Consider the following 47973-nt stretch of genomic DNA (forward strand, 5'->3'; position numbering starts at 1 on the left):
TTAATACGATGATAAACGATATACCACTCATCTGTACCCGGAATTTGTAGTACTGAATTATGTGCAGGACCATAAATTTCTTTCTCCGGGTTCTGAATCAATGCGATGGGATCTTTGGCTACTTCAATCGGACCAAGCGGCGATTTAGATGTGCCGTATGCCACATGATAATTAGGTGAACCGGTGTCATCCACCGACCACATAAAATAATAGAGTCCATTACGATAGAACACGTAAGGCGCTTCACGGAAAGCATAGTCCTGCAAAGTACCTCCTTCGGGAGTCATCACCGTGAGGGTTTTCTTCTTGATGGAAACCATGTCTTTATTCAATTCCGCACCAGCCATATAGCCATTGCCCCAATACAGGTATGACTTGCCTGAAACAGGGTCAGTGAAGACATCCACATCAATCTGCTGGCCACGGCCTACGGGAGATTCTGTTATAATGGGATAACCCAAATCTGTAAACGGTCCGGTAGGAGAATCTGCCACGGCTACTCCAATCTGTTTTCCGCCTTCCTTAACAGGATTGCCACTATAATAGAAGAAGTACTTATATTCTCCTTTTATCAGCTTTTCTTCGATGCACGGTGCCCATGCATTACCGTTTGCCCAAGGTACTTGGTCGGATTTCAAGTCAAGCATAACACCTTCGTACTTCCAGTTCTTTAAATCATCCGAGGAGAAAACCGTAAAGTACCATCCTCCCCAACCGGGTTGCCCGTCGGTAGTAGAATAGATATAATATTTCTTTGTCTTTTGTGAATACAGAATTTCGGGGTCGGCATGAAAGCCCGGCAATACAGGGTTGTTGGGCAATGCACCCAGCTCAGCAGGTTTACCCCATTTATCAGTGATACGTATCAATTCATCACGGGTAATGGGAATAATCGTTCCATGGCGGGGGTGGAAGTTCATCTTCACCTCGCTGTCTATGACTTTGAAGTTCTTCAGGTCGGTGGTTTCCGTAAACTGGTATCTGCCTTTCGTATATACATCATACATCAATATATACTTGTCCTGATTAATCAGCTTAAACGTACCTGCCCCCTCCACAGCATCTGTGGTCTGTTGCTTGTAGTCAGGTTCTTCTTCCCACTGACCGGAGGTCAAAGAACAGGTGGTAGCTACTTTAATACCATTTCCGTGTCCTTCGGTCTTATAGAACAGATGGTATATACCATCTTTATATACGATGTCTCCATCGATACATGACTTTTTATTCTCCGGAATAAACAAGGGCTTGGGTTCGCCTTCCAGGTCGGTAAAGTCTTCATTGGCATAAGCATAGTAAATCACATCGGCGCCATCACCGTACTTCATAGACCAGTAAACCATATACTTTCCGGCTTCCGGATCAAAAACGGTTTGCGGTGCCCATACCCTTTTCAGTTTTTCCTGTCCGGGGTAGCGTTTCTGCATGTTAATGATAGAGTGCTTCCAATTTACGAGATCATCAGATTTCAACAGTACCATTGCCCGGTTTGAATCCCAACCATTATCGGACACCATATCCGTCACCACCATATAGAATGTTTTCCCATCCTGTCCTCTAAGGATATGCGGATCGCGTACGCCGCCGGTTGAACTGATAACTTTGGAGTCGATGACAGGTTTACCATCATTCAATGCCCAATATGCATATCCATCCATACTCACAGCATAGCATACAGCTTCCTGGCTGATATGATTTCCCGTAAAATAAGTGAATAAATAAGCTACATAATCCTTCTCTGGAAGAGGCTCTTGCTGAGAAAAAGCCGGGAGCACAGACAATAATAAAGCTATTGCCATAACTCTCATTCGCAATAAAATACTTTTCTGATTTACCATAATTATTTTATATTAAAGCACTTAGAAAGTGTAAAAATAACACTTCATTGAATATTCTACAAATAAGGCGCATATGTTACACAACATATACGCCCATAAAACCTATCTAATCAATGTAAATTCAAAAAACGTACCATCTCACAAGCGGCCAGCAGAAATGCTCCCACTCCAAAATTGGCAGTTGAATTGGCATCTACCACTTGTCCCGGAATTGCCTTTTCTCCAATAGGTTGCACATAACCGATGCGGCCATCCGGTTGCAAAGCAACAGTCGTCAGATATTTCCAAGCTTTATCCACTACCGGTTGATAAGTGGCCTTATCCAGATAGCCATTGTTCATGCCCCACAACAGGCCATAGGTAAAGAAGGCTGTGCCACTGGTCTCAGGTCCCGGCGCATGCTCGGGATCGAGCAAACTGCGTGTCCAATATCCTTCCGGTTGCTGGCAGGCGGCTACTGCTTTTGCCATGGCCTGGTAACGGTTGATGTATTCCTGGCGGTATTCGTTGTTTTCGGGCAAATCCTTCAGGACTTTAGCCAACGCCGCAAGCACCCAGCCGTCTCCGCGGGCCCAAAAATCTTTCTTACCATTCGCACTCTTATGCTTAGGATAGATGTATTTTCCATCCCGGTAGTAAAGGGCATCTTCGGAGTCGTACATCAGACTGTCGGCAAATGCCCAATATTCATGCAGTTTTTCCAGATAAAGCGGGTTGTTTGTTATCTTATATAATTTAGTCATCACGGGCATCACCATATAAAGACCGTCGGCCCACCACCAATAATCATTCTTATCGGTACTCATCTGATACTCCATCACTTCACGGGCGCGGGCTATCTTCTGCGAGTCCGGCTCCAAGTTATACAAGTCGGCATAAGTCTGGAAGCAAGTCTGGTAATCGCCAAAAAGTACATAGTCATTACTTTCTCCATAGCTGTATTTCCATTCGGCTTTATCGTCCGACTTGGCACCCTTCCATTCATTGTGCTCTGCCCAGGCTTTGGAGTAGTTCATGAAAGCTGTGTCTCCGGTGAGGAAGAATGCTTCCATATTGCCTGTATGGTAGGCGGCATTATCCCAAAAGGAACGCCCATGCTTCGGGTTCTGCTCCTGCCAATAGTTATTCACTTTATAAATTATATCCACTACTTCTTTAGCCTCATCTTGCGGAGCGGTGCAAGCCGACAGCCCGCTCAGGCAAAAAGCTAAAAGTATTATATTCCCAAAAAACGTTTTCATACAATTTTTCTCTTTACTATAGTTACTATATTATTCACTTTCATTCATAAAAAACGACAAAACTCCGGTCTGCCAAAGACCTTCGTAAATTGACTCCCGGAGTGAACCTAATTCAGTCGTATACTGAATTAGGTTCACTCGTATACTTAACCCTATTCAGTCGGTACCTCATTGTACCCCCTCTCAAAAGGCATTCTCAGCGGTGGTACGGAAAAGCCTGCCATGACTACAAATAATAATTACATTAATGCAAACTGTCCACTTCCAGCACATATATAGGTTGGGGCTCAAAAGCAACCATTTTTTCTCCGTCACCTTGCTTTGTGTGTTGCACAAAGAGATGGAGACGGCGTTTTTGCTTCCAAAGCTCCGTATCATGCGACGGCTCCCAGGCATCTACCGGAAAGTCTGTCAGGTCAGTAAAACTCCATTCGCCTGTACCTACAGCGGCGGCATGTGCCATCGATACCCGGCTTCCCCGTTCCTCGTCACGGAAGATGTAGAAGATTTCTCCGCCTTCCACCACAATACGCGGACGGGCAATGGGAATCATCTTAGTGCCACCGCCTTTCAGAGAGAAAGGAGTATGACGATCCGAAACCTGACGGTTATGCCACGTCTCTCCGTCATGCCATACGATACGGTATTGGGGTACTTCACTATCGGGACTGCGCCAGTAAGTGGCAATATAAGGATTGCCGCTTGCATCAGCGCTCATACTGGTCTGATTGATTAATTCCGAATTTTGCGGAATGCGGCAGGCATATTCTGCATTATTGTAGCGGATAGGCAAGTCATATTTCTTGCCGTTCGCCTTATACCACGTCACGCCATTGTCAAAAGAACGGGCATAGCAAAGGTCATGGTTGGTTTCCACATGCCACGTTTCACGCCACACCCAGGATAGGTGAATGGTACCCTGCTCGTCCACATAAAGTTGCCAGTAAGCATTCCGTTTATCTTCACCGTCAATCAGTACATCTTGCACCCGGTGCCATTTCTTCTCTTTTACGGAATAACGGTTCATGACCAGATTACCCCGCCCGGAGGAACCGGAACGATATACATAAAGCAAATCTCCCCCATTCAGCGGATAAAACTCCGGATAGGTCACATTTCCCTCATCTATGCCGGTCATGGATTCTTTGTCTCCGAGTTCCAGCGCATGCGGGGCGGTGCTGCGGCAATAGTTCAATTTATGTCCGTGATGGTCGAACGATACATGCAAATAGCCATCTCCATCCAGCATCATACTGATGATATTATGGGCGTCTTTTACATTTCCCTTGTATTGTGTCCGGTTCAGTGTCCACTCGTCAGAATCCAGTTTCCGCTTGCCCAACACCAGATAGCCATCGCTGTCATAGTAAGAGATATATTGTTCATCCCCTTGTGTCACAAGCGAGTTGTTCCTGAATACGGTAGTATTGACTGACGTCTGGCTATATCCTTTACCCACTTCCACAAGCCGGGTTTGCTGTGCCCGAAGTGCGAAAGTTGTTGAGAGAACCAGAAAGAAAGAGAGAATGTATCTGTTCATAATAGCTTGATTTTTCATGATACCTTGTATTTAAGTATGAATGGCCTGCTCAGTGTTTCAATCGTGATAAGCGTGGTCTTTCGGAAAGTCTTCCCCACCCCACGCTTTCTTTGATGTCCACGGCTGCGGGGCATCCATCCAGAAAGGGTCGTCGGCAGGCAAGCCCAAAGGCAGAAAGGCCAGTGAAGCCAGATAGAGGCTACCGTTATTGGTATACCAATCTGAAATATTGGGTTGTGAACCATTGAAACCTAAAGTCAGGTAGCCCTTCCCATTGAAGTTCCGATTGTCGCCAAACATACGCTGAATAATGGCTGTCATGGCTGCACGTACCTGTCCGGCAGGCAATTCCTTAGGAAGCCAGCCACGCAATGACAACAGGGCGAGCGGTTGCAAAACACCTGTACGATAAGTAATAGAGCGTCCGAATATAGGGAATGTCCCTTCGGGAGAAACGAAACGCTCTAAAATGATGCCAAAACGTTGCATGCGCTTCACTGCTTTCGGGAAGTCGCCGCCCGGTACATTCCAAATCTTATTCTTTCCGGCATTCGTCATCACTTCAAGACATTCCACATACATCGGATGGAGCACGAAACTGTTGTAATAATCGAAAGCAAAGTCTTCTCCGTCGCTGTACCAACCATCGCCTACATACCATTCATCTACCTTGCGCAAGGCGGAAGTAACGCGGTAATGGTCAGTCTGTGCACCCGCTTTTTTCAGGAAGCATTCCACAGTAGAGGAGAACAACAGCCAGTTGGTATAAGGAGGGTCTACACGGCGCAATTGTTGGAACTCAGCGATGTAACGTTGTTTAGTCTGTTCATCCAGTGGCACCCACAATGCATCATATCCGCGCAAAAAGCTTTCTGCTATGTATGCAGCATCCACCAAGGGCTGACCTTCTTTTCTCCATAACAGATAATCTTTACTTTGAGGGTCTACAGACTGGGCATAGCTTTTCAAAGCCCACTCACGCAATTGCTTGCGTTGCCTACCCTCTGCCGTATCATCATCCGGAAGTGACAACCAAGGTGCCAGACCTGCCATCAACCGTCCGAAGCATTCCATATATGTCACCCTTTTGTCCCGTCCGTCCCAAGTGGGACTTAGTTCTACCAACATATCCTCCTGCAACCGTCCTTCGCTCATACTGCTTAGTACAGGTGCAGCCATCTGGTACAGGACTCCCGTCCATAGTTCACGGTCCGTCTTCACCTTTTCCGGTTTCTTCTTTGCCGAAACTTGGATGGGAATTAGTAATGCTACGGTCAACAGTAGCCACAAATATTGTTTTGTTTTCATGATATTCTATATAAGTTGTTTTTCATCGTTGCAAATATATCCCTTTTATGGCGAACCTAACCACCATAAATATTTCAAATAGGGGTAAATTATCAGTCAATTCCACTATAAAAGATAGATTTTCACCTCAATTGGTGTAGTTTACCACTTACTAACCCATTCAATATACGGAATCCCTTTCTCATCAAAGTGAATAGGTAGCCAGATATAGCGCGAATCTTGCAAGCTCTCCGGACGCCACATATCTGCCATAAATATATATCCGCTGCCTGCCAACGGCAGCACATAAGTACTTTGTCCGCCAAAAGTGATTTTCGCGTCTTCGCCCACACATGGATTGGACAATTGAGACCATTTCCCTAAAATAGAAGAAGCAGTCATCAACCGTGCTTCATTCGATTTCCAGCCTGTACACCCCGAAGCTATCATCCAATAAGTCCCATCCTTTTTGAACAGGGCCGGTGCTTCATTATGTCCCCCGGGAAATATACGGATATACTTTCCGGTGTGGCTCAGATAATCATCAGCCAATTCCGCAATGTGAAGTGTCAGATTCTCTTCCGAGGAATAAATATGATAAGCCTTACCATCATCATCCACAAATAAGGTCATATCGCGCGACATCTGTCCGCCTTCCAGGTCGCGCTTCACAAACATTCCTTTATCGACAGCTTCACGCCATTTCGGTGTCCACCACTCATAGGTTTCCGGATTCCAAGTGAGTTGCCGCTCCTCCCGGGTCATATTCAGCGGATAGATGCCAGGATTTACACGTCCCGAACGGACAAACCTATAAGGCCCTGCCGGAGTCTCGCTCACCGCTACCCCTGCACGGGAAGGTCCGTATCCCTTTCCTTTAAGTTCCAGATGGAACCACATGACAAACTTCCCTGTTTTCTGATTATATATCACTTTGGGCCGTTCAATGATACAACCTTTTTCTATATCACTTCCAACTTCATCAGATACAGCTAAAGCCACACCTTCATACTTCCAGTTACGTAAATCCGCAGATGAGTAACATGTTACTCCTACTTGAGTTGTAAAACCAGAAGAAGGCCGATGTTCTCCATACCAGTAATATCTCCCATTATTAAAGAGAATACCACCGCCATGGGCATTGATTACATTTCCATCCGTATCTTTCCAAACTTCACAGGAGACAATATCTTTTCTGCCTATTGAATTAGTTTGCCCCCACAAAGACGTCTGAAACAGGATACATAGAAACAATAAATGCCCTATTCTTTTCAAATATTTACTCATATCTTTATACCATATTAAAAAAGGAAGGCGAGACGAACCTTTCACGAGGAAAGGTTTGCCTCGCCTTATTAAGAACAAAAACCTATCAAAAACTAAGAATTACTATTAATTGGTCTTATCCTCATCGGCAATTGCTTCTTCCCAGTTGGTAAACATCTCTACTGAAGCATCATAGCCGTCATATCCGTAGTTCTGACGAAGTGTGGCACCAATATTAGCTGTGATAGCCGAGTTGGGCACAGGCCAGAAAAGGTTACGTTTATCAACCTGATAATTAAATTGTTTACCTGAGAATATCGGACCATTATTGAAGAGACTGTAACGTGTGCAACGCTTGTACCAATAACTACCACCATTCAAATCCGTACCGGTCTGTTTATCCCATGTAGACAAGTCATACGTCTCACCCCATTCATCAGGTTGACCACTACGGGCCAAACACCATGAGATACGAGTCAATTCAGGCTGACGCCATTCTTCCAGATAAAGCTCACGGGCACGTTCGTCTGTGATATCGCCAATGGTAACCGTAGTAAACATCTTCTTAGCATTGGCACGGCGACGAACTGCGTTTACATCCTCGGCTGCACCGCTTGTATTGCCTTGGTAGAATTTAGCTTCTGCACGAAGCAGATAAGTTTCAGCAAGACGGAATAAATACAGGTCACCGTTTGAGCAAGAGTTACCTTTCGTAGCTCCGTTAAACTGATTAGCATTATTGTTTTCTTCAGCGGCAGCATCCTTAATGTAAACCTTATATATAGGCGTAGGATACCAGCTACGAATCGTGTCGAGACAAAGCAAATCGCCCTTTTTAACTTCTGTTTTACCATCTTCGCTTGTCCAATCCTCCGGTGCATAGAGCATCATGTTCTGGCCATAGAATGCTGAGGACGGATTATTATACTTGATGTCTTCCATTTCTACCCAGTTACCCACAGCACGGTTGTGGCGCAAGTCTTGCGTATCCTCCTCACCGTCATAGCGCCAAATGGTCTTGTTATAGTGTCGGGAAGTACGGAAACAACCAATACCACGTCCCAAGGCACGTACCCAGTCCAATTCTTCGTTATACCTACTGTCAGTGCGTGCATAATTGTATGTAGGTGCACTTAACTTATGTGGATCCATGATGACACTATTAGACCAGTGTACACACATGGCACGCATTAGCGGATAGTTTATCCAGCTTTGGCTATGAAAGTTCAAGATCGGCATAATGGTTTCCTTGTTATCAGGAATAGATACGTTCTCCCCACGATGTAGGTCCCAAACCACATTGCGTTCCACAGGCAAAGTCATATTATTACCCGTAACAAACGAACCGAACGGAGCGTCCATCAACCTCAGGCCATGGTTATTAATCAAATCGGTAGCCATATCTTCTGCTTTCTTATATTCACCCGTTACAAGATAGCATTTGATAAGCAGTTGCATACAAGCTTCCTGATTCACCGTACCCATATAGGGCATATCTTTTTGAGCCGGCACATTTTGAACAGCAAATTCCAAATCGTGTACCAACATCTGGAAGATAGCTTCTTTACTTGTAGACTTATAGTTTTGTTTGGGCACCTCTATGATTTTCGTCACCAAAGGAATGTCACCGAACAACAATGCCTGATGATAATAACCATAAGCGCGGTGGAAGTATGCGCGTCCCTTGTACTCGTTACGAACCTTTTCATCCAACCCCTGCACCTGGTCTACATACGAAAGTACAGTATTGGCAAATTTGATACTGGTCCAACCACGATCCCAAAAACGACTCATGGCATTCTCGTCACCACCACCCTTCATACCATCAGTTGGCGTTATCTTATTGGCAAAATCATCCATGAAAAAGCCTGCATCAGTCTTTGCATACAAGCCTATATCAGTCATAAAATAGACCGAAGCTATCGGAAGCACGTTACCATTACCATCCATCAACATTTCCTTAAGTCCCAGGTCGCACATAGCCATTGCCGAACGCAAACCGGATTCCGTAGTATAAGTATTTCCGGGGTTATAGAATGACAAAGGATCTTGTTCCAGAAAGCTGTCCGAACAACTTGCCAACATGGCTGCTGAAGCTAAAACCATGCATCCCCTTACTAATTTATTCATCTTCTTCATATTGTCTTTCAGTTATTAGAGTGTTATATTCAAACCAAAGTTAAAGGCACGAGTAGCCAGGCCTCCTGTTTCGGGGTCACCATATTCCCAACCGGAAATAGTGCAAACATTCTTGACACTTGCGGTCACACGAATCTTATCAATCATATATTTTTTTGTCCACTTCTTAGGCAACGTATAGCCAACGGTTATGTCATCCAAACGGACAAAATTGCGGTTGTAAAGTTTGTCCACGCCGCCAGCCAAACCTGTATTAGGACCTGCAGCATTCAGGCGGCAATAGTCGTTAGTTGGATTATCGGGCGTCCAATATTCTTTCTCGGGCATATTGAAACCGTTAAGTACTTGTGAACCACCGTTGTCCTGATTCAACCAATAACCGTTTGTACTCTTATGTCCCATATAAGAATAGAGCGAGAATGAAAATGTCAAATCCTTCCACAGAGTGAATTCATTGCGTATATTCCAGTAAATGGGGGGAGCCGTAGTTCCAAGATAAGTTTTATCGTTATCATTGTAAACCGGCACGCGAGTACCATCTTCCAGAATTTTGTCGTCTTCCGTATAGCGATTCACTACTTTCGGATCACCCGGCTTCTGCCCTACCAAAGCAGCAGCAGCAATATCCTCGGGATTGTTCTGCCAAACACCGTCAGTTTCATAATACCAGATGGTACCCATAGGCTGTCCGATGTACCAACCGTTCGAAGTATCGTCACGCTCTACGCCGTTTTCGTCATAGTCGTAATAGATATGATTGATACGATTCTTGTTGATAGAAAAACCGGCGGAAGTATTCCATGTAAAGTCTTTAGTTTCGATGTTAGTAGAGTTTAAGGATATTTCAAAACCTTTATTCTGTACTTCACCCAAATTGGCTGTGATGCTGCTGAAACCTGAGAAACTTGGCAGGCGCTGTCCCATAATCATGTCAGTAGTCTTCTTGAAATAGTACTCCACCGTACCGGTTAAGCGGTCACCCAATACAGAGAAATCCACTCCGATATTCCAAGATTTCGTCTTTTCCCATTGAAGGTTGGGAGCAGCCAAACGGTCCATATACAAAGGATTAATCACTGTTGAAGTACCATTGTTGACATAAACCATACCAGTGCCACCCAAATTCAGATTAGCCAATGTTTTGTATACGTCACCAAAGTCACGGTTACCATTGGTACCCCAAGATGCACGCAGTTTAAGCATATCCAGCCATTCCTGAGTGCCTTTCATGAATTTCTCATTCGAAACGGTCCAACCTAAACCTACCGAACCAAAGTTACCCCATGGATTCTTGGCTCCGAAGCCTGCATAACCATCGCGACGGAATGTACCGGTAAACATGTAGCGGTCATTGTAACTATAGAACAAACGCCCCAGGTAAGAAGCCGCTGTGTAGTGCGTATCGTTGGTAGAGAAAGAGCTCTGCTCCTTATTGGCACCACCTGTATAGTGGAAACCAAGCGCATCACTTGGTGTGATGTTACGGGCATTGATTTTGTCGTTCCAAGTGCGATGTTCTTCAGCTTCTTGCACCAATGTCACTGTAAAGTGGTGGGTATCAGCAAAAGTACGGTCCCAAGTAATGGTATTATTCAAGTTCCAATCGAAATTCTTGGACCATTCACGGTTCACACCACGGCTGGATGCCGAAGCATCGGGCAAGTCGGCCGACATGAAATAACGGTCGTAGAACCACTGGTAACGCGGAGCAATATTAAACTGATAAGTGAACCCCAAAGGTAATGTAACCTTAGCATTGAAAATAGTGTTCAGAACAGTATAGCCTTTCTCCAAATCATAGTACTGACGGTCAAAATAGTAATTGTAACCACCATTCGTAGCCGCACCCGACATCGGATATTGCTCATAACCACCATTTTCATCATACATAGAAGCATAAGGAGAATTACGCAACATGTTGGCATCCCAATAGTTGCTACCCAATGATACCTGGATATCACCGTCAGAACGGTCTTGAAAATTCACATTCGCACCAATCTCCAACCAATCGGTAATCTTGGCGTTAATCTTCATGTTCGAACGGAATGCATGATATTCATTACCTTGCACGGCACCTTCATTGTCCATGTAACCCACTGACAAATAGTAGTTGATTTTATCAGTAGCCCCCGAAATGCTGGCGTTATAATCTTGGTTTATACCAGTGCGGAAAGTAGAGTCGTACCAGTCAAAAGTGTTACCGGCCAAGAAATTATTATATACCAGCGGAGAAACGTCCAACGTCAGACGGCGGGCAAACAGGCTAAGCATAGATTCACCATCGGAAGGTCCAAAACCACTCGCACCGGAAGCAGAAGCCCAGGCATCTTGCTCTGCAGCTGTCATGTTTGTAGGATTATCATAGTAACCTTGTGGATAAGCGACAGTATTGTTACTTGCCATCACATTGTAATAACCATAAAGCCCATCCTCGCCCTGTCCATAAGTATTCACCATCTTATACCAGTCTTGACGGTAACGCAGGTAACCGGAAGCATTGTAATAGTCACGATAAGCCGACTTCTTATTGACAGCCAAGTTAGCACTTACGTTGATAATGGGCTTCCCTAATTTACCTTTCTTAGTAGTGATGATGATGACACCGGCAGCAGCTTTGGCACCGTAGATAGCAGCAGAAGAAGCATCTTTCAATACATCAATCTGACCAATATCGTCCGGATTGATTTCTGAGAGTTCACCGTAGAAAGCCATGCCGTCTAATACAATCATCGGCTTAGCATCAGTACCCAGTGAGTTCTTACCACGCAACTGTATGGAAGCATCGCTACCTTTGGCAGAAGCATCGTAACCAATCTGCAAGCCCGGAGTACCACGCAATACGTCTTGTACAGACCCCGGATTTGAGTCGGCTATTTTACTGGGATTAATCTGTACGACCGATCCTGTAAGGTCTTTCTTACGCATCGTACCATAACCTACTACTACTACTTCATCCAACATTTCACTGTCTTCCTGTAGCGCCACTTTCACTGTTCTTTGTCCCTTCAAAGGGATTTCTACCGTTTTGTAACCTACAAAACTGATTATCAGTGTAGCATTCGGATTCGCTTTCAGAGAGAAATTACCATTAATATCGGTAATGCATCCATTGGAAGGCACACCTTTTTCAACCACACTGGCACCAATTACAGGTCCTAACGGGTCCTCTACTGTACCGGTTACCGTAACTTGAGAATTCTGAGCGCTCAGATACGAGACGTTCATCATAAGAGCCATACAGATTATTAAGGTAGAAAGCACCTTACTCAATCCTGCCCTCGAGGAAATCTTTTGTTTTTCCATCGTATGAATTTTAAGATTAAAAAAATAATTTAACACGCAATATGGATGATAGAACTGCATGCTTAGTTCTAAAACCACATCGCAAATCTATGGACATTCAAAGAGTAAAGGGCTTACGAATGTTCCAAACATGTTTGTATTTGGTGCATGAGACAAAAGCCTACATAAGTTGAAACATTCTTCAACATATCAGGCTTAATGCAAAAAGATTAACAGTGAATTTATTCTCCTTCAATGGTTCCGCCAGAAGTGAAACGTTCCATATACTCGGAAGGCTGCATACCTATTTCCTTCTTAAAGGTACTGCTGAAATAACGCGGGTCATTGTAGCCAACTGCATATGCCAATTCGGAAATACGGATATATTTTTTCTCTTCCATAATACGGCAGGCCGCCTTCATACGAATATTTCGGATAAATGAAACATAGGTCAGTCCTGTCAAGGACTTCAATTTACGGAAGAAGGTGGATTTAGTAGTATGCATCTCTTCCAGAAAACGTGTCTGGTCAAATTCCGGATCATCCAAATGACGATTCACACAATCAATGGCACGTTGCAGAAAATCTTCATCCATACTGGTATAGTTCAATTCTTTTGCTTCAAATACCAGTTGTTTCTTAAAGTCTTTCATAACCCGTTCGCGAGATTTCAATAGATTACTGATACGTGCATGAAGTACACTTAGATTAAACGGTTTCGTTATGAATGCATCTGCACCCGACTCATATGCTTTTACCCTGTCTTCTTCCTGTTTTTTTGCAGTCAGCAGAATCAATGGAATATGGGAAGTATCAAAGTTACCTTTTATATTCTTGCATAACTTAATACCATCCATTACCGGCATCATTACATCAGATACAATCAGATCAATATCCTCTTCCTTTAATACATCAAGTGCTTCTTTGCCGTTGGTTGCCGTATGGATTATATATTCAACACCCAGAAGTTTCACCATCAATCCCAACAAATCTTCATTGTCTTCAACCAATAATAAAGCATATTTTTTTTCTTCTGCTACACTTTCTTTACCAGGTTCCGGTAGAGATGGAACCTTCGTAAACACGACATCCTTCTGCAAATCATCGGCCACATCTGAAGTAGGAAGAGTGCCTGCATCATCTATTTCTTCTTCAGAATAGGCAGAACGGCCTATCGGAATCTGTACATTAAAGGCCGCCCCCTCTCCTTCCTCACTCTCTACAAAAATGGAACCATGATGCAAAGAAACCAAATCACGTACCAATGATAAGCCAATACCTGTACCAATAGTATTAAACTTCCGGTAATCTCCTTCATAAAAGCGTTTAAACAAATTCTTCTGCGATTCTTTCGAAATACCGGGACCGTTATCTTTTACTACAATATAGACTACTTCGCTCGCCTCATCACGTTTAAGTTCAATGCTTACCTTTCCACCAGCTTTATTATATTTAGAAGCATTAGAAAGTAGGTTATACAGTATCTTATCCAATTTATCAGGATCAAAGAAAGCCAAACATCTATCTGCATCACTTTGAATAGTGAAATGAATATCCTTTTTCTTCATTAATGGACGGAAACCATCCAAACTCCGGCGTACAAACTGTGCCAAATCTCCTTGCGACACTTTCAGTTTCAGGTTACCAGTTTCTGCTTTGCGGAATTCCAATATCTGCTGCAACAGACGTATCAACCGGTTTATGTTATGTGTCATCACATTATATTGCTCTTTATAAGCGGGGGCCGTCCGCTTCAATTCGTCCACAGAAGCCGAAATAATAGTCAGCGGAGTCAATAACTCATGTGTAATATTGGTGAAGAATTGCAGTTTAGCATGATTGATTTCCTCAGCTTTTGCCTGTTCCATTTCACGAAGATGCAATGCATTGCGCAAACGAATACGATTACGGATAATCCGGAAAATATACCAGGCTATACCAAGAAGTATTAATATATATAAGGTGTAAGCCCACCAGGTTTTCCAGGGTGGTGGTAGAATAACGACTTTTACAGTTTGTATATCCTCACCCCAGATACCATTTGAATTGGAAGCCTTCACGTAAAAAGTATAAGTACCGGCTTTCAGATTATTATAATATGCAAAACGCTTAGAGGCATCCGTATACTGCCAGCCCGTATCAAAACCATCCAATCTGTAGGCATACTGATTTCTCTCCGGATTGGCATATTCCAACGCAGAGAACTCTATACTAAAGTTATTACGCTTATAATTCAAGATGATTTCGTCCGTAAACCTTGGCGACAGACTTGATATTTCTGTACGTTCTTCATCAGAAAAAGAGGTCCAGGATTGATTGAACACTTTAATATCAGTGATTACAACCGGAGAAGAGAATACCTGTTCCTTCTGTTTGTCTGGGTAGAAACTATTATACCCCCGATGCCCACCAAAAAACATTTCGCCGTCGGAAGTAATAAATGATGCCCCACGGTTGAATATATTATCTTGCAAACCGTCAGAAGTAGTATACAGACGGTAAGTCACATTCTGCAAATCCCTTGGTACTGTAAGTTGCAGTAATCCCGCATTTGTCCCTAACCAAAGATTCCCTTTCTTATCACTCTGGATACTCATGACGGCATCTCCCGGTAAATTCCATAGCTTATGTACTGGTAAAAACCGATCTTCTGCGGCATCATAAAGATTCAGCCCACTTCCACCGGTACCTGCCCAAATGCGCCCTTCACTATCCTTATAGATACAATCTGCATAACTACTATTCAATTTCCCATTAACCACAGAGTATCCCGAAAGAGTATAATTCTCCAATGAAGTACCACTTCCCTGAATACGAACGACTCCATGCGTACTGGATGCCATCCACATTTCACAGCCAGTACCTTCCGCCAGATACATAGCAACCATATCTGATAACGGGATATTGCCAACTTTCAAAGAATCAATCCGCACAGGAGTCCCATCTGCCGCACGCATTGAAACTCCTCCTTTGGTGGCAAACCAAAGATTTTGCTTAGAATCCTCACAGATATGGTAAATACAAGAGTTACAAATCCACGGAGCATTGGAAGAAGTGTGGTGTTTTACACGTTTCCCAACAGGAGCATGTTTGTCAACTTCATAAGCACCTCCATCATATACCCCAATCCAGATATGACCAGTAGAAGGAGACTGTATAATAGACATTGTTGTAGAAATTCCACTATATTGCATAAAGTCAGTCATCTGGCTATGATGAATAAAATCTCCGGTCCGAAGATCTTTTACCCCAAAACCATAAGTACTAATCCCCAACCAAAGCAATCCTTCATCATCCATCAAGATACTACGCACAGAATTACTTTTCAGCATTCGTTTCACTTCAGGCAATCGATCCAAATTAAATCTCGCTTTGCGGGTATTAGCCATATTGACTCCTCCTCCAATCATTCCGACCCACATAATTCCTTGTCGGTCACGCAGCAAAGAGGCTACCTCACTATTGGTAATTGAATTTTCAGGGGTACCGGGATAATAGTTTCTAAACTCACAAACCGTTGTCCGAATTTCCTGCAATGGAAGTATACTCAGCCCACTACGTGTACCCACCCATAAAGATTGTGTATTCGTATCCTCCGAAATAGCATAAATAAGATTATCAGAAATACTACCTGCCCGTTTATCATCATGAGTGTATGTTGTCCAGGTTATCTTTTCCAGATCATAAGCATTATGCAACAATTGCAGCCCTGCCCCCCAAGTGCCTACCCATATATTTTTATAACTATCCTGAAATATAACATGAGCCGAGTTTCCGGAATTCATCTTCGGATATTTCCAATATTTTCCAGACTTTTTTTCATAACGATACAGCCCTCCCCCCCAGGTACCAATCCACACATCCCCTCTGTCATCTTCAAACAAGGATTTAATTGCTATTCTTGGAAAAACTCCATCTGTATTATTTCCATCAAACAACAAAAAACGGTTATTCTCCTCTATGTATTCATAAAGCCCCACTTCCGTTCCAAATAAGATTCGCTGATCATGAGTCACTAATATTTTAGATATACCTATCCCTGTTATTTCTTCATTCTCTACTCTACGAATTTCTCCGGTTCGTTTATCCAATACATTCAGACCATTATAAGTTCCAATCCATAATCTACGGAGGGAATCTTCTGCCACACAATAAATATTATTACTAGTCAGTAAGTCAGGATGATAAAGATTAGCTTTGTAAGCCGTAATAGAATATCCATCATATTGGAAAAGTCCATTACGGGTAGATATCCATATAAAACCGTCACAATCCTGATAAACTGATTGTACATCCTTACTGGGTAAACTATTTAAAATAGTTGAAGTTTTAAATACCAACGAGTTAGGTGCAGACTTTGTTATTGCCGGACACAACAAAAGTAAGAACATTCCATAGCAAAAGACCACAGTCCAAACTTTATCTTTCATAGTTAGTATCACCATTTAATTAAAGGCTTAATTAATAATAGATAGCAAATATACGCCAATATTCCTAAAATAATATTATTTTACACAGGCAATATTCCCAGATAATTTTAAGCCTAAATATATCCGAGATGTATTTGCTCCGTACCAACTTCGTAGATTCTTCGTCCAGAAGTACCTCTGAACGGAAAAGGTACGGAGCAAATGTGGTTCAGATAAGTTTCAGATAAAGCCGAAAGAATAACATTGAACTAAAATTTATCCTTTTTGGTCTTAAAATAGTCATTCAAATTGCGTGAAAAGTCTTTCCTTTGCAGAAAAGAAAAAAATAAATATATTCTTACCATGTAATAACACACTATGATGAAGATTCCATTTTCAAAAATGACCGGAGGATTACTGCTTTTTACTTTACTTTTTTCTTTAAAAGTAAACGCATCCTCATCACAGACTGTAAATGATTCCGTATTTCATTTAATACGCCCGGATTATCAACTAAGTCCCCTCACCGGAATGACACGCCAGCACTGGCTGGATGCAGCCACTTATTTACTGGACGGAGCTTTCAGTTATATCCACACGTTAGACGATCCGATGCATTTCCCCAAACAACCAGGAAAAAGTTACCCGACCGACGGGAAGCCAAACAAGACAGAGAATCTGGAAGGTCTTTGCCGCACTATGTTTGTAGCTATTCCCCTACTGAAAGAAAATCCCGACTTAGAACTGAATGGGATTAAAGTGGGGAATTATTATCGGCAACAGTTACGCAACATGAGTGATCCGTCAAAACCCGGATATATACAACATCTTAAAGGAGGCCCGAGCCAGACGCTTGTTGAATTCGGAGCACTTGCCTTATCACTGACCGTGATGCCAGAAATCATCTGGGAACCACTAACTCAGCAGGAGAAAGACAATCTTGCCGCCCTAATGCTCAGCTATGGCAACGGACCAACCATCGGCTCCAACTGGCGTTTCTTCAATATATTCGTGATGTCCTTCTTCAAGAATCACGGTTATACCGTCAAAGACGATTATCTGAATGAATTGCTTCAAAAGTCATTGGAGCAATATCGAGGCTATGGTTGGTATAATGATAGTCCGGCTTACGATTATTACAGCATGTGGGCTTTCCAGATGTATGGCATGATTTGGGCACACTATTATGGAGATAAATTCAACCCGGAAGCAGGACATCGGTTTGTCGATAACTTCCGCGATTTGATTCCTAACTATCCATATATGTTTGCCGAAGACGGCAAAATGAATATGTACGGAAGGAGCATCACTTACCGCATAGCAACCATCGTTCCTTTTCCACTAATGGGATGGTTCAATGACCCGTCCATTAATTACGGTTGGATGCGCCGCATTGCATCTTCCACTTTGCTCCAGTTCCTCCAAAACCCTGCATTGATGCAAGACCGGGTGCCAACATTAGGATTCTATGGAGCTTTTGAGCCTGCGGTACAGATATACAGTTGCCGTGGCAGTGTATACTGGATGGGAAAAGCATTTCTGGGACTATTACTGCCTGCTGACAATCCGTTCTGGACTGCCACAGAAAACAACGGTGCCTGGGAAAAGGAGCTTCAACCCGGCAAAGTATATAATAAATTCATGGAAGGATCGAACACACTGGTGACCAATTATCCCAATAGCGGTAGTTCTGAGATACGAGCATGGTGCCACGAGACGGTAGCCAAGGACTGGCAGAAATTCCGTTCTACTGAGAATTATAATAAGCTGTCCTATAATACAGCATTCCCCTGGATGGCAGATAGTCCCGATGGGAAAGTATCTATGAATTACGCCATACTGAATGCTAAGAAGCAATGGGAAGTGCTTCGCCTCTATACCTTCAGGAAGTTTGAAGATGGCATCTATTACCGGGATGCAGAACTTGAAACCAATTCCGAAATCAAGTTCCGCCTGGCAGACATCCCGCTTCCCAACGGCATACTTCGCGTAGACAAAATTTCATTCCCTGTCACCACCGGGCTACGCTATGGACATTATTCTCTACCGGAATTAGATACACCTATCACAACCAAGGAGAAAAAGATAAGAGAACATACGGTTTACTGCACTGATAACGGCGCCTATCAGACGGCACTTGTCAATTTGCAAGGCTGGACCGAAGTAGAGTTCGTGCAAACGGAAGGGCTGCACCCAGTAAGTGATAAATGCTCTGTTATCAATGCCGCAACTACGCATTCCGGTGATAAGATTTTCATAACTCTGCAATTATGGAAGAAGAGCGGTAAGCCGTTTACGAAAAAGGAATTGACGCCTGTGAAGTCTTTCGAGCAAAACGGAGACACAGTAACCATTTACTTTTCTGATGGCACAGTGAAGACGGTATCTTTCCCCTGATACCAGTTCGGAAGGAATCATTTTTTTGCCCAAAGGCAAAGATAAGCTGCACCTCAGCATAACTTTTTCATGCTTGCATGAAAATTCTGCTTTCGGTTTGCATTATCTTTGCCAGCAAAAGAGGTTAGACTACTAAAACAGTACAATCATGGCAGGCATCTATATACATATTCCTTTTTGCAAGACTCGTTGCATCTATTGTGATTTCTACTCCACCACTCGTTCGGAGTTGAAGTCGCGTTATATCCATGCTCTTTGCCATGAACTTACGGAGCGAAAAGAATATCTGAAAGGAGAAGCCGTCGAAACAATTTATTTCGGTGGCGGAACACCTTCACAATTATCAGAAGAAGATTTTCGGCAGGTATTCAGCACCATTGAGCAAGTCTATGGTTTGGAGAATGCAAAGGAAATAACTCTTGAAACCAATCCGGATGACCTGACGGAAGAATATACCGGAATGCTGGCTACGTTACCTTTCAATCGTATCAGCATGGGAATACAAACCTTTGACGATGCCACCCTGCAATTACTCAACAGGCGACATAATGCTGCACAAGCCATCGAAGCAGTGAGGCGTTGCCGCCATGCAGGTTTTCGGAATATCAGTATCGACCTTATCTACGGCCTGCCGGGAGAAACAAACGAACGCTGGAAGAGAGATTTGCAGCAAGCCGTCAGCCTCAACGTTGAGCATATCTCTGCCTATCACCTTACGTATGAAGAAGGAACTCCCATCTACGAAATGCTACTGACCCATCGCATCCGGGAAGTGGACGAGGAAAGTAGCGTACACTTTTTCTCTGCACTGATAGATACATTGATTGCCGCCGGATACGAGCATTACGAAATATCCAACTTTTGCAAACCGGGGATGTATTCTCGGCACAATACATCTTATTGGCAAGGAATTCCTTATCTGGGATGTGGTCCTTCAGCACACTCATTCAACACTCTTACAAGGGAATGGAACATTGCATCTTTGGAAAAGTATATGCGCGCCATTGAAGAAGGTCACCGGGAGTTTGAAACCGAATACCGGGATATCTCTACCCGCTATAACGAATGTATCATGACAGCCATCCGCACGATGTGGGGAGTATCCATGCCATATGTAGAACAAAACTTCGGCACTGAATTATGGCAATACTGCATGGATATGGCACTTCCTTACCTGAAAAACGATAAACTGGAACTGAAAGATAACCACCTGTGCCTGACTCGTGAGGGTATATTTATTTCAGACGGCATCATCAGTGACCTGATGTTTATTGAAGAATAGGACAATAAAATCGCCCCGAGAGTATTCCTACTCATCAGAGGCGATTTATCACCAGCCAATAATCAGCTACAATTTCAGAGTATAATTTAATCCTTTATCGGGAGCAACAATAAAGTTCGTTACTTCAAAATTCAGTTCTCCTCCCTTAACACCATTATCAAAGCCAACACGCACACTGTAACGTGTATGTGGTTTTAACGTCATATCACGGAAATAAACCAGAGAAGTATCATGCGCAGTCTTTTTCAATTTCAGAATCAAATCCGTAGTATTCATAATGGAAAGCGTTACCCCTTTTTCATTGCGACTGACTTCCTTTATCTCCACACACTTCTCAAAGAAAGGACGAAGCAAATCTTCACGACCAATCACCAGTTCGCGATAATAAGCGGCAGTACGGCGACTATTGAGTGCTTCGCGAATCCCCTCCGGAGAACGTTCTTTGGCAAAAACAAACGTCATAGTCCGGTGCTCGTCTTTAGAGAAATCATAATCTGTCTGGATGGGCTGGTGAATATCAGAAGTACCAATCATCGTCAGATTCTTATCCAGACACCACTGGATGGCCTCAGGCATGTAGAGAGGACCGTTTGCCACCTCGATGCCGTGCATGCAACCGTCATTATAGAGTTGCGTATGTTCAGGCCACCACTTGGTGCTGTCTGGCTGCTGAGCTACCCAACCGGGATGATTCCAGAAGATGAAAGCCCCTTGCTTCTTCGCCTCATTAAATGCGTCTTTGTACTCTTTCTGTTCCAACGGGTTGGAGTCGGACAGGAAAATGGCATTGAAATGCCCCGGAGCCATAGAACGGGTAATCTCACTACCTCTGATTAAGAGTATCCCTAACTTTTCGGCTTGTTTTTGGCAGAGGTCGAATGAACGGTTATGGTCCGCCACGATGTCCTTCTTATGAGGGCGGTATTCGATGTGTTCCGTCAGGGATATGGCATCCAGGCCTTCACGATAGGCCTCATCTACTCGCACGGTAGGCCAGACCAAACCGTCCGAGAAAACACTATGCACATGGAAGTCACACTTCAAAGTGATATATCCATCCAAATCGGGTACCTGAATCTCATTGCGGCGTTGCGCCTGTGCAGTCATCAGGCATGTTACTAACAGAACTGCACTTACTAACATTCTCTTTGTTTTCATAATTGTCTTTTTTATTAGTTCATTCCTATCAATCTATTTTCACCAACCCGGGTTCTGTGGCAGCAATGCCGGATTTATTTGAGTGGCTGTCAGAGGTATCGGTCGCAAATATTTCTTATCTTCCCATTTGCGACCTTGATTAAAACCAAACTCTATATACCCATGATCACCTTCGGACAGACGGTTGGTTTTACCAATAACCACATATTGCACACCTTTAATCTTATCTCCGGCAGGTGGTTCTTTATCTACCACGGCCACATCTTTTACACCATCGCCATTCAAGTCATAAGCCTCACCTTTCTGAGGAATGTAAATTCCCTGCCACTCTTTGTTAATCAGGTCGCCTAATTTCCAACGCATGATGTCATCATAGCGTACCCCCTCGAAAGCCAGTTCTGCACCACGTTCACGACGCACTTCCAGAATCCATTTGTCCGTTGTCTGATTCTTGAAATAGGCAGCCACATAAGGATCATAAGCTTCAGGAATCTTACCGTTCACTCCGGCACGTTCGCGCAATGGTTTGATTGTAGTATTCCATACCGCCTCGTCACATTCACCCAGTTCCGCTTTAGCCTCGGCATAATTCAGCAAAATTTCTGCATAGCGAAAGATGGGGATAGAGTTATTCGCTGTGGCCTTTCCCACATGCACATCATCATCTATCGCCCATTTGACAAGTTGATATCCAGTAGAGGTCATAGAGAAATTGGGAGCATCAGGTTTCACCGTACCACTGATTTTCCGTTGATAAGAGGGAGAGATGACGGTCTGCATCAGGCGACAGTCACGGTTCTGGAATTCATCCATATATTGCATAGTAGTATAATCTGCACGGTCAGTAAACCGACTGCCATCGCGCATCAGATACATATTCACAAAGGGACGCACCAACGACCAGTTTGCACCGAACGAGGCGGAAAACAGTTTCCAAGTGATGGAGTGCATGCGTAAATCTTTCTTAAAGGAGATTCCCCAGATTACTTCTGTCGCATTCAGATCTTCCGAAGTAAATAGAGAACGGTATTGTGTCTCCACATCTCCTGTAGTCACTAATTTATAAGGCCCCTTTGTCACCAATTCCTCTGACGCGGCAACAGAAGCTCGCAGGAATTTATTGGCTGAGCTTTGCAATCCCAGTTCTGTATGATATTTACGATAGGTACCTTCAAAAAGGCAAATACGGGACTTGAGTGCCAGAGCCACCCATTTTGTAATCAGTGTGCTACTTTCTGTCAACGTCTTGTCTGTAGAACAATTGGTACAGGCAAAGTCAAGATCTTCCAGTATCTTATCCATCACGACTTCACGTTTGTCACGCGGTTTATAGAGTTCATCCCGATTGTCTACATCCAGCGTTGTTTCGTACCAGGGTACATCACCGAATGTCCTGACCATACCATAATAAAAATACGCACGCCAAAAGCGCCCTACACCTTCATTATGCAGATAAATGGCATCCGTCACCTTGCCTTTGGCATTGGGCAGATGATCGAGGAAGTAATTAATCTGGCGCAAATCACCCCAGTCACCTGTTCCCCAACCGCCTTGCTGGGTGTCGTCCCACGTATCACCGATAAGAAAAGTAGTAGACGAGCGCGTCGCGCAATAATCTGCATACTGGTCACCACCCCACGCTATTGTTTCTTCGCTGGGCAGAAAACTCTGCAGGAAACCATTCGTATAAAGACGTAAGTCCGATTCCGACTCCAAAAATCCTTCGGAAGAGAAACTATTCTCAGGCTCACAATTCAGAAAACTATCACAAGAGGTCAGCGCCAAAGCATACAGACCTATCAACCAATATTTTTTCATAATCATTTTATGTGCTAAAAGGTTACATTAATACCTATGGTATAGCTACTCAAAATAGGATAACCATATCCGTCCCCGTCAGTATTGGCAGTGGAACGGAAGTCCGCATCACCTGCACTGATGCCTTCGGGATCATACATCTTGGTATGCTTGGTCAGTGGAGTCCACGTCAGGAGATTTTCACCAGCAAGGTAAATTTTCAAATCCTGTAGATGTAGCTTCTCACAGAACTTTTTCTTGAAAGTATAATCTATCTGAAGATTTTTCAGACGGACATAAGCCACATTCTGCAAGTAACGGTCATTAGCCTGAATACCCAACGCTTTGGTAGATCCATTGGCCAGATAACCGCGATAGCGAGGCCAGTAAGCATCCGTGTTCTGATTTTCTTCTGTCCAGACATTGTCTCCGATATGTTCTTTCAGCATATAACTGTAAGGGCGGTCATATTGTCCCCAGAAGAAAGCCGACTCACGGTGAGGATACCAGTTACGCTTGGCAACACCCTGAAAAAAGGCACTGATGCCGATACCATTCCAGTTGGCAGACAGATGAAGGCCGAATTGGTAGCGGGGCGTAGTATTGCCGATGACTTTCAAATCACCGTGGTCATCCAGCGTGTTCTGTCCGTTATCCACCGTACCGCTTTTATCAAGATCAGCAAACTTCAGGTCACCCGGTTTCAGGATATTTGTTGCAGAGACTTTCAGTTTAGACTGATCGGCATGGGCATCAATTTCAGCCTGATCTTTAAACAGTCCTTCGATATGGTATCCCCAAACAGTACCGATTTCCTGTCCCTCATAATAAGTGGAAAGTAACTTCGTAGGATTGTTGAACTTGGTAACCCATGTGCGGCTATCCCACATCATTGCTTTTACACTATAATTAAACGGTTTGTCAGCCAGCGTAAAGTTATCACGCCACATAACTGAAAGTTCCCAGCCTTTGGTTTTCATCTCCGCATTGTTACCCTTAGGCGTTGCGGCGCCCAGTACGGCAGGCAAAGTGGGGCCTACTGTATACATATCCGTCGTATAGCGTTGGTAATAATCAAAAACCATAGACAAACGGTTTGAGAACATATCTATATCCAACCCAATGTCATACGTTTTCGATTTCTCCCACGTCAGACTATTGGGAACAATGTTCGGAGCTGTGGCATACGTCTGCAAAGCATCTCCCAGAATAACAGAGGTTTTCTTAATGGGTACTGTGGAAAGATAAAGATAAGGGCTGACATTACCATTCCCCAAACTACCGATAGAAGCACGGATTTTCAAATTATCCAGCCAGTTACGGGTAGACTCCATAAAAGGCTCTTCAGAAATGCGCCAGCCCAGCGATCCGGAAGGAAAGAAACCCCATTGTTGATTATCCGGAAATTTGGACGAAGCGTCATACCGCCCACTTACTTCGGCCAGATAGCGGCTCTTATAGTTATAATTCACCCGATAGAGAAAGCCTACGTAAGCCCATTCATTTCCACCTTGCCCCGTTGTATAGTAGTCGCCATCCATCAAAGCAAAACTTGGCTTGGTGGCACTAATTAAACCACGGCGGTAAGTCTGAATTGTTTTATAATCCTGATGTTCAAGGTTCCACCCCAGAAGTACATTCAGATAATGGCTTGAATTGGAAAATTTAGGGATATAATTACCAGTGACATTACTTGAAATATATTCCTTATTATAATCCATATTCTCCAGAGAACTGAAGGTGTTACGGGTTCCCATAATCTCCGGTCCCGTATAATAATTATACTGGTTTTCAGCTCTCAACCGAGTTGACTTACTACTATAATAAGTGAAATCTCCCTTAAAAATCAATTGTTCTTTAATAGGTGTATATGTCAGGGTCATCGTATTGCGTACGTCCAGTTTATTATCTTTCTGCCAGGAAGTTCCTTCCACAAATCCTGCCCAGCCCACATATACGGCCGCTTCTGTCCATGTACCGTCAGGGTTCTTCTCCATTGTCATCGGATACCCCTGATGTTGTAATTGGCGGGCTATATTCTGCCGGTCGTACATCACCATTGGCTGATGGGAACGGAAAATCATGACATCCGTATTATTCTCCAGTAAAAGAGAGTTGTTGATTTGTATCTCTCCTTTTGAACGGATATTATATTGCGTATACTTTTCATCACCGGCAGAGTAAATGCCATCCTGATTATAGTAACGCCCGGATACATAATAACGGGCACGCTCATTGCCACCACTGATGCTGACGTTATGTTCCGTAGAATAATTATGGTCTTTATAAATGATATCCAGCCAGTTTGTATTGCCGAAGTATTCATATTCCCCCTTATCATTGACACGCACTTTATCCAGTGAAGGGTCTGCATCATGCCGTACCAGTTCGTTATACCAATCCGTAGAATACTTGAACACATTGTTAATACCTCCCGGAGGCGCCTCCTGTCCTTCCAGATAAGCTGTATACCAGCCATTGGTCCATTGCAGACCATTGCTGACAATGCCATCCTCAGTCTTCACCGTGCGTTGGTGCATGGAAAAGCTTCCGTTATAGTTGACTTTGGTCTTTCCGGCAGAAGCATTTCTGGTAGTCACCAGTATCACGCCAAAAGCACCACGAGCACCATAGATAGCTGCCGAAGAGGCGTCTTTCAGTACGGATACGCTTTCCACATCTGCAGGATTCACCGAGTTCAAGTCACCTTCCACTCCGTTTATCAGGACCAGTGCACTACCACCTGCACCGATACTTCCCGTACCACGAAGATTAATGGACGGAGTGCGCGAAGGCTTACCATCACTAAACGTGATGTTCAATCCCGGCACCATTCCCTGCAATGAACGGGAAATGTTACTATTGCTGCGTTCTGCAATCTGCTTGCTGTCTATCTGGTCCACAGCACCCACCAGATTTACTTTCTTTGCCGTACCGTAGCCCACAACTACCACTTCCTGCAACTGTTGCGCATCTTCCTGAAGCACAATCTGCAATGGTTTGTCGTCTGTGACTACCACTTCCCTGTCCGTAAAGCCGATGTAGCTTAACAACAATTTTTTCCCTTTTTCTACTTCCAGGACAAAGTGTCCGTTGCCATCGGTCACCGTGCCCAGTTTCCCGTCTTTGATTCTCACTGTCACGCCCGCCAGTGGTTCTCCTGTAGCATCTTTTACAATACCTTTCAGTGGAACAAGATTGGCAGCAAACGCTATACCTCCTCCCAAAACGAAGGCGAGAGCGACAACCAGTCGCCTACTTGCCAAACTCCACTCTAAAAAACATCTTTTCACTTTCATGTCGATTCATTTGATAAATTAAATCAAGTTTCCTTTCGGGATGCAAAGATGAAGCCTGCAGGTTTCAGAAATGCTACAAGAAAGTGAAGTTAGGATTTCAGTTAAATGATGTGCCGATAGTTGTAAAATAGCAAGAAAGCTTTACCTTTGTCCCCCGGCACTACTAACCGACTAAACACCATGACCGAACAAGAAGTCAGAAGATATTTACGGAAAATGAGCGAGCAGGATTCACAGACTGCTTTCCGCGATTTCTATGACATGACGTATGACCGTCTGTTCCGCATTGCTTACTACTATACTCATCATGAAGAATGGTCACAAGAAATCGTACTCGATGTATTCCTGAAACTTTGGGAACACCGCAAACAATTGTTAGATATCACCAATATCGAGGACTATTGTTTCATTCTTGTTAAAAACGCTTCGCTAAACTACATCGAAAAAGAAGAGCGACGCCCCACTTTATCTGCCGGTGCACTGCAAGAACCGACTGACCAGGCCGTATCTCCCGAAGATACCCTCATCAGTGAAGAACTCTTCGCCCGTTATGTAAAAGCCCTCGACCGGTTGCCGGAACGCTGCCGGGAAGTTTTTATCCGTATTCGTGAGGAAAAACAAACCTATGTGCAAGTAGCGGAAGAATTCGGTATCAGTACAAAGACAGTGGATGCGCAGTTGCAGAAGGCTACGATACGGCTGAAAGAAATGCTATTATAGGTTTCTCACACACATAAATGATAAAATTTACAGGTATATGTACGATTATTCATGGAGCTCTATCTCCGATTGCCTACCTTTGCCGACGAGCAATAGGACATTTGACTTACGAGCAACCTCAAATCGAAGAAAAGCTTAAATATAAAATTAAGTATTAGCAGGTAAAAGATTGTTTTCTTTTTATTATTATGATTTTCTAATTATTTTTGTTAACCATTTAGCTATAATCTTTGGAATCTATATGAGACGCAGAACTTTATTAATTATCGTTTTATTAACTGCTATTGTAGCCAACGCCTTCAGTGAAATAGAGCTTCGTTCTAAGATAATGAGAACGACGGACGGGTTGCCCAGCAACTCTATCCGCAATATATATCAGGACAGCAAAGGTTTCTTATGGTTAGGCACGCTCAATGGCTTAAGTCGTTACGACGGCAACTCTTTCCTGAATTTTCAGCCGGAAACCAATAAGCATGACCAGATATCACTGGCAGACAATCGCATTTATAAAGTTATGGAAGACCAAAATGGCTTCCTCTGGATAAGAACGGTGGCGGAATTATATAGTTGCTATGACCTGCACAGAGCCCGTTTCGTTGATTTCACCGGAAACGGAGAATATAAACAAAACTATTCCAATGCATTTGTAGCATCAAATGGAGATGTATGGTTGTCTCACCCGGAAAATGGAGCACGCCAGGTGATAATTCAAAATGACCGGAAAATAACCTCCGTCGAATTTAAAACAGAGCATGGTAATCTGCCGGACAACCGAGTGCAGTTCATGCGGGAAGACGCTTCCGGCCGGATATGGATCGGTACTCAACGCGGACTATCTTACGTTACCAGAGGAGATTTCAAAATAGTAGACCGGAAATATAATTTCATGCGATCAATATCATATGAACAGGATATGTATTTCCTTACTAACGAGGGCGATATATATCATTATAATTCTACTTCCGGAAAACTCACCCGGTCAGCCTCCCTTCCCAACGGAAAGAAGATGGCATTCACTGGAAATTTCGCACTAAAAAACAAATGGGTTCTAATGACATCTGCAGGTGTCTATGACTATGACTTCAATACGCATCAAGTGACCTCAAATTCCCAATTGAATTTTAAAAATGGAAATGTATTTCGTGATAATCATGGAGACTATTGGATATACAATCATTCAGGAAAAGTTCGCTATATCCTTGTAAAAACAGGAGAAATGAGAGAACTTCAATTAATACCTGAAGACCGATTAAGCTATATTGACTTTGAACGCTACCATGTCGTTCATGACTCCCGCGGGATAATCTGGATTTCAACTTACGGTAATGGGCTGTTTGCCTACAAACCATCTGAAAATGAACTGGAGCATTTTGTTTCCGATGCAAAGGACTCTCCGATTAGTTCTGATTTTCTACAATATGTAATGGAAGACAAAGCCGGAGCTATCTGGGTTAGTTCCGAACATTCCGGTTTATCTCGTATTGCAATATCCAATGAAGGCATCACTCGCTTCTATCCGGAATCCAGCGAACTCTTCGACCGTTCAAACAACATTCGGATGTTAACCCGAATGGAGAATGGAGATATATGGATAGGAACCCGTAAAGGAGGATTGTATAATTATGATATTCATCTGAATCCTAAAACCAGCAATCAGTACTTCCAATCCAATGTATATGTGATTGCAAAAGACAGTCTGGGACAACTATGGATGGGAACTCGCGGACAAGGATTAAAGATAGGAAATACATGGTATAAAAATGTTGCATCCGATCCTTCGACATTGGCTCACAATCACATATTCTCTATCTATTGCGATAGTAAAGACCGTATGTGGGTAGGAACATTCGGAGGAGGACTGGCCTTAGCTGAACCAACCCCGGATGGGAAGTATAAATTCCGCCATTTTCTTCAGCAAAAGCATGGTTTAAGAATGGTGAGAAATATGATAGAAGATGAAAACGGAATGATTTGGACAGGAACCAGTGAGGGTATTTGTGTTTTTCATCCGGATTCATTAATTGCCAATATAGACAATTATCATTTATTCAATAATGTAAATGGAAAATTCTGTTCTAATGAAATCAGATGCTTATTTCGTGACAGCAAAGGCAGGATATGGGTAGGAACTTCAGGAGCAGGATTGAACCTTTGCAAACCAACGGATAACTACAACTCGCTGGAGTATAAACACTACAGTACTTCAGATGGTTTAGTTAACAATGTCGTATTAGCCATGTTGGAAGATGCTCTCGGACGATTATGGATTGCCACAGAATATGGTATTTCCAAATTTAACCCGGAAAATGATTCCTTTGAGAATTATTTCTTTTCTTCTTATACATTAGGGAATGTTTATAATGACAACAGCGCCTGTATAGGTGCAGATGGAAAACTTCTTTTCGGTACAAACTATGGATTAACGGTGATAGATCCCATGAAAATACCAAGCAATGAAGTTTTTTCTCCTGTCGTTTTTACCAACTTATACATCAATGGTATTCAGATGAGTCCAGAAATGGCCGACTCGCCTTTAAAGACACAATCTTTAGCATACTCGGATAAAATCACATTAAAATATTTCCAGAACTCTTTCATTCTCGATTTTTCAACTTTCGATTACTCTGATAACAGTCAGACAAAATATCGATACTGGTTAGAAAACTACGATAAAGGATGGAGCGACCCTTCTCCTTTAAGTTTTGCCGCTTATAAATATCTCAATCCAGGCACATATATATTGCACGTAAAATCTTGCAATGGTGCAGGGATATGGAACAAAGATGAAACGACTTTAAAAATAGTTATTGTCCCCCCATTCTGGAAAAGCAGTTGGGCCATGCTGGGATACACCATACTGTTAATAATAGTTTTATATTTTGCATATCGCATTGCCAACAATTTTAATAGCCTGCGTAACCGTATCAATGTAGAAAAACAACTGACAGAATATAAGTTAGTCTTCTTCACAAACATCTCTCATGAATTCCGTACTCCTCTTACCTTGATTCAAGGAGCATTGGAGAAAATACAGCGCATTGGCAACGTTCCGCGTGAATTAACATCTCCATTACAAACCATGAATAAGAATACTCAACGTATGTTGAGACTTATCAATCAATTGCTGGAATTCAGAAAAATGCAGAATAACAAGTTGGCACTTTCTTTAGAGGAAACGGATGTGATCGCTTTCCTCTATGAAATATTTCTGAGTTTCAAGGATATATCAGAACAAAAAAATATGAATTTCCGCTTTGAGCCTTCTGTATTATCTTACAAAATGTTTATTGACAAAGGAAACCTAGACAAAGTGACCTATAATCTGTTATCAAATGCTTTCAAATATACTCCTGCAAACGGAACGGTCATCTTTTCCATAAATGTGGATGAAACAAAGAAAATCCTACAAATTCAAGTATCCGATACAGGAGTCGGTATCCCTAAAGAAAAACAGCATGAACTATTCAAACGATTTATGCAGAGCAGTTTCTCTGGTGATAGTATAGGAGTCGGTTTACATCTGACCCATGAATTAGTGCAAGTGCACAAAGGTACAATTGAATATAAGAATAATGAAAATGGAGGCTCTATCTTTACAGTCCGTATTTCCACAGATAGAACCATATATACCGAAAAAGATTTCCTCATACCAGGCAACGTATTGCTAAAAGAGGACGAGAGGCCAATGCTGTGTTTGTCGGAACTTTCCAAGGAAGCTTCAGTTTCTCCGAAAACAGCAGCCCCTCTAAACAAGCGGAAGGTACTTATTATTGAGGATGATAATGAAATCCGGGAACTATTGAAGGAAGAAGTCGGAGCCTACTTTGAAGTAGAAGTAGCTGAGGACGGGACAAGTGGATTCGAAAAAGCCCGTACCTATGATCCTGATTTAATAATCTGCGACGTCTTAATGCCGGGCATGACTGGATTTGAAGTCACCAGAAAACTTAAATCGGACTTTGCCACAAGCCATATTCCCATTATTCTGTTAACGGCACTCAGTTCTCCGGAAAAGCAACTGGAAGGAATTGAATCCGGAGCAGATGCCTATATATCAAAGCCATTCAGTATCAAATTCTTGCTGGCGCGGGTATTCCGACTGATAGAACAACGTGAAAAACTTCGTGAGAAATTCTCCAATGAACCGGGTATTGTGCACGCAGCTATGTATTCTACCGACCGGGATAAAGAATTTACCGACCGTCTGGATGTTATACTAAAAGCCAATATCTCCCGTTCCGATTTCAACATAGAAGAATTTGCCCAACTAATGAAACTGGGACGAACTGTGTTCTATAAGAAACTACGGGGAGTGACCGGATATTCCCCAAATGAATATCTACGTATCATTCGTATGAAAAAAGCAGCAGAGCTATTATTATCGGAAGAACACCTCACTGTGGCAGAAGTCTCATACAAAGTAGGCATCAATGATCCGTTCTATTTTAGTAAATGCTTCAAAGCACAATTCGGTATTTCTCCTTCCGTATATCAAAAAGGAGGAGAGAAAACTCTGGAGGAAACGAAATAAACGACAATATTACATACATCCGTATTCTTTTCCATCGGAACAAAATGTATTCTGGCCTATTTTTGCGACTTTAATACTAATAAATTAAATTCCATGAAAAAGAAAGTTTTATTATTATTTTGGACTATTCTATGTATTAGTCATTATGCAGCAGCCTCAAATACCGACGTGAGGCATAAATATAATTTTAATTCGGACTGGCTGCTTTCTGTTGGTGATGCAAACGGAGCCGAACAACAGAAGTATACTGATAGCAGTTGGAAAAAAGTCACTTTACCGCATGCTTTCAATGAAGATGAAGCATTCCGTTATAGTATTGACGAACTGACAGATACTATCGTATGGTACCGCAAACACTTCCGGTTGCCTGCCGGTAGTGAAGGAAAAAAAGTATTTATAGAATTCGAAGGAGTACGACAAGCCGCTGACTTCTATATCAATGGCAAACATATCGGTCTGCATGAAAATGGAGTCATGGCAGTAGGTTTCGACCTTACCCCTTACATATCTTATAATAAAGAAAATGTCATTGCCCTGCGTATAGACAACAACTGGCAATATAAGGAAAGAGGTACTGACACCAAATTTCAATGGAATGACCGTAATTTCAATGCCAATTATGGCGGTCTTCCTAAAAATGTATGGCTACATCTGACAGATAAATTATATCAGACCCTGCCCCTTTACAGTAACCTGAAGACAACAGGCGTCTATATATACGCCGAAAACATCCGGGTAAAGTCACGCAAAGCCGTCATACATGCAGAATCGGAAATCAAGAATGAATACCGGAAAAAACAACAAGTTGCATATCAGGTTGAAATTCAAGACCGTGAAGGTAAAATTGTAAAAACGATGTCTGGCGAAAGCATAACTTTGCAACCGGGCGAAACGGCAGTAGTAAAAGCCTCCGCAGAAGTAGATAATCTGCATTTCTGGAGTTGGGGATATGGTTATCTGTATACTGTGAAAACCAGTCTATGGATAGACGGAAAGAAAACAGATGAAGTAACCACCCGCACTGGCTTCCGCAAAACGCGCTTCGGGAACGGTAAAATTTGGTTGAATGACCGCGTACTCCAAATGAAAGGATTTGCACAGCGCACAAGCAATGAATGGCCTGCTTTGGGTTTGTCAGTCCCTGCTTGGTTAAGCGATTATAGCAACGGACTGATGGTAGAGTGCAACGCCAATCTGGTGCGCTGGATGCACGTCACTCCTTGGAAACAAGATATAGAATCGTGTGACCGTGTAGGTCTTATTCAGGCTATGCCTGCTGGTGACTCTGAAAAAGACAGACAAGGACGCCAATGGGAACAGCGCACAGAACTGATGCGGGATGCCATCATTTACAACCGTAACAACCCGAGTATCTTATTCTACGAATCAGGCAACGAATCTATCAGCAGAGAACACATGCTGGAAATGAAAGCCATACGTGATAAATATGACCCTTATGGAGGACGTGCCATCGGCTCACGTGAAATGCTGGATATCCGCGAAGCGGAATATGGAGGCGAAATGCTTTATATCAATAAAAGCGCCCATCACCCGATGTGGGCAACAGAGTATTGCAGGGATGAAGCGCTCCGCAAATATTGGGACAATTACAGTTATCCATATCATAAGCATGGAGAAGGCTCCAAAGCCTATAAATCCACAGTAACCAATAAAGTGCAGAAACAAGTAGATGCAAGAGCTTACAATCAGAATCAAGATTCATTTGCCATTGAGAACATCAGACGCTGGTATGACTATTGGCGTGAACGCCCGGGAACCGGATTCCGCGTTAGTTCAGGAGGTGTTAAGATTATTTTCTCCGATAGTAACACTCACTTCCGCGGTGTTGAAAACTACCGGAGAAGTGGAGCTACCGATGCCATGCGAATACCCAAGGACCTATTCTATGCTTTGCAAACCATGTGGGATGGTTGGGTCGATACGGAAAACCCGCGTATTCATATCATCGGTCATTGGAACTATGAAGAAAATATAATCAAACCTGTACACGTGGTATCGAGCGCTGACAGTGTAGCTCTCTTCCTGAACGGAAAATCATTAGGAGAAAGCATACAGGAATATCACTTTCTGTATACATATAATGATGTCAAGTTTGAAGCAGGAAAACTGGAAGCTGTAGGTTATGATCAAAACGGCAAAGAATGTTGCCGTACAGAATTACAAACGGCAGGAAAACCGGAACGCATTCAGTTAAATCTGATGCAAAGCCCTGCAGGCTGGAAAGCGGATGGTGCAGACGTGGTTATGGTACAAGTAGAAGTAGTAGATAAAGACGGAAGACGCTGCCCGTTGGCCAACGATTTGATTTCCTTTGAAATGGAAGGTCCGGCAGAATGGCGTGGAGGCATAGCCCAAGGAGAAAACAACTATATTCTATCTCAGAAGCTTCCCGTAGAATGTGGCGTGAACCGTGTTTTGATACGTTCGCTTACAGAAGCGGGCAAGGTACATCTCAAAGCAAGTGCAGCCGGATTACAATCAGCCGAAATAAATTTCACATCTCTACCTATAGAAGTAAAGAACGGACTAAGCAAATACATTCCTTCCAATGAGTTGCAAGGGCGGCTTACTCGTGGAGAAACTCCTCAGACTCCGTCTTATACAGACAAGAAAGTAGCTGTTTTCATTGAGTCTGTAAAGGCTGGCACCAATAATGAAACAGCAACTAACAGTTACGATGACAATGAACTGAGTGAATGGAAGAATGACGGCAAAGCCAGCACAGCCTGGATCACCTACCGTCTGAATCGCCCGGCCCGCGTAGATGAGATTTGCATGAAACTGACCGGATGGCGCATGCGTAGTTATCCTTTAGAAATATATGCGGGCAAAGAACTCATCTGGAGTGGTGACACTGAAAAAAGTCTCGGATATATCCATCTGAATGTAAAACCTGTACTAACTCAGGAAATCACCATCCGTCTAAAAGGGAGCAGCAGTGAAGAAGATGCTTTCGGACAAATTGTCGAAGTAGCAGCTCCGGTAGCCAATGAACTGGACCTTTACAAATCAGATGAAAGCAAAAGGGCCAAATATGAACTGAGAATTGTCGAAATAGAGTTTCTGGAAAATCTACTTCAATAATTGGAGTAAATATCAAGTAATTAATTGATTTCTATATCATTCGGTTCGAAGCTAATTATGCCTCATAAATTAGTCTTCAACCGAATGATTTTTTCTTATACGAATCATAAAATTCTCATATCCAAAAACAAATGAAAAGAAGAGGATTATTCTATTGCTTATTTTTCGTTTTAATGTCTGCAGCATTAAAAGGAAAAAAGAACTCTGGCATGATTGATAATCCCATCCTGCCAGGTTTCAATCCCGATCCTTCCAAGACCCATATACCATAGTAAAGATTTGGTAAATGCGGGCATCTTGTTACAATCTCCTTATTATTAGTTTCCTGTCCGGCTATGACGAAAGGATACGATAGTTATTACTAATTCGTCCCCCCATGGAGTACTTTTCGTTCCTCCATAAGGGAACGAAAAGTACTCCATGAGGGGACGCAATGTTCCTTATAAGGGAACGAATTAGTCATCGCCTGAAAAGTTATAAATCTCCGATAGGAAATTATATACCCTACTTGATCTTCGGCTTTAACTCATCCGGAGAATCTTTCGTATACGACTTCACACTACCAGCTACTTTAGTAAACAAATCGCTGACCCGTTCCGGTTCTATCGTGAATTGCGGACGAAAATAATCGGAGTTCATATAATCTAAAACAGCTTTATACATCTGCCTTGCCACAATACGCCTATCAGTATCCGTAGCCAGATCCATAGTTGTCATCATCAATTTTCCGTTCAGTACATTTGCTTCGAATAACATACCTATTTTCCGACTGACAAACCAAGTATCTATGCTTTGTATAGTAGGCTGAAAATCAACAGGAAAATCTGTAAATTGCATCACATTAGCACGGTTCAGCAACTCCCACCACTGCAAATTGCTATGATATTCTGTAGGAAATTGACGAAATAGCGGATGTTTAGGATTCACCAGAATACCTGTAGTATGCGGAGGACGCATTTTGAACCAGGAAGTATTCCAGAATACAGGAGTAAACATCTGAGATACTTCTTTTCCATAGCTCACTTTCCCGGCAGCAAGAATTAAAACCTTTCCACCTTTTTTCAGAACATCCAATGCTCTTGAATCCAATGTATCTGTTGAATAAACATCTCCTTGCGCCAGTTCTACAGCTTTGGGATATACCCAGAAATTCCAGTCATTTACAGCCTCCGTACCTTCAATACGAACCTCCAGATTCAATTTGACAGGTTTCTCGATATTTTCCAAAGGAAATTCGATACGTCCCAAACCATTAAGATTACCTATCGGAATATCCTTGTTTCCCAAAGTATTGCGGGCATACACTTTCCCATATTCATCTTTTATCGTATAAGTTACAGGAACCTGTGTCAAAGCCTTCTCACCAAAATGAGCAACCTCTATATCAGCAGAAAAAGTTTCATCATTACTATAAACAAACTTCTCGGTACGCATCAAAGGTACAGTAGCCGAGCAGAATCGCCTCCATTCCTGAGCATTGATGTATCCTTTCTCTTCAAAGAACACATCAAGCACGCCAACAAGTGCCGTGCCCTGGCCCGAATAATCATTCAATGCAAGGAGCTGAAAGCCTGCATAATCCGGAGTACGAAGTGTTTTTTCTATCTCATATTTATAACAGAGAGCTTGCAGCTTTCCTGACGCCATCATAAACAACTGTGCTTGTTCCCCCATCTGATTATCATTCAGAATATCCCAGAAAATCTCGAAATTTCTGGCTTTATTCACTCCGGTATACTTCCGTATCTCATTGAAATTAGGAAATGCACACCACTGCCCTGTTTCATGTGATACATAAGGCTGACTAACGGTATCAATACGGCTCTGAAGACGATAATCGTCAGTAGTCTGTGGACGACTCTGCCTCCACGTAAGACCACGTGCCCCTGCTTTTACATGATATTGGCTACGGGGTTGCCACTGCCATCCGCCACCAACCGAAGCGCCGGTATATACCCTGCGAGGATCAGTATTTTCCCAATATTCAACGAATCGGCTGACCCATTCCACCCAACGTCCACTTGGTTCATTGCCACATGCCAGCATACAGTAAGAAGCGTAATTACCATAAGCTTTGGTCAATGCAATAGTCTCATCCATCAAATATTTATCAATGGGTTGTCCCAATCCTAATTTAGGACCGTGATTTGGCCAACTTGGTCCTTCGGGTTGCAGATAAAATCCGACAAGATCCGCAGCTACAAAAGCAGCTTCCGGAGGACAAAAAGAATGGAAACGCATATGGTTTAGTCCATAACTACGACAAATACGAAATACCCGCTCCCAACTATCCACATCCATGGGAGCATAACCGGTTAACGGAAAATCACAGTTTTCCACGGTTCCACGTAACATAGTCTTACGACCATTCACATAAAACCATTTGCCTTTAATTTCGAAACGACGCATACCAAACTGCACCTCTCTTACTTCTTTATCCTTACCAGTTATAATTTCAGCTCTCAATTTATACAATGCCGGATGGAATTCATCCCAAAGTAACATATCATCTCCCATAGATAAAACAATCTCTTGTTCTGCTATGCCATGTTTCACTTTCACTTCTTGCATTAAAACCGGAAGTATGTGCTTCTTTTCTGCATTAAAACTCTCAGTTGACAATCTCACCTGCGCTGTGGCTGAGCTTTTGTTAGAAGATTTAATACGCAATCTCACTCTTGCGAGTTTCTGTTCCGGTTCCGGGAATACCTGAATATCATCAAAATAAATATGTGGTGTAGCCTGCAAACATATCCGCCCCACAATTCCATTCCAGTTTCCCTGAGTCTGGTCAGTAATACTATGTGAATCCGGCCCTACATTAATTTCTTTAATGCGATTATCTATCCTGATGGTTATATTACATTTTCCGGGACGTACATATCGGGTAATATCATATATATGTGCTACACATAAACTATTCTGCATCCCCACCTTATGTCCATTGACCCAAACAGTAGACTCAATATGCGGACGTTCCAGAAGCAGCACAATACGTTCTTTCTCCCAATCTTTAGGAAGATTAATTTCTTTTTGATACCAAGCTACTCCTACATAATGTTTATCAGGCGTTAAAAAAAACGGCAACTTGACGTTACCTTCTCTGCGATACTTCTCCATATAGGGATTGTAGTAATAAGAACTATCATAAAGACTACCGGTCCACTGGGTACGAACCGTTACATCATCTCCCTTCAGTCTTTCGGGCATTGAACCAGGCAGCTCAATCACATCTTGCAATGTTTGGTTAAACCACTTTTCTTTCTCTCCTATATCCTGCCTGTCTATTTCAAAGTTCCAGTCTCCGGATAAATCAATTGTCTTCTGCGCTCCCATCTGAAGAACGGATAGAAGCGACAGCATAATTAATAGTATTTTTCTCATAATTAGTATATTATTATTTATACGAAAAGAGAGCGGCTTCACAGTCGCTCTTCTTTCTTGATTGAATTCAATCTCTACCTTACATAACTTTTGTTTAAAATATATCTTTTATTCCCAACCCGGATTCTGTGTCAAATTTGGATTTTTCGATCTTTCTGACTGAGGAATCGGAAACAAATACATCTTGTCATCCCATTGGCGTGATACATTCTTGCGCATGTAAGTAATGTTTCCATCGGCTTCCTTAACCAGCTTCATTTCAACAATATTCTTGAAATATTTGTCAGCCTCTTTCCAACGACGAACATCCCAGAAACGATGACCTTCGAAAGCCAGTTCAACAAAGCGTTCGTTACACAACTTAGTCCAGAATGTATTGGCATCCATTCCTTGTTCAAAGTCCGGCATACCGGCACGTTGGCGTGTCTTACTGGCAGCAGCACGGGCCGACATCGGGAATTCCATGCTGGTAATATCTGCGCCACCCAGATACTTGAATACAGCTTCTGCATAATTCAAATAAACTTCGCCCAGACGGAAAGTCAGCCAAGTATGGCGAGACTCCTTAAACTTGCTGTTGCTGGCCAATGAGATGGCACCGTTACAAAGTTTTTTGAGATAATAGCCTGTCGGTGTGGCGCCAGTCAAAGGCTCACCATTGATGCCTCCTTGGAATGTTTCAATCTTAGCGGCACCGGAATAAGTAGGCCATTGATCACCGTTTACAGCTACCGTAGCCGCCAGACGCGGATCGCGATCCTGATAAGGATTCTTCTCATCATATCCCGAGCCGTCTTCACCGATCGATTTACCGTTGAGCATATCGTAAGCATCGACTAAATTCTGAGTAGGACAATTTCCCCCCTTACCACCTTCAATGCCCACAGGGTAATTGTTGGTTTCCACTAAGTTGTCACCGGATGAACTTTTATAATAACGGCGACCGTAGAGGATTTCCTTCATAATGCCAGGCGTATTGAAACTTCCTGCATCCCACAAATCCGCATAGTTAGCAGTAAGGCCTTTGCCACGTTTATCAGCAGCATCGAGCAACTCTTTAGCATACAAAGCTGCCATATGATAGCGTTCCTTGTCACCACTTGGATTGAACAGCGGGCTGGCCCAATACAAAGCAGCACGGGCTTTCAATGCGAGCACGGCAAGTCGGTCCGCGCGACCGGTCTCTTCCGTACCTGTGGAAAATTCTCCCAGATTACTGTAATCTTCGATAATCAATGATTGAATTTCCGCACATTCATCTATGATAAACTTAAAGACTTCATCCGCCGAAGTCCGTTCTAACGAATTGACTTCTTCTGCCGTGATTTGCTTGGTCACCAGAGGCACATCACCATATTGGCGAACCAGGCAGAAATAGAAGTAAGCACGCATAAAACGGCTTTCATACTTGTAGTTCTCATAACGGTGAAGTTGGGCGGCATAGTCGTTGTTCAGCACCAGTTCATCGAATGACAAGCCTTGCAATTCGTAAATCACGTGGTTGCAAGTACTGATGCCTTTATACATGCTACTCCAGACTGACGCTTTCGCATTGGTAGGGCTCCAAGCTCCATTGTAGAAGTGCTCGATACCATTGCCCCCAAGACTGTACTCACTTTCGTCTGTAGCAGATGCCTGCATGGCGCCCGATGAGTAGTTACCGAAGTCATACTCCACGGTATTGTAGATGTCGGTCATGAATCCACCTACATTACCGAAGTTCTGTGTTATATAGTCCTTGTCGAAGATGTTGTACTCATTGTAATCCATCTGATCAGAACATGAAGCCAAGCATCCGGCTGCACACACGACAAAGACAGGTTTCCATATTTTATTGATCATAATTCTAATGTATTAATTCGTTCATAAAATTAAAACGTAACACTCAGCCCCAACGCAACGCTTTTCGTCATAGGATTGATTCCATACGCTTCGGGGTCGTTCTCATCTATATGGTCGAAACTGATGAGGTCAATGCCACGTACATACAATTTAGCGGCGTTTACAACTTTCGTCTTTTTCAGCCAAGAAGCGGGCAACTTGTAGTACACTTCCAGATTGCGCAACTTGATAAATGAGCGGTCGGCCAACCACAGAGTCGATGTCTGGTAGTTGTTGGCATTGCTTTGGCTGCTCAGACGCGGGAACTTGGCATTCTGATTCTGCGGTGTCCAACGATTGTCGTAAGCATATTGCGAGATATTGGTGTTGTTTATCAACGGCCAATACATGCTCTTGGTGTTGAGAACGGCACTGTAATTGCCTGTCCCCTGGAACATGGCATAGAATCCGAGTCCTTTCCACTCCGCACCCAAATGCAGGCTGTAGTATATTTCCGGGCAAGTGGTACTGTAGCCGATAGCCACTTTATCGTTGGCATCGATGATGTTGTCTTCATTCACATCGCGATACTTTATATCACCGGGCTTCACCGTAGAGAAATTCTGTGTGGGACTTGCAGCGATGTCTGCTTCATCCTTGAAGAAACCGATAGCTTCCAATCCGTAGAGTTGTCCGTAAGGATTTCCTGTCTGGACAAGATTCGCATATTGGCGGGGTTCTTCCAGCATTTCCTTGATTTCGTTTTTGTTCAACGAGAAGTTACCGCCGACATTAAATTCCACTTGACCGAGCTTTTTGCTATAATCAAGACCAACTTCTATACCCTTACTATCCACGATACCTGCATTCTCATACGGAGGATCCATACCGAAAATTTCCGAGTACTTGCCTTCCGAAGTCACCCAAATGTTTGTACGGTGTTCTTTCCAAAAGTCAAGAGTCACATCCAAACATCCGAAAAGTTTCGCATCCACACCTACATTGTATTTATAGGCCTTTTCATGGCTCGGATTGGTGGTAGCCACCCGTGCGAGGTAGGAACGTCCGAATTCAGAGTTCCAACCGCTGTCGAAAGGATAAGTACCTCCCGAAGTGCCATACTGCTGGGCATAGTATGACCAAACTTCATCACCCGGTAAGTTGTCCACATTGATGATACCTGCCGATGCACGCAGTTTCAAGAAGTTCACCCATTTCACATTTTCCATGAACTTTTCTTTGGAGATGACCCATGCGGCCGAAAAAGTGGGCGAAAAAGCCCATTTGGTACCGGGAGCCAAACGGCTGCTGCCACTTTCTACCAAAGCGAGGTCAACGAAATAACGGTTCATGTAACCATAGTGCGACCACCAGGTAATGTTCTGACGACTCACCGTGTTGTTGACGCCGTTCGGGTCGTTATTCTCGTAGTCCCACTTCAACTGGCTGTAGATGCTGTGGTCACCGAATGTCCGCTGATAGTTAAATCCCACATCGAAATGGAGCAGACGGTCAAATTCATTTGTTTTCGCACCTGTTCCCATTTCACTATCCTTTCCATAAATCTCACTCTTTACGGTAGGTTCGGAAGCACCGTCCGCCCATGTAGGCGCATTGACACTGTAGACATACTCTTTGCTATGGTCTTCATAGATGTTGGCTATATTGTCATAACTGACGCGTACGAACGCATTCAATCCTTTTGTCAGGCCGGAAAGATCCTGAGTCAGCTTCATGTCGGCAAAAAGCGAGCGGGTATGATTTTTGTAATAAGCGGCACCGATGCTCTGTGCTACAGGATTTTGTGTACCTGCCCATGTGTCGCTACCTCCCCAAACACCGTTCTCATCCCTGATGGGGAATGCGGCAGAGGGCACTGTGTAAACCAGATCCCAAAGGTCGGTCTGCGCACCCGGTCTTGACGTTTCCTGCAATACGCCCAACAAATTCACCTGAAGATCGGTTGTCTGGGTCAGGTTGATGTCCATGTTCATGCGTAAGTTGCCTTTTACGTATTTGTCTTGTGTGGAATAGCCTTCATTTGCACCCGGTTCTTTCACAAATCCCTTGTTGGAAATCAAATCCAGCATGGTATAGTAACGGAATTTTTCGCCGCCACCGCGGAATTCGATGTTATACTTATTGGTCATCGCATTGTCGCGGAACGTTTCATCCACCCAGTTCACGTTCGGATAGAGATAAGGCATGGTTCCATCGCGCAAAGCATTGAGCTCTTGATTGCTGTAACGCCCTGTCATACCATCGTTGATACGGGCTTCGTTGACGGCCAATCCATACGTATAGGCATCTACGAATTTGGGCTTGTTGGCAAGCGAAGTAAACAAATGGTCGTATGTCACCTTGACACTGCGCGAGTTGTACTTACCGCGCTTAGTCACGATATTGATTGCTCCATTGATTCCCTTATATCCATAGAGGGCGACTGCTGCTGCATCTTTCAGGACGATGACGCTTTCCACTTCTTCGGGAGCGATGCTTACAATATCTCGCTGGATACCGTCGATCATGACCAACGGCGAATTCTTGCTGTTCAATGTTTGCAGTCCGCGTATATAGAAAGTAGGATTCACATCTGCATAACGACCACCGCTCTGCAACGATATCAAGCCATTGCCCTGACCTATAATGGAGTTGCCGATATTCTTGGCACTACGACGGTCGGTAGTTTCGGAACTAATGACCGACACGGAACCGGTAGCCTCCTCACGGGTCAGCAATCGCTCGGCACCTACATCGATGGTCTGGCCTACAAACTTGTCGGTCTGCTCTTCGTTTGATTCCTGTGCCGTCGTCGGCAGGCACAAACCTGCAAAGAGCGACAACACAATTATATATTTTTTATTCATAACGTATTATTTTATACTTTATACCTTTTGATTGTTCATTATTAAAGAGGTTACCATCCGGCATTCTGTACCAAACCGTAATTCTTGTTCACTTCCGTAATAGGGAACGGTTGCAAGTACCACTTCGGATCAAAACCATCTTTCCACCAAATACGGGAACCGCCAGTGATTTGGAAGCGTTCGAAGTCGAAGTGTGACGGTTCGTAGAAGTTAGGATCGTCTTCCGCCAAGCCTTTGTTGAATGACTTATTGTACCACTGGTCTTCTGAACGTACCCAATCATTACCATTCTTCACCAAACGATAAATACGCAAGCCATGAAGCGGACGTTCCAACAAGTCGGCACGCTTATAACGGATCAAGTCGAAGTAACGTTCGTTTTGGAAAGCCAAATCGCAAGCACGTTCACGCATGATTTCCGCCAGCAGATTTTCTTTGTTAGATGTCAGGTTCTTGTCGGGATTGCATTCCACCAGTCCTTTCAGACCCACGCGAGCACGTACGGCATCCACGTAATCGATGGCTTCTCCAAAATTGCCTCCGGTCTGCACGATGGCCTCCGCGTATGTCAAGTAGATGTCGCTCAACATGATGGCATTCCACTGCGGGAACTTCCTGTTCATGACACTACCTACCAGGTACTTCAGCATACGGTAACCGGTGGCATATACACCTGAATTGGTTTTCGGATCTAGTTTAGCATTGGTGCCACCTACCCAAGTTTCCCAGTTATTACCGCTGGCACGTCCGTCACCCCAGTTCACGGCTTGGCGTGCACCGTTTACCACTGCGGTTTCATACAGACGAGGGTCGCGGGTATAGCGGATATTCTGCAACTGTTGTTTGCCTTTCACGGTATCGCCTTGAATGAACATATTGTCCAATCGGTCTTCTTTCTCCGCTTTTTCCCAATCGAACGGAGTACCGTCTGCCCAAGGGAACATCTCGACGTATTCTTGCGTAGGGCAATAGGAGTAACGAGAATTGGTTTTGCTACCATCTACCGAAGAGCCAAAGCCCAAATTGAACCAACCATAATCATTACCACTGGCATTTTTACTACGGCGGACACTATGCAGAATTTCAGTACTGTTTTCCAGGATGTAGCCGCTACGGTAGGCATAACGGTAATCCTCCTGCGTATTTCCGGCCGGTTTTATCAACTGATAATGCCCCTGGCTTCTCATTTGTGTAAAGAAATCATCGCATGCGCCCTTCAGTTTCGTCCACAGTTCGGGTTTGCTGCCACCATACCAAGCGCAGGTATCAGCTTCATTTTCCAGCGTATATTTGCCTTGATAATAAGGTTGCGAATCATTGAACAAAGGAGATGCGGCGAAAGCCAGCACCTTACACTTCAACGCCATAGCACCTGCCAAAGTCCAGTGGCCGGTTTGCGACTGTGCTTCCGCACCGGTGTAAGCCCACGGCAATGCTTTGTTGGCGATTGCTGTGTCCAGCAGTTCCAGCATGAAGTTCACGGTCGATTCCACACTGCGCCGGGGCAGGTCGTAACTGCTTTCGGCACCGGTGAATGACTGGCGGATAACAGGCAGACCGCCATACCAACGAAAAGCGATAAAGTAAGTATAAGCCATCAGGCATCGTGCTTCGTCGACCATACGGGCTTTCTCGGCATCGCTCATGTCGGGCACTTCATTAATGCGTTCAATCAGCATCCAGCAGTGACGCACATTCTCCCAGATAAATTCGTTCGTATAAGGATAAATATTGCCGTTCTTTTTGCTATCAATAGCCGAAGTCAGCGAACCGTTATAGTATTTGGAAAACACAGTGGTATTGTTGAAGAAAAGATGAAAGTCATCCCCCAACGCATCGGGCATTCCTTTCCAATAGTTCTGACACTGCGGAGCATCGTTCGTGGAATTGGTCGGCAGATTGTAATACTGTGTAGCGTAAATACTTGCCAAGAAGTTACGGGTATATTCCGGATTGGAAAACACCTCATCGGCAGTCACCGTGCCGCCCGGAGCCTTTTCCAGGAATGAGTTTCCGAACTTTATCTCATCCGTACAAGAAACCATTCCGAGAGTAGCCACAGCTGCCACACCTATGATATATTTGATATTCAGTTTCATTTTTGCTTAAAAATTAAGTTTCAGACTAATGGTATAAGTACGTTGAAGCGGGTACGAGGGCGAACTGCTGGCACGTGTTTCGGGGTCACCCCAAATGAAAGGAGTAAAGGTCAGCAGATTGTAACCGCTCAATGCCACTTGGGCACGATCCAATCCAATCTTCCTGAAGAAAGGAAGTTTCATGTTATAAGCAAGCATAATCGTCTTCAAACGCAAATATTTCGCATCTTTTTCATAAAGAGCGCAATCCTGATAGTTATTGGTAGCTCCGTTAGTCCAAGTGGCGCGCGGATATTCATAATCCTGCCCCGGTCTGTCGGAATTCCATGTATTCTCCACATGATACTTCAGCAAACCGCCGCGGTCTTTCGTCGTACGATCCAGGAACGGATAGCGGAACACGTCGCTAATGACACGCGATACGTCCCAAGAACCCGTCCACTGCATGTTGAATTCAAAATCTTTCCATGCAAAACCGGCATTCAGACCGGCAATGTATTGCGGGTCGTCGGTATAGCCCAACTCACGGGTCTTATCGTCTTCATCGATTATGCCGTTACCGTCCAAGTCCACAAACACGGCATCACCGTCTTTCAAGTCAACGAGCTGTTTCGGGAAAGGCTGGCCGAATTTTTCTTCGTACAAACGGGGCGTGTCTTCGTCATAAAAACGGAAGAATTTGTACATGTGGCGCGCGCCGATCCGGTGTCCCTTCTCATACTGGTAAGCATTGGTATAGGGAGATTCCTTTTTCTCGATAATCTCATTCTGGTTGTGAGAGAGGTTCAGCGTAGTCCAATAGCGGAAGTTGTCGTTCACCTTGTGATTCCAGTTCAAGGAGACTTCCCACCCCCAGCTGTCTACCACACCCAAATTGGCGTAAGGCGGCTGGAAGCCTACGATGGCGGGTGCAGTGTAGTCTTTCAGCAAGATGTCCGTACGGTGTTCCTTATAGTAGTCGAAAGTGGCACGCAGACGGTCGTCCCATAAGTTGACATCGATACCGTAGTTTTGTTTGAATGCCTTTTCCCAAGTCACCTCCGGGTTGTTCTTGTTTTTCACATCTTCATAATAAGCAGGGAGCAGCACTGAGTTTTCTACGCCAAAGTTGTAGGCATAACCGCCGCGGGTACCCATCTTATCACTATACAGAAAGGGGTCGGCCAGATACATGAAGCGCGAACCACCCACTTTGTCGTTACCTACCAAACCCCATGAAGCACGGAGCTTCAAGAAAGGGATGGCTTTTTTCAAGGGCTTGAAAAAGTCTTCCTCGCTGACCACCCAACCGATAGAACCTGCCGGGAATACACCGAAACGGCGGTCGGGGTGGAAGTTTTCGGAACCATTGTACCCTACATTGAATTCGGTTATATAACGGCTCTTGTAGTCGTAAGTGACACGACCCACCAAACCCACATATCCGCGCGGGATGTCCGAATAACTGCCGGGATAGTAATTCTTGCTCTGGTTATAGAGCACCAATGCGCCTACGGAATGATCGCCGAAAGTGCGATTGTAGTTCAACTGTGCCTCGAAATACCAGTCGCGCGCCTTTCCGGTATCTTCACTGTAACTGATGGGAGTATTTTCGCCATCTTTACGATAAAGAAGACTGCCATCCTCTTGAATGACAGGAAAATAGGTAGCACGTTTCACAGTACCTTCTTTGGTTACGTTGAACATATTATTATATGAGCCCTTGATTTTCAACGCAAGCCCCTTGGTAATGAAGTCCAACTTCTGATCCAATGCAAGATCCAACTGCAACTTGTTGTTATTATAGTGGAAATAACCGCCGGTACCTCCACTACTGTAATAATTCATGGCACTGCCTCCTACAAAAGGCAAGGTCAACCCATCTGTATAATCGGTGGTAGTGCTGATATACCTGCCGTCGACGATACCCGGACTGCTGAAAGGAGTGGCCTGCACCATACTCATAATCAGGCCGGAAGCACCCTGACTGGTATGGGGCTTCTGTGCATTGTCCACCGAACCTGCCAGGTTGAACGACAAAGTGGTAGTCTTGCTCACATCCAAGTCGAGGTTGGCACGATAGTTGAAACGCTGATAGCGGTAGTCGTAATGATAATCATCAAATTCGGTAAACAGACCACCTTGTGTCATGAAACCGGCAGAAACAAAGTAGCGCATGGTCTTGGTACCACCACTGATGTTGACGTTATGCTTGGATTGCATGGTAACATCTTTCATGATGTAATCGACCCAACGCATACTCGGAAAACGGATGGGGTCGCTGCCGTCCTGGAATTTCTCAAGCACTCCGTCCGAGAACATCGGAGTGAACGTCTCACCGGTAGAGAAGTCAAAGTCATTTCTCTGCATCTGGTTGAAGAAAGTCCCGTATTCATAACTGTCTGCCTGCTCTAAGAGGCGAGTCGGAGTCAATGCGGAGAAAGAGGTGTTGATGTCAATCTTGGCCTGTCCTTCCTTACCGCGCTTGGTGGTAATCAACACTACCCCGTTGGCACCGCGCACACCGAATACGGC

General features: G+C 43.7%; 21 protein-coding genes (1 of these 21 cut by a window edge). 5 read left to right on the forward strand and 16 right to left on the reverse strand.

Going from position 1 to position 47973, the window contains the following annotated elements:
* The 8 genes from QZ135_RS05920 to QZ135_RS05955 form a co-directional block, all read right to left on the reverse strand.
* Positions 1-1796, reverse strand: partial view of a family 43 glycosylhydrolase gene (locus QZ135_RS05920; protein ID WP_294606747.1) — the 5' portion only. 106 nt of this gene lie to the left of the window's left edge; 1796 of the gene's 1902 nt are visible here — the first part of the coding sequence; the start codon lies at positions 1794-1796; the stop codon falls past the left edge of the window.
* 149 nt (positions 1797-1945) lie between these two features.
* Complete coding sequence (locus QZ135_RS05925; protein ID WP_294606749.1) at positions 1946-3076, reverse strand: glycoside hydrolase family 88 protein; 1131 nt, start codon at positions 3074-3076, stop codon at positions 1946-1948.
* A gap of 244 nt (positions 3077-3320) precedes the next feature.
* Positions 3321-4616, reverse strand: a complete 1296-nt coding sequence (locus tag QZ135_RS05930; protein WP_294606751.1) for a BNR repeat-containing protein — start codon at positions 4614-4616, stop codon at positions 3321-3323.
* Positions 4617-4673: 57 nt separating this feature from the next.
* Complete coding sequence (locus QZ135_RS05935; protein WP_294606753.1) at positions 4674-5924, reverse strand: DUF2264 domain-containing protein; 1251 nt, start codon at positions 5922-5924, stop codon at positions 4674-4676.
* A 141-nt stretch (positions 5925-6065) separates the two neighbouring features.
* Positions 6066-7190 (reverse strand): glycoside hydrolase family 43 protein, encoded by a 1125-nt coding sequence (locus QZ135_RS05940; RefSeq protein WP_294606755.1) that lies wholly within the window; start codon positions 7188-7190, stop codon positions 6066-6068.
* A gap of 105 nt (positions 7191-7295) precedes the next feature.
* Positions 7296-9308: a RagB/SusD family nutrient uptake outer membrane protein gene (locus tag QZ135_RS05945; RefSeq protein ID WP_294606757.1), complete on the reverse strand. Its 2013-nt coding sequence runs from the start codon at positions 9306-9308 to the stop codon at positions 7296-7298.
* A 15-nt stretch (positions 9309-9323) separates the two neighbouring features.
* On the reverse strand, positions 9324-12545 hold the full coding sequence (locus QZ135_RS05950) for a TonB-dependent receptor (RefSeq protein WP_294606792.1): 3222 nt from the start codon (positions 12543-12545) through the stop codon (positions 9324-9326).
* Positions 12546-12832: 287 nt separating this feature from the next.
* A complete protein-coding gene (locus tag QZ135_RS05955) occupies positions 12833-17020 on the reverse strand; it encodes a two-component regulator propeller domain-containing protein (RefSeq protein WP_294606759.1) in 4188 nt (1395 codons plus the stop codon).
* Between the two features lie 357 nt (positions 17021-17377).
* Here QZ135_RS05955 and QZ135_RS05960 point away from each other — a divergent pair, with 357 nt between their 5' ends.
* Both QZ135_RS05960 and hemW read left to right on the forward strand, forming a co-directional pair.
* Positions 17378-19396: a DUF2264 domain-containing protein gene (locus QZ135_RS05960; RefSeq protein ID WP_294606761.1), complete on the forward strand. Its 2019-nt coding sequence runs from the start codon at positions 17378-17380 to the stop codon at positions 19394-19396.
* Between the two features lie 148 nt (positions 19397-19544).
* A complete protein-coding gene (hemW, locus tag QZ135_RS05965) occupies positions 19545-20678 on the forward strand; it encodes a radical SAM family heme chaperone HemW (protein WP_294606763.1) in 1134 nt (377 codons plus the stop codon).
* A 66-nt stretch (positions 20679-20744) separates the two neighbouring features.
* Here the strand turns inward: hemW and QZ135_RS05970 are convergent, their stop codons facing one another.
* Genes QZ135_RS05970 through QZ135_RS05980 form a run of 3 tightly spaced genes read right to left on the reverse strand, consistent with a single transcriptional unit; the run spans position 20745 to position 26932 of the window.
* Positions 20745-21836: an Sb-PDE family phosphodiesterase gene (locus QZ135_RS05970; protein WP_294606765.1), complete on the reverse strand. Its 1092-nt coding sequence runs from the start codon at positions 21834-21836 to the stop codon at positions 20745-20747.
* 39 nt (positions 21837-21875) lie between these two features.
* The gene (locus QZ135_RS05975; RefSeq protein WP_294606767.1) at positions 21876-23654 is read right to left on the reverse strand and encodes a RagB/SusD family nutrient uptake outer membrane protein; all 1779 of its coding nucleotides are present in this window, start codon (positions 23652-23654) and stop codon (positions 21876-21878) included.
* A gap of 14 nt (positions 23655-23668) precedes the next feature.
* Positions 23669-26932 (reverse strand): TonB-dependent receptor, encoded by a 3264-nt coding sequence (locus QZ135_RS05980; RefSeq protein WP_294606769.1) that lies wholly within the window; start codon positions 26930-26932, stop codon positions 23669-23671.
* A gap of 180 nt (positions 26933-27112) precedes the next feature.
* On the opposite strand from QZ135_RS05980, the gene QZ135_RS05985 reads away from it, so the two are divergent.
* The 3 genes from QZ135_RS05985 to QZ135_RS05995 all read left to right on the forward strand — a co-directional run bounded on the left by QZ135_RS05985 (position 27113) and on the right by QZ135_RS05995 (position 35288).
* Positions 27113-27652, forward strand: coding sequence for an RNA polymerase sigma-70 factor (locus QZ135_RS05985; RefSeq protein ID WP_294606771.1), 540 nt, complete (start codon positions 27113-27115; stop codon positions 27650-27652).
* A gap of 241 nt (positions 27653-27893) precedes the next feature.
* Positions 27894-32183 carry a two-component regulator propeller domain-containing protein gene (locus QZ135_RS05990; protein WP_294606773.1) on the forward strand — a complete coding sequence of 1430 codons (4290 nt, stop codon included), beginning with the start codon at positions 27894-27896 and terminating at the stop codon, positions 32181-32183.
* Positions 32184-32276: 93 nt separating this feature from the next.
* A complete protein-coding gene (locus tag QZ135_RS05995) occupies positions 32277-35288 on the forward strand; it encodes a DUF4982 domain-containing protein (protein WP_294606775.1) in 3012 nt (1003 codons plus the stop codon).
* A 504-nt stretch (positions 35289-35792) separates the two neighbouring features.
* Here the strand turns inward: QZ135_RS05995 and QZ135_RS06000 are convergent.
* The 5 genes from QZ135_RS06000 to QZ135_RS06020 form a co-directional block, all read right to left on the reverse strand.
* A complete protein-coding gene (locus QZ135_RS06000) occupies positions 35793-38672 on the reverse strand; it encodes a sugar-binding domain-containing protein (protein ID WP_294606777.1) in 2880 nt (959 codons plus the stop codon).
* Positions 38673-38780: 108 nt separating this feature from the next.
* On the reverse strand, positions 38781-40514 hold the full coding sequence (locus QZ135_RS06005) for a RagB/SusD family nutrient uptake outer membrane protein (protein WP_294606779.1): 1734 nt from the start codon (positions 40512-40514) through the stop codon (positions 38781-38783).
* A 29-nt stretch (positions 40515-40543) separates the two neighbouring features.
* Positions 40544-43360 (reverse strand): SusC/RagA family TonB-linked outer membrane protein, encoded by a 2817-nt coding sequence (locus QZ135_RS06010; protein ID WP_294606781.1) that lies wholly within the window; start codon positions 43358-43360, stop codon positions 40544-40546.
* Between the two features lie 50 nt (positions 43361-43410).
* Entirely contained in the window at positions 43411-45459 is a 2049-nt protein-coding gene (locus QZ135_RS06015) for a RagB/SusD family nutrient uptake outer membrane protein (protein WP_294606784.1), read from the reverse strand.
* A gap of 6 nt (positions 45460-45465) precedes the next feature.
* On the reverse strand, positions 45466-47973 hold a 2508-nt coding region (locus QZ135_RS06020), incomplete at its 5' end, for a SusC/RagA family TonB-linked outer membrane protein (protein ID WP_294606786.1).

The organism is uncultured Bacteroides sp. (assembly GCF_905207245.1).
In the GTDB taxonomy this organism is placed as follows: domain Bacteria; phylum Bacteroidota; class Bacteroidia; order Bacteroidales; family Bacteroidaceae; genus Bacteroides.

What these genes read in the sequence shown, in the direction of transcription:
- QZ135_RS05985 (WP_294606771.1), top strand. Translation starts at nt 27,113, where the DNA reads ATGACCGAACAAGAAGTCAGAAGATATTTACGGAAAATGAGCGAGCAG.
- QZ135_RS05960 (WP_294606761.1), top strand. Translation starts at nt 17,378, where the DNA reads ATGATGAAGATTCCATTTTCAAAAATGACCGGAGGATTACTGCTTTTT.
- QZ135_RS05975 (WP_294606767.1), bottom strand. Translation starts at nt 23,654, where the DNA reads ATGAAAAAATATTGGTTGATAGGTCTGTATGCTTTGGCGCTGACCTCT.
- QZ135_RS06005 (WP_294606779.1), bottom strand. Translation starts at nt 40,514, where the DNA reads ATGATCAATAAAATATGGAAACCTGTCTTTGTCGTGTGTGCAGCCGGA.
- QZ135_RS05935 (WP_294606753.1), bottom strand. Translation starts at nt 5,924, where the DNA reads ATGAAAACAAAACAATATTTGTGGCTACTGTTGACCGTAGCATTACTA.
- QZ135_RS05955 (WP_294606759.1), bottom strand. Translation starts at nt 17,020, where the DNA reads ATGAAAGATAAAGTTTGGACTGTGGTCTTTTGCTATGGAATGTTCTTA.
- QZ135_RS06000 (WP_294606777.1), bottom strand. Translation starts at nt 38,672, where the DNA reads ATGAGAAAAATACTATTAATTATGCTGTCGCTTCTATCCGTTCTTCAG.
- QZ135_RS05970 (WP_294606765.1), bottom strand. Translation starts at nt 21,836, where the DNA reads ATGAAAACAAAGAGAATGTTAGTAAGTGCAGTTCTGTTAGTAACATGC.
- QZ135_RS06015 (WP_294606784.1), bottom strand. Translation starts at nt 45,459, where the DNA reads ATGAAACTGAATATCAAATATATCATAGGTGTGGCAGCTGTGGCTACT.
- QZ135_RS05930 (WP_294606751.1), bottom strand. Translation starts at nt 4,616, where the DNA reads ATGAACAGATACATTCTCTCTTTCTTTCTGGTTCTCTCAACAACTTTC.
- QZ135_RS06010 (WP_294606781.1), bottom strand. Translation starts at nt 43,360, where the DNA reads ATGAATAAAAAATATATAATTGTGTTGTCGCTCTTTGCAGGTTTGTGC.
- hemW (WP_294606763.1), top strand. Translation starts at nt 19,545, where the DNA reads ATGGCAGGCATCTATATACATATTCCTTTTTGCAAGACTCGTTGCATC.
- QZ135_RS05995 (WP_294606775.1), top strand. Translation starts at nt 32,277, where the DNA reads ATGAAAAAGAAAGTTTTATTATTATTTTGGACTATTCTATGTATTAGT.
- QZ135_RS05925 (WP_294606749.1), bottom strand. Translation starts at nt 3,076, where the DNA reads ATGAAAACGTTTTTTGGGAATATAATACTTTTAGCTTTTTGCCTGAGC.
- QZ135_RS05945 (WP_294606757.1), bottom strand. Translation starts at nt 9,308, where the DNA reads ATGAAGAAGATGAATAAATTAGTAAGGGGATGCATGGTTTTAGCTTCA.
- QZ135_RS05950 (WP_294606792.1), bottom strand. Translation starts at nt 12,545, where the DNA reads ATGGCTCTTATGATGAACGTCTCGTATCTGAGCGCTCAGAATTCTCAA.
- QZ135_RS05940 (WP_294606755.1), bottom strand. Translation starts at nt 7,190, where the DNA reads ATGAGTAAATATTTGAAAAGAATAGGGCATTTATTGTTTCTATGTATC.
- QZ135_RS05990 (WP_294606773.1), top strand. Translation starts at nt 27,894, where the DNA reads ATGAGACGCAGAACTTTATTAATTATCGTTTTATTAACTGCTATTGTA.
- QZ135_RS05980 (WP_294606769.1), bottom strand. Translation starts at nt 26,932, where the DNA reads ATGAAAGTGAAAAGATGTTTTTTAGAGTGGAGTTTGGCAAGTAGGCGA.